Here is a 57,671-nt window from a genome sequence, read left to right as displayed (position 1 = left end):
ATTACTACCGCTCGGTTTTACTAAGCGCAGTCATTGCATTTATCCTTATCACTATCGTCCACCTGATAACTGTTAGACTCGATATCCATTATGACTGGAATGCGCATACAGTAAAGAGAATAGCGCTGCAATTCCTATTGGGCGTCATGCTGCCCGGCGTCGTTGCATTTGTGCTCGCGACAATCTACTTCCGGATTTATGACATCGATATTTTTGTGACCCGTTACCTGCAATATGATTTCCCTGTGATCCTGGGAATGATCCTTTTTTTTAACCTCTATTATCTGACTTTCTATTATTACCTGCAGATGCGTAAGGCGCAGGAATTGTCTGTTACAGAAAAATACCGCATTAATCAAATAACTGAATCAAAAAACACCGAAGTCATAGTTGCTTCCAGGGGAACAAAGAATATACCGATATCAGTATCCAATATCAGCTACATCTTCCATGAGGAGGATTATAATTTCATCCGGACATTTGAAAAAGAAGACTTTTTAATTTCTGCAAGTCTCGATGCCATACAGGAGCAATTATCACCTGGAAAATTTTTTCGCGCTAACCGCCAGATGTTGGTCAACATCGAGGCCTGCGAACACTTTGAAAATATCGAACATCAAAAAATACAGTTGCAATTGCGGCCTAAACACAATCAGCCGGTGATTATCAGCCAGAAACGTGCAAAAGAGTTCCGTGACTGGATTAAACGAAAATCAGTCTCGAATTAAGACATTTGTAAAATATAGTCTTTGATCTCGTTGGTGACTAAACTGCTGAAAATCTCCCGTCCATTTTCTGCCAGGACGGTGCAGGTGAGCCATTCCCTTCCCATTTCAATGATGATAAATTCCTGCTCCTCTACAATATCATCGCTATTTTCAAGAAAGCCGATCCTTTGTTTGTAAACGACCTGGTAGGCATTCAGCTTATCGGAGAACCTGAACTTACCGTGCGCATTATCGAGTGAGAATCGCTGCCATCGGCGCATTTTGTCTGCTCTTGAAAAGAAAGTAGCCTGTTGTACTATTACGTCCGTAATACTCTCGCTTATTATATCTTCCTCCGGAATAAAAACCTCATTTATGTAGCTGCCTGTTTGCCATTGCTTATCGCATTTTTTAATGAAGAACATGATTGGTGTTTCGTTGGCTGCTTCCCCATCAGTAAGATAGACATGGTACCTCACCGCGATCTCTTCCTTTTGGGGGTCAATCGTGTAAATGAAACTGATTTGCCTTTTAAGCAGGCTAATGGATTGTAAGCCCGAATCTGCTGTATCATTCATGAGATAAAATTACCGGGTTACCACAAACTTTGAGGAGGGTATTTTACACGCCTCGCTCAAATTAATACTCAGCCTCACTTATAGGAATATGATTGGGGCGATTACTGAACCAAATTCCGTATACGGATATACTCTGTTTTCCATCCATTTTTCAGTCAAATTATACAGCGCCCGTCTTCAAGAACCGCCAATTCAGGCTTAAAAAAAATATCACCGTATACGGTCAGCGGTGTGAAAACAGCTTTTCAAATGAGGGCACCTTTGCTATGTAAGAATTGGTGAAAACATTAAAGGAAAACTGACATGATAAGCAAAATTACCTGGAGTGAATATTGGATTGCCGTAGTGCTGTGCCTTATTGCATACTACTTAATTGTACTGCTTAAATACTACGGGCCACAAGTTAAGGAATTCATTTTTAAGCAGGCTAACAATGGAAGCTCTTCATCACTGTATGATGACAGCGAAGCCGACATCAATGAGCTGGAAGATGTGGTACGCGACCTGCGATATGCCATATTCGAACGTGCTGCTTTGCCCTTGGACAAAACAGTTATCCTAAAGCAGTTGAAACAACGATTATCCGGCTACCGGGGGCTTGGAAAGCCCGCATTCCGTGTCGCCTTGAACAATCAAATTATACTGCAAGCGAAAGAGGTTTGCGGGCTGAGCATTAGTGCCGCGGAATTGAATAGTACCTGGGACAGTGAAGAATATACCGGCAGGGACAGTGTGGGTGGATGAGTGAAAAGCCGGGTATTGCCCCCTTCCAACCTTGAGCGGTTGGCTGACAGATGAATGAAAGAAGGGAACGGAAGGCGGCAACTTTCAGCCTCCCTGCCAATGGCAGGGAGGGCCTGAAAGAAATTAAGGATCAAACAATATCGTGTCGTATGAAAAAGAAGAGAACAAATTGGAGCAACATGCCGGAAGGCAGAGAACTATTAACAGGAAAAGCAATGTTATTGACGTCTGTGCTGCTGTTTTATATCAGCATGCAGGCTGTTGCACAGGACGGAAGTGCCGGTATCAATGCGGCGACCACTCAGGTGAAAAGCTACTTCAGCGCAGGCACCAGCCTGATGTATGCCATCGGCGCTATTGTAGGACTAGTCGGGGCAGTGAAAGTATATAACAAATGGAACCATGGAGAGCCGGATACAGGTAAAGTCGCAGCGGCATGGTTTGGCAGTTGTGTATTCCTCGTGATCGTGGCCACAGTACTGAAAAGTTTCTTTGGGGTTTAACTAAAGAATGAAGGCATGAAAGGTGCGTACCTGATAATGGCGATGATCATAAGAACGGTCTTTGCATTATTGATCATCCTGGCGGCCATCCTGTCCGTCCTTATCAGCTATCTGATCGTCTTGCCCGTTTATCCATTCATAAAAACTAAACGAAAATGCTGGAACAAATAATTGCGGAAAGATTACGCAGCTATATCATTCAAAATAATCCGGACCTGCTGCTACGGCTGCAGGAACAATTTGGAATGACTAAATACATAGAAGATAAGCTCGCGGGCATATCGGGTCAATTGCAGGACTGGGTATCGGGCGGAAAGCCGCAATACATCATTGAAGAGCTTAGCCTGGAGCTGTTAACCGCTGATCTGCGTCCCTCCCGCTTCAACTATTTGAAGACACTGCTGGAAGAAGAATTTCCGGCAAGCTTCAGCCGGTTCGCGGAGATGGGCGTGCTGACCTATGAGCTTACGAACCTGGTAGCTCATTGCCAGCCCATTTTTGAGCAGTACAACTTCTCGGAAAGTAAGGAAGAGGACAGGCAAATGTACTACGCTATTACGGCAGAAGTTGATGAATACCTAAGAAGTGCATAATTAAAAATATTACTGAGCGGGGTGGAAACGGTGTGGTATGGCATACAATCAGTATCATAAATTAACGGCGAATATCGCTGCGGTCAGGGCCGCTCTTCGTTGGGAGGCCGGCGAAAAACTGTCTGCTGAAGACATCGAACAATTGCATCAATATTCCGGCTTCGGGGGCATTAAAGCAATTCTTTTCAACGGGAGCGATCGGGACTCCTGGCTTGCATCCGGTGCAACTGAAGCCGACTTAAGGCTGCTTCCTAAAATGGAAGAGCTCCACAATTTATTAAAAACCCATTTTGCGGCTACGGATTATGAAACGATCATCAGATCACTGAAGAACAGTGTGCTGACCGCGTTCTATACCCCGGCATTCCTTCCCGCCATCCTTTTTGAATCCCTGAAAGAACAAGGGATAACACCACAGGCCTTATATGAACCAAGCGCCGGGGCCGGTGTATTTATCCGCGCCGCAATTGAAGTCTTCCCATCACTGAAACAAATACAAGCGGTAGAAAAAGACACGCTCACAGGCAAGGTGCTATCGGCAATTGCCGCACATATCCCTGTTAAAACAACCGTAGCAATAAAAGGCTTTGAGGAGACTGGAGGAGAAGGGAGAGGGCAATATGACCTGGTGGTCAGCAATATACCTTTTGGCAATTTCCAGGTCTATGATCCCGACTTTCCGACGCGCCAGCTATCAGGCAAAATACATAACTATTTTTTTGCAAAGGGCCTCGACAAACTTACAGACAAGGGCTTATTGGCCTACATCACCACCGATGCCTTCCTGAACAATCCTTCCAATATGGAAGCCAGGAATTACCTCTTCGCCCAGGCAAATTTTGTCAGCCTGCTGGCCCTACCTGATAACCTCATGAAGGACACGGGCAATACCGAAGCGCCTAGTCATTTACTCATCGTACAGAAGGATGCTCAAAAAAACGGCCTGAGCGATGATGAACAGAAACTGATTGGGACTTTAACACTTTCAGGGCCTTTTGGCAGCTATAACTACAATAGCTACCTGGCAGAACATCCCGAACTGTTGCTAGGCAATGATATCAAGGACGGTAAAAACCAATATGGCATTGCAAGTAAAACGGTGTGGCAGCAGGGCAATTTGTCTGACATTTCCGGGCAATTATCTGCTAAGCTCCGGGCCGATTTCTGGGCAAGAATTAACAGTGATGGCTTTCAGACAATAAGCCTTAACAGCAGCGGCAAATTGCCCGGCAAACAAATGAGCTTATTGCCGATGCCGGAAATGCCACAGGTAAATACACAGACGCAGTTAGGCCTGTTTGATATGGGGAGCGGCAAAGCGGGTAACAAAGCGTATGCCTATTTGACGGACCAGGATAGATCGATAATTGCAAAAGACTCTGCTAATGTGCTGAGCACAATAACTGCGCAGCAACATCCGGGTCACGACCTCATCGTGCTGGTTGCGGCAAAAGCTTTACAACAAAACCGCTACCTGTACCGGCTATATTCAAATGTTGCTGAGATCAAACCAACCAGTAACTGGTTGAACGGTAGCCAGCTTTCCCCTTACCTGGACGATATAAGCAATACCCTGAAAGGATACGCGTATAATTATCGCTATGAAGGAGACAGCACACTTCAGACAGCTTTCAACCTCGTACCGGAGGACCCGGCAATTTTTACTGAGCTCGACCGCTTCACCCGTAATGGTATGCTCGTTGAGTGGAAGGATAAGATCGGTAAGATAAGTAACCTAAACACAGATGCAGGCCAGGCACAATTCCAGCCAATGGCCGTAACCCCGAGCCGTGCCGATTTCTACCGGCAGTACATTTCCCTGCGTGATGCCTACCTTTCATTCGATCAAAATAGCGGCAGCAGCGCCGAATTGGAGCAGCAGCGGGTTTTCCTGGCAGAACGCTATGATCGATTTACAGATCAGTTCGGCCTCCTGAACTTGGCGGCCAATAAAAGGCTGATTGAAGAAGATACGGCCTATGGCTTACTGATCCTGACATCCCTGGAGCGACGCAACGAAGAACGGTTCAGCAAAGCAGATATCCTGCAGGCAGCATTGGATAATCAGTCTGACCATTTCAGTACTGATGATCCTGTTGAGGCCTTAGCGAGGTGTCTGAATGACAAAGGCTGTGTTGCAATCAGTTTTATAGAAGCCGTCACCGGCCTGTCGGAAGCCGAAGTGATAAAAATTTTATCGCAACACATCCTGATCAACCCGGTGTCAGATAACTGGGAGACATGTGACCAATACCTTTCTGGTAATGTCGTGTATAAACTGGAGCAGGCCCAAAAACGTGTTAGTGATGACCCGGAAAACCCACATTACCGAGACAGTCTTGAAGCGCTGCAAAAGGTACAGCCGGAGGCCGTTCCCTTTGAATTGCTGGATTTCAACCTGGGTGAACGCTGGATACCCCTGGAATACTATAACCGGTTTGCTACTGACCTGTTTGAGATCAACACGAATGTTAGCTACCTGGCCAGCCTGGACACATTCAAAGTGGCTTGTGAAGGTGCAAACCCAAAAGTTTTACAGGAATATGCAGTAACACCTAAAAACGGTCGGACGAGTTATGGCTACACCCTGCTGGAACATGCCCTGGAAAATACGACCCCTTTTTTCACCTACGAAGTGCAGGTCGGCGAACGCAGTGTCCGCATACCTGACAATGACGCCATACAGCTTGCCCATGAAAAAATTGAAAGCATACGTTCACGCTTCATGGATTGGCTGCAGGAGCTGCCGGCAGAAGAAAAGCAGCGGATTGAAAAGCTGTATAATGACACCTTTAATTGCTATGTCCTGCGCGATTACGATGGCGGTCACCTGCATTTCCCGGGGCTGGACAAGGCAGCACTGAAGATCGAGGACCTGTACAGTTCTCAGAAAAATGCGGCTTGGCGCATAATGCAGAATCGTGGTGGCTTGATTGACCACGAGGTTGGACTTGGGAAGACACTGACCATGATCGTTGCTTCAAATGAAATGCGGCGATTGGGGATCGTGCATAAGCCGATGATCCTGGCATTAAAGGCGAACGTTGACCAGATACGAAACACCTACCGACTTGCCTATCCGAAAGCACGTATCCTCGCTCCCGGCGAAAATGATTTTACACCGGAGAAACGGCGGCGTATGTTCCATGAGATCAAGAACAATAATTGGGACTGCATCATCCTGACCCATGATCAGTTTGGAAAAATACCCCAGTCGCCGGAGATACAGAAAGCCATATTTGAAGCAGAGCTGGATAATATTGAAAGAGACCTGGATACCTTGCAACAGAGTGGTGCTGAAATATCTAAAAGTGTATTAAAGGGGCTGGAGATCAGGAAGACAAACCTTGCGGGCAAACTCAAAGAGGTGGCAGCGCAGATCGAAGGTAAAAAAGACACTGATATCGATTTCCAATCCCTGGGTATAGACCACTTATTCATCGATGAGTCCCATAAGTTTAAGAATCTTACGTTTACTACCCGTCATAACCGTGTAGCCGGGCTGGGCAATATGGAGGGCAGCCAGAAAGCACTCAACATGCTTTTCGCAGTAAGAACGCTGCAGCAAAAGTTTGACAGTGATCTATGTGTCACCTTTCTTTCGGGTACGCCTATTTCCAATTCCCTCACCGAGATGTACCTGATCTTCAAATACCTCCGGCCTAATGAAATGGAGCGGCAGTGTATTCAGAATTTCGACGGCTGGGCAGCGGTATTTGCCAAAAAGACCACCGATTTCGAATTCTCTGTCACCAACGAGATCATCGCTAAGGAACGCTTCCGGCACTTTATTAAAGTCCCCGAGCTCGCTTTGTTTTATAATGAGATCACCGATTATAAAACGGCGCAACATATCCAGTTGGATAAGCCTATTCTCAAAGAAGAGCTGGTCAATATTAAACCATCGACAGAGCAGCAGGAGTTCATCAAAAAACTGATGGAGTTTGCGCGGACCGGAGACGGTACCCTTATAGGCAGGGGCCGCCTGACACCTGAAGAGGACAAGGGAAGGATGCTCATCGCCACGAACTATGCCAAGAAGATGGCCACAGATATGCGGCTGATATCGGGGTATTACAGTGATCACCCGGAAAATAAAATAAATACCTGCGCCCGCAAGGTCGCGGCCGTCTATTGGGAGAGTGATCAGCATAAAGGTACCCAGATCGTCTTTTGTGACATTGGCACGCCGAAGACAGGCGAGTTCAACATGTACGATGCGCTTAAGGACAAGCTGGTATCAGATTTTGGACTTCCCGCCCATGAGATCACATTCATCCATGACTGGAGTGATAAAAAGCGTCCTGAGCTGTTCCGTAAAATGAACAAAGGACAGATCAGGATATTGATCGGCAGTACGGAGAAAGCCGGTACAGGGCTCAATGTACAGGAGCGGGTAATAGCAACGCACCACCTGGATATACCCTGGAAGCCATCTGAACTGGAACAACGAAACGGGCGTGGTGCCCGGCAGGGCAACTGGCTGGCAAAGGCCCATTACAATAACCAGGTCCTCAACTTCATCTATGCTACGGAGCAATCCCTGGATAATTACAAATTCAACCTGCTGAAAAACAAGCAGACCTTCATCAGCCAGATGAAGAACTGTGAGCTAAACATCCGGTCAATTGATGAAGGGGCAATAGATGAGAAGAGCGGCATGAACTTTTCCGAGTACATCGCTATACTGTCAGGGGATACCAGCCTGCTGGAAAAATCAAGGATAGAGAAAAAGATTGCAGTCGTTGAAAGCCTGAAAAAAGCTCATTTCAAAGAGCAGTCGAGGACACGGCAACACCTGGAAGCTGTAATCGCGGAGCGAGTTACCACCATTGATCTGTTACAGCGATTAAAAACTGACCAGCAAAGTTATAAAGACCAGCTTGGCTATGCTGCAGATGGCTCGAAGTTAAATCCGATCAGGCTGAAGGGATATGAAGGCGCAGAGGCAGAAGTTATCGGTAAGCAAATAATAACATTGTATCACAAGTGGCAACCGGGGACGGAGAGCCAGATTGGTTCGCTCTATGGCTTTGCATTGCATATCCGTCAACATACCGAAATGATCGAATCCGAGGGCAGGCTGGTTGCCCGCAATTATAACACCTTTTATGCCGAGCAACCTGAGACCGGAATAAAATACACTTACAACCAGGGACACCCTAACCTGGACAACCCGAAACTGGCCGCAAGGCATTTTCTGAATGCAATCGACAGGGTAGACAACCTGGTAGAAAAATATGAGCAAAAGGTGCAGGAACTGGAGCGCGAGATCCCGCTACTGGAGCAGATTGCGCAAAAACCATTTGAAAGAGAAAAAGAGCTTGCTGATATGAAGTTGCATTTGGCAAAACTGGAACGGGAAATTGCAATCAATATCCAGTCACGGCAGATGAAAGAAAACGGCCTGTTCAGCAGTGAGTCCTTGCAACAGGATGCCCCGGGCAAGCCCGACGGATGTGTCATCAGGATGACACCGCCAGACGAACAGCAGCTAAAAGGGAAATTATCAGTTGCATTAATTCCGCAGAGAACGAAGAGAAGATCGTTGGGCCTATAATGAATTATCATGGCAAACAGTGTATATCAAATCAACAGGGGAATCAATAAAAGCATTGAGTTCAGAGGGCTTAAAGCACAATACATCTGGTACCTGGGTGGTGGCCTGGTCGCATTGGTCATCGTTTTTGCGATCTGCTATATCATTGGAATTTATCCGCTGATCTGCGTCGCCATTGTAATGGGGGCCGGTACCTTATTGTTTGTCAAGGTTTATGCGATGAGCCGTAAATATGGGCAGTATGGAATGATGAAAGCCGCTGCCCGTCAGCAGGTACCCCGGTTTATCAAAGTGCGCAGCAGGAAAGTATTCTTATTAAACAAGAAAGAAAATGGAACAGGTAACAGGTAAAATGATTCCAAATATATTGATCGGTAACACGCCTTTTGTCTTAGACAGCGATGCAAGAACATTGCGGAAGTATGGAAGCGGGGAAGTGGTCATCTCATTTAATGATTTGAAAATTGAGAACGGCTTTTATAGTTGTCCATTCCACGAAACGCAAAATGCTAATGGTATCACGCCGCTAACTGACAACCAAGGCAAGCACGAAACATTTCAGTTGACGATTCCGCAGGCTATCCTGGAGTATAAAGAGATCAGCCCACAGGAACTATTGAATTATAATACAGCCTCCCTGGAGCATAATTGGGGTTACTACCTGGCCGATGAGTGTCTGGGGCGGAGGCTTGTGGGCGAACTCCCCCATATCAACATCGAAGGCAGCGATTTTACCATCGACTGGCGACTCAAAGAATTGCGTGAGACGGAAGCGCCGTTCAATTGCCTGCGCTTTAATAGCATGGAACTCTCTGAAAATGGTGAACGGTATTTATTCTTTTATCACCGGCAGGCCCATTGTTTATTCAGACCGGGTACTGATAGCGACAGGCTGCCCGATCACGTCATCCTGATTGCTATCCCCAATGAGCTGAAGCTAGACCCGGTCGGGGTGGCCAGGCAATACGGCATGAAAGACTTCGAACTGCTGCGCGAGTTTCCAATACAAAAAGAGCTCAGATCAGAAAGCATTCCTCTCGCCGGCCCCGGGAAATTAAAGAAGCAGTTGAGTGAAAAGAATGAGGACCGGAAGCAGCAAAAAAAGAAGAGAAACGGCAGGCATTTATAAGAACAGGCAGATCAATAAATGATTATGGAAAAGCGGATGGAGGATTTATTGCCATTGTTGGCTGTTGAACACAATTGTATCGTTTCCCGGCAGGGAGATATCACCGTTGCGTTTAAGGTTCAATTGCCTGAACTGTTTTCGCTTAGCAGCGAAGAGTATGAAACACTGCACCAGGCCTGGGTAAAAGCAATCCGGATATTGCCAAAGTTTACGGTTTTTCACAAGCAGGATTGGTTTCTGCAGTCCCGCTACCAGCCAGCGGCTATGGAGCACCGCGATTTTCTTCATAAGGCTGCTGATCAATATTTCTCGGGCCGCAACTATCTTAATCATAGCTGTTACGTGTACCTGACCAAGAAGCCGGATGGACGCAGGGTCAGCAGCTCATTATTCAGCAACCTGACTCGTCGCAACCTGGTGCCGGAGCAGACGATTAATCCTGCAATGCTACAGCAGTTCCTGAATGCCTGTAGTCAATTCAGGCATCTGTTAGCCGATTCAGGTTATATGAAGCTGGAACAATTAAGTAATCGAGCATTATCCAGCGACAAAGGAACAAAAGGTATTGTCGAACGATATTGCCAACTGTCCGAAAATCCTGATCAACCTATGATCAGCGATATCAAATTTGAACCGGAAATAGCGGTTGGAAATAAAAAGTGTCAACTATATACGCTCAGTGATGCAGATGACTTGCCTGCCTTATGCGGAAGCAGGATCAGTTATGAGAAATACAGTACCGATAAAACGAAGTTCAGCATTGGGTTTGCCAGCGCATTGGGACAACTGCTGCCCTGCGACCACCTGTACAATCAATACATTTTCATCGATGATGCACAGCAAACAATTAAACGGCTCGAACAAAAAAAGCTTCGGCTACAGTCCCTTGCGGCCTACAGCCGTGAAAATGCATTGTCGCGGGACGCGGTAAATGATTTTCTTAACGAGGCTATATCTGCACAGCGCTTACCGGTTAAAGCCCATTTCAATGTGTTGGCCTGGACAGAAGACAAAGAGCAAATTAAAGAAATAAGAAACCAGGTAGGAACTGCCTTCGCGCAGATGGATGCTATCGCTAAGGAAGAGACCGTTGGTGCTCCCCAGATATTTTGGGCGGGTATTCCCGGCAATAGTGCTGACTTCCCGATGAACGATTGCTTCGATACATTCCTTGAGCAAGCCACCTGCTTTATCGCGTCGGAAGGCTGTCCCGCAACGGCGTCGCAGGCAGAAGGTATCCGTTTTTGTGACCGCCTCTCATCGCGCCCCCTGTACATAGATCTTTATGACGGGCCCCGGAAAGCAGGCATTACCAGTAACATGGGTACCCTTGTTTGCGGTACATCGGGCGGCGGCAAGAGTATGACCGTTAACCACATACTGCATAGCCTGTACACCCAGGGCGCACATTGTGTTACCGTAGATATAGGTGGTAGTTACCTGGGACTCTGCGAATCATTGGGCGGATATTATTTCAGCTATTCGGAGGAAAGCCCGATAAAATTCAACCCTTTCTATTTAGCAGATGGAACCCAGCTTGATACCGAAAAGACAGAAAGTCTTAAATCATTATTGGTTGCCTTATGGAAACAGGAACATGATAGTTTTAACCGCAGTGAATATGTAGCGCTATCAAATGCCTTGTCCGGCTATTACAAACACCTCAATGACAATGCGGCCATATTTCCCTGTTTCAACAGTTTTTATGAATACCTGGAGACCGACTATGTTGAAGTGCTTAAAGGACATAAAGTAAAGGACAGGGATTTTGACGTAGATAATTTTCTTTACGTGTTGCGGCCATTTTATAAGGGCGGCGAGTTTGACTACCTGCTTAACGCGACGGAAAACCTCGACCTTTTACATCAGCCCTTCATTGTAATCGAACTCGACAATATTAAAGACCATCCCATACTGTTCCCGGTGGTTACGCTGGTGATCATGGAACTGTTTATTTCCAAAATGCGGAAATTGAAAGGCGTCCGCAAGGTACTCACAATAGATGAGGCATGGAAGGCAATAGCAAAGTCTGGCATGGCTGAGTTTTTAAAATATGCTTTTAAGACCATCCGCAAGTTCAACGGTATACCTATCGTGATCACACAGGAACTTGATGACCTGGTTAGCTCTCCCATCATTAAAGATGCCATTATAAATAATGCTGACATCAAGATACTGATGGACATGCGCAAGTTCATCAACAAGTTTGATAAGCTGCAGGACACCCTCGGTATGTCCGAAAAGGGAAAGACCATCCTTCTGTCTGTAAATAAAGACGAGCGGGAGATCTACATCGATATAGGCGGGCAGTTGCAGGCAGTTTACCGGAATGAGTTGTGCCCGGAAGAGTACTATGCATTTACCACCGAAGGAAAGGAACGGGTTAAGGTATTGGAATACGCACAAAAGTATGGCGGTATGGAAGCGGGGATTACCCAATTGATCAAAGACTTACAAACAAACAAATAAGGAGGGGAAGATGAAGTGGAAAAAGATAAGCATGCTGACTGCGATTTTGGTGATTAGTTGCTCCATGCAACTTAGCGCACAGATACCTATTGTAGGGCTGATCACAAGTGCGGTAAAAAAAGTGATCGTAGCCATAGATCTCAAAGTGCAGCAAATGCAAAACAAGACCATCGCCTTGCAGAATGCGGAAAAAGAGCTTGAGAACAAGATGGCCCTGGGCAACCTGAATGATATTTCTGGCTGGCTGGACAAGGAGAAAAAGCTGTATGCGGACTACTACCGGGAACTACATCAAGTGAAGTCTGTGATATCAACCTATGAGCTGGTGAAGGCAGTGGTTAAACAGCAGGAACAATTAGTCAATGAATATCACCAGGCCTTTGGCCTATTTCAGCGGGACCAGAATTTTTCGACAGACGATCTCAACAACATGCGCGGGGTCTACCGCGGCATCCTGGATGCAAGTGTACAGAACCTGAACGAAGTGCTGCTTGCTATAACGAACCTGTCAACGAGTATGAGCGATGCTGAGCGCCTGGCACTGATACACAAGGCGGCAACCGGTTTGCAACATAACATGGACGACCTGCGGCAATACAACTCAGGCAACATACAGCTCAGCCTGCGACGTGCAGAAGACCAGCAAAGCAGAGCAGCTATTAAAAAATTATATGGCCTTTAAGCATTTTGTATATGAGAAAGTACTTAAGCATCTTTTTAGTATTAGTGTCGGCCTGGGCCCACGGACAAGGTATCGGCAGTTTTTTCAGCCAACAATCGACGAAGAAAAAAGATATGGCTTTGCAGATCGCATTGATGGAAACTTACCTGTCCGGTCTGAAGCATGGTTACATGCAAACACAAGATGGCCTGGCAAACATCCATGACCTGAAAAGCGGCAGCTTCAGTTTGAATAATAATTATTTCCTTTCCTTGTCGCAAGTGAGCCCGGCAGTACGACAAAACCCTAAAGTAGCGGAGATACAATCCCTGGCAGCTGAGATAAAATCGAATTTCCGCCGGTTCATACAATGGCAGCACGGGCAGGACCTGGTGACTGCCGGAGATATTAGCTACCTGCAAAAAGTAGCAGATCATTTAATAGCTGAATGCGATAAAGAACTCGTCATGCTCGCTGATGTGATCAGCCCGGGCAAATTTCAGTTAGCTGATGTGGATAGGATCAAAGAAATCAACAGTATTGATGCGGATATGAAAGATAAGTATGCGTTCTGCCTGACATTCATAGACAGGACCCGCAATGTCACCCTAAGAAGGCAGGCGGAAGCAAGGCAACAAAAAATACTCAAACGATTATATAATCTTCAATAAAATGAAAAAGATATTTCTGACAGTAATAATCTCGATGGCCGGGGTGCTGGTTGCGCCCCAGCTAAAAGCGCAATCAATTGCTGACTTGATCGAGGAGCTCAGCCTGGACTATCAGAAGCTGGCTGGTATGAAAAGCATATTAAAGCAAATGGAGCAGGGCTACCAGATAGTAAGCACCGGTTACAGCAATGTGAAAGGCATTGCGCAGGGCAACTTCAATGTGCACCAGGTCTTTTTGGACGGCTTAATGTCCGTAAGCCCCACAGTGCGAAAGTACCCGAGGATAAAGGATATTATCAATGATCAGGCAGCATTGGTCAGCGCTTATCAATCTTCTTATCATGTCTTTAAAGCGGACAAAAACTTCAGCCCCCGGGAGCTGAGTTATATCAGTGATGTCTATAATAACCTGGTCGCCAACAGCCTTCAGAACCTGGACGAGCTGACGATGATCATTACCGACGATAAACTCCGAATGAACGATGCAGAGCGACTTACCGCAATTGACCGGCTATACGCGAGCGGGCATGAGGAGCTCAGCTTTATGCAACATTTCAACAGTAATACCGCCGACCTCGCCATCCGGCGGGCCACAGCGGCAAATGACCGGCAAACGCTTCAAAAGCTCTATGGAATAAAATAAGACATAACATATGAAAAGTATTCAGATTAAGGCTGTTCTGATAGCAGTCTCAGCCACGCTTTTGCCCGCGTTTTCCTTTGCACAGGGAGTAGGTTCTGATATCCACAGCCTGCAGGGCGTCCTCGATAATTTGTATAACCAGATGATACCCCTTTGTAGCCGTATGATCGATGTGGGCAGGGGTATTGCAGGCTTTGCTGCACTCTGGTTCATCGCAGCGAGGGTATGGCGACATATTGCTGCTGCCGAGGCCATCGATTTTTACCCATTACTGCGGCCATTTGCGATAGGCATATGTATCCTGTTATTTCCCGCAGTGCTTCAACTTTTGAATGGCGTACTGCAACCGACCGTTACTGCTACACAAGCTATGGTCGGAGATGCAAACAAGGCCATTTATAATATGCTGGACGCCGATATGCAAAAGAAGGCGGAACAGGCTGAACAGCCCGTAGACATGAACTCCGACCCGGCCAAATGGTACCAGTATACACACCCGGACAATCCAGCAGGTCCCGCTGCCTATACACCGAACCCCGTCGCTGAATCTTCCGGCTGGGGCTTTAAGGATATGGTCAAAAAATGGATGGCGGAGTTCCTTAATGTCTGCTTTGAAGCGGCAGCGCTGTGCATAGATACGATCCGGACATTCAAATTGATAGTGCTGGCTATCCTCGGCCCACTCTGTTTTGGGTTAAGTGTCTTTGACGGATTCCAGCATACATTGAAGCAATGGCTAGCTCGCTATGTCAATGTATTCATGTGGCTGCCCGTGGCCAATATTTTCGGGGCCATCATCAGCAAAATACAGGAGAATATGATCCAACTGGAACAGTCGGGTGGAGCCGCTGATCCCTTTTTCAAAAGTACCAATACCGCCTACCTGATCTTCATGCTGATCGGCATCGTGGGATACTTCACTGTCCCATCCATCGCCAATTATATTATCAATGTAGGAGGCCATGCATTGCTGAATAAAACCAGTACCCTGGCATCAAGTGCTATCGCATTCAGTACGGGCAGAGTTACCCAGGGGCTTTCCGATCTCCAGAGAATAGTTTCCAATAATAATGGTCAGAGCAATATCGGTGCTGCAAATAACACGGCGGGTTCAACTGCAGGTAACCAACATATGCAGGACAAGCTATCGGGGAAAAGCTGAGCTCACCAATGAATTAAAATCAATTAGAAATGTTCAAAAAACTAAATAACATCGACACTGCATTCCGGCAAATAAGGACCTTCTGTATCCTGTACACTATTGCGCTGACATTAATATGCTCATTCGTTACCTATAAGTGTTTCCGCGAGCTGGAGCAACATGAACAACGCCTGTACATACTGGCAAACGGTAAAGCCATCGAAGCTTTCGCTTCAGGACGGAAGGACAATATCGCCGTTGAGGCAAGGGATCATATTGCGACCTTTCATAGGCTGTTTTTCAGCCTCGACCCTGATGAGAAAACCATAAATGTCAACATTGGCAAAGCCCTCTACCTGGCTGATAACTCTGCCGAAAAAGTCTACGACAACTTAAAAGAGCAGGGTTACTATGCCAATATTATAGCGGGGAACATAAGCCAGGAAATCAGTATTGACAGTATCCATTTTGATCTCAGTCAGTACCCCTATCATTTTCGGTGCTATGCAAAAGAGAAGCTGATAAGGACTACTTCTATTGTGACCCGCAACCTGCTGACAGAAGGGTATATGCGCAATATTGAACGAAGCGATAACAATCCGCATGGCTTTCTGATCGAGCGTTGGGCTATTCTTGAAAACAATGATCTGAGCACTCAAAACCGTTCTTATGAAAGCAACTAAAGAAATCGACACGCGGCAGAATAGCGACAATGAGCTATCAAAGCTTCTCTGTGAAGGCGCACAAAAGTGTGCTGGCCACCTCAATAGATTTTTTGCTGATTGGAAAGCGGTGCGACTAAAAATCCTGCTGCTGAGTTTCTGCCTGTTTACAGGCTGCTATTGCCTGTTCCTGATCATCAATGGCCTGCTTCCTGCTAAAGGGCCACCTGGCCAACCAATCGTTCAGCACTTGAATGTGCCTGGTAAACAGTTTTCACATCCAAATAAAAAACAATAATCATGAAAGAAAAAACAATCGAACAAGCGCGAAGGCAAAGAAAATTTGCACTTGTATTGCCGCTATTAGTGGTGCCTTTCTGCAGCCTCTTTTTTTGGGCGCTTGGTGGCGGCGGCCAGGCACATGCGCAATCATCAACAACTCATGGAGGGCTCAACTTTCAGGTACCAAAGGCACAGTTTAAAAATGATAGTGCCGCCAATAAGTTAAGCTTTTATACTCAGGCGGAAAAAGACTCGCTGAAATTGAAGCAGGCCATCAGGGATGACCCCTACTATAAGGAAGCAGATGGAGCAACTGCCGCAGATACAGCGAATCATCTTAATGGAAGGATTTCCGGCGTAGGATTAAATATGCAGACCACTGCAGGAGGGGGGCTAGGTCATTAGAGGCAAATGAAGCTGCAATCAATGAAAGGCTTTCAGCCATAAGACAGCAGATCAATACAACGCCGGTAATAAGTTCCGTCCAGAATGAAGGCAACTCCTCTTTTGGAGCGCAGCACAAACTGGATATGCTTCAATCCCAAATTAGCAGGCAATCCGAATATGATCCTGAAATGAAACAGTTAAGCGGGATGCTCGACAAAGTACTTCAGTTGGAGCATCCGGAAATGGTAAAAGAGCAGCTCAGGGAAAAGTCGGAAAAATCACGCGGTACCGTGTTCCCAGTAGGTACCACGGAAATAGCGTCAGATAAAAGCTACATGCCGGCCAGTTCTGACGTGCAATCCTACGTTCTTTCCGGAGCCCTGAGTAACAATGGTTTTTTTGAAGCATCCGACACGGCAACTACTGCGCAGCAGAACGGGATCGCCGCTATCGTCCAGGGTGAACAAACACTTAGCTCGGGAGCAACAATTAAGCTTCGCTTGCTGCAGGACATTTTCATCAATGGCACACTTATTCCGAAAAACAATTTTGTTTACGGCAATTGCTCGCTCGATGGCGATAGGCTCGATGTCGATATAAAAACGGTGAGACTGGGTAATTCTGTCTTCTCTGTTGCCCTCAAGGCATTTGATATGGACGGGCTTGCGGGACTGCATGTACCGGGTGCCATTACAAGAGATGCAGCAAAGGATGGAGCAGACCAGGCCATACAAAACATGGATTTCTATTCTATGTCCCCTTCAATAGGTGCACAGGCCGCCAGTGCCGGTATGCAGGCAGCCAAGGGATTGTTCAGCAAAAAAGTAAGACTGGTGAAGGTAACGATAAAATCAGGCTATCGAATCCTGTTGGCCAACGCAAATCAACTCAATCAATAACATTAAACAGCAAACAATGAAAAATCTATCAGCAGCAATTTTATTACTGCTTGCCGCCTGGGCAGGCGTAGCAAATGCACAGCAGGTTAAGAACCTCGATGAGAGTGCGATAATTATTCCGTATCGCATAGAGATCAATAACCTGAAGACTACCGTCATACTTTTTCCTGCAACAATCAAAAGTGTCGACAGGGGGAGCCGGAACATTCTTGCGGAAAAAGTCGGTGACGCAGAAAATGCGCTTAAGATAAAAGCAGACCGGCTTGATCAGCCTGAAAGTAACCTGAGCGTCATTACCGCTGACGGGAAGCTTTACAGTTTTATCGTCGATTGTACGGAGCGGCCTGCATACCAGGCGGTCGATCTTCGCAAACAACAAAACCACGAACAGTCGGAGATAAACTTTACAAACCGACAATTAAACCTTCCTTTAATAAAGGCCAAGTGTGACGAGGTCCTTTCGAGAAAACATTTCATGAATGAAAAGGTGCGTGCTCAAAAAATGGAATTGAAGATTGAAGGCATCTACCTTGACCAAGGGAGCATGTATTTCGGCATGTCCGTCACTAATCATTCGCATATCGACTACCCAGTGGAATTCTGTAGTTTTTTTACCAGGGACAGGAAAAAGGTTAAACGGATGGCTTTGCAGGAGCAGGAAGAAAAACCATTGTACGCAAGCTGCGATTCCACGCGCATAATACCTGGCAAATCCACCCGTCATCTTGTTTTTGCATTCCCTCAGTTTACAATATCGGACAGTAAGCTGCTGGTCATCGACCTGTACGAAAAAAACGGCGACCGAAAGCTATCCCTGGCCATTGACGGAAAGCAGCTACTCAAGGCAAGGGCTCTTTAATACGAGATCGATACTAAATATTTAATCATTTAAAAACAATTTGTTATGAATCAGGAAAATTTCAATTACCTGAAAGACCAGGTAAAGTACACAGGCTTCGGTGAGGGACATGAAAATGAATTGAGGGACAAGATCCAAAGCGAGCAGCCAACATTTCAATTACTGCACGCCCGTGATTTCGGCAAAGACAATGTCGAGGCAATTTTGAACTTCAGGAAGTCAAACACGGACGAAAAATACTTTTTCAATAGCTACGAGATAAAAGTAAAGCCTGACAAGGCTGAAGAATCAGCTACTCAAACTTTCTATATAGGCAAGGCTAATAATTATACGCTTAAGGAAGCATATAACCTGATGTGCGGCCGGGCAGTATATAAGGAATTGGAGAAATTGGACAAAGTCGGTGAAGGCGAGCATGTGCGCTATGTGCCCAACGGCGAGAAGTATAACGCCTGGGTTCAACTTGATTTTAAGAATACAGACGAAAGCGGAAACTATAAGGTCAAGACCTTTCACGAAAATTATGGCTTCGATCTGCAGGAGGCTTTAACAAAACTTCCTATCAAGGAACTCAACAACGAACAGGATAAACAGGAACTGATGCGCTCACTTGAAAAGGGCAACAGGCAGTTTGTTACGTTCCTTCAGGACGGAAATGTTGAAAACCGTTATCTGCAGGCAAACCCGCAGTATAAAACAGTGACGGTTTTTGATGCCCAGCAAAAACGGCTTCGTATGGATCAAAAGGAATCCAACACGGATGATGGAAACAAAGTTTCTAATAAGAACGGCCAAAAGAGCCAGGCATCTGAAAAGGTTGACACTGAAAAAAAAAGTAAAAGAAGAAAACAAGGAATTTCTTAACCGCAATGAGGCAAGTAGGGCAACCTCCTTACCTCATTCTCAAAAGTAAAAAGACATGAAGCCATATTTTTTAATACTACCACTGTTCGCGTTCTTTTCTTATTCCTGTAAAAACGAAACTATGAGGCCGAACTCAATCAGTCTTAGCACAAAAAGCTTCTCTGAGATTTCTCTTTCCCCTGAGAACCCGGGCAACCCTTATGACACAATTGGTGAACGGCATAATTTGATCCTGGCAAAAGTCGTCCCCGAAATTTGTACATCTTGCAAACCGGATTTGGCAGCAACCGCTAAGGCGGTAACAGATGCAACGGCGCCGCTTCAGCTAAAGACGCCAGGCGATTCGTATTATGACACAGTTGCTGGTACAGTATCACTGAACACGGACCAACTTATCAGCCAGTTAGATTGCTCAATCCCCGCAAAAGAAATGCTAACGGAATTGTTCTCGATCTTAAGAAATAGTGTAAAAAATAGCTACGGATATTCGGATTTGAAGGGGCAAATAATTCAATTGGAAAATTCGGTAAATACTAATGGAGGCTTAAATGAAAGTGACAAGGCTGTAGTTCTTTCAGCTTGTTCAGTTGCTCGGTTTTCCTCGTTCTATTGGGGCTATTCCAATCCACCTGTTAAGTCCTATTCATTAAAAGGTATCACCAAGTGGGTCGCGGCAGCAACAAGTGACATCGCCGGCGCCATAGTTTACCGGAGCGCGGCTTATGCTGCAGATTGTAGCTCCTATGCCTATTGGCTGATTGTTTACAGTATGCCGGGATAGATTTATGGAGGGCCTGAGCTTACTATCGATATTTCTAAATGCGGTTCAATCTGATCCAAGGATTGGGTTGAACCATATTGGGTTATTCACTGTGCTGTTAGAATATGGGTATGAGCAAAATAAATATGATCCTGTATTAATCAAAGCCCAGGAAGTGATGGTACGAGCTAAGATCAGTGTAGCCACGTATCATAGGTCGATTCATGATTTAGATGATTTTGGATATATAAAATATGTCCCATCATTTAATCACCGGAAAAAAAGTAGGGTCTATCTGACTCATAATTGAATGCAGCATTTTACAAATTGAATTAATTCGCGTGTTATGGGAGTTGAAGTAGTAACGAAAGAAGATTTGCAAATATTTAGAATGCAATTGTTAGATGACCTAAAGAGACTATTGCCGGTAAGTCCACAGAAAAATGAACCACAGGAATGGTTAAAAAGCAGTGAGGCTAGAAAGATTTTAAAGGCGTCGCCTGGAACTATGCAAAATCTTCGGATAAGTGGCAAGTTAAATCCGGTTAAAATCAGTGGTTCCTGGAGATATAGTCTTGCTGAGATAAATGCTTTGTTTAAAAGTAGGAAATAGTGATGTGATGAATTTGAGTGTGTTTGAAAAGCCTCTAAAAATATTGGTGAAAGATGAACGAGTAAACGTCTGGCACCTGGCAATGATGTTTGGGATTATGCAGCTTGCATCTAACGACGACCTCAACAGCCCCATTTACATCTCCAGAAGAAAGGTAATGGAGTACTCCCATATCAATAATTTTATGACCTATCACAAGTGCCTAAAAGAATTGCAGGTATTTGGGCATATTACTTATTTTCCGTCGTATCATCCCGGTATCAGAAGCAAAATTTATATAAAGAATATATAAACAAAGAACCAGGGCTTTCCCGGGTTCTTTGTTTTAGAAAAATTGAAAATCAAGAAAGCCTCTTCCTGAGCAACGCCATATCCTCGCTGACTTTTAAATCTATGATTTTTGCATAATGTTGGGTCTGAGTAAGCCTTTTGTGTCCTAACATGCTCGAAACGGTTTCAATAGGTACCCCGTTGCATAATGTCACAGTTGTTGCAAAGGTGTGTCTCGCGATGTGAAAAGTTAATTTCTTTTCAATGCCACAAACATCTGCAATCTCTTTCAGATATGCGTTCATTTTTTGATTTGTCAAAATTGGCAGTGCATAACCTTTTTGCATGCACCGGGGATGATCCTTATATTTTTCTATTATTTCCAAAGCTGGGGCAAGTAAAGGTATTCTCTGAGGTGTATCTGTCTTTTGTCTTTTCGTTATTATCCACTTTTGGCCATCAATCCCATTGCGTATTTGACCTTGTTTTAAATTACCTGTGTCGATATAAGCTAACCCCGTATAACAGGAAAAAATAAAAATATCTTTTACTAGATTCAAACGTTCAAAGGAAAATTTTTTATTTTGAATAATAGATAATTCAACTGCATCGAGTGGTATAATCTCGACTTCTTTTTGAGCGGTACTGAATTCGCTAAAAGGATCTTCCCTTAACCACTTTTTCTTCATGCACTCAAGTATAACAGTCTTTAAAGTGCTGACATATTTCATTGCAGAATTATGATTACAACATTTTATCGTTTTTAGCCAAAACGAAAAATCCTTTGCAAACTCATAATTTAAATCCTTAAGGTCTATATCTTCTTTGCCGTATTTCCAGTTAATAAATGCCTTCGTATGGTCGAAGGTTGTACGATAGCGCTTGAAAGTCCTAGGTTGATAATCCTTTCCAATTAATTCTTCAATGTTTTGGTTATGCTTTTTGAAAATACAAAGAAGCATTCTTCTTTCTTCGCCATTGCCTGTAAGGTATTTCTTTATTATCTCAGCCGTGATTTCTTTATCAGCTAGCATCAATTGGCTTTTGATGCTATAAACATTTAGTTTTAGATTATCTAGGTATGCACACAATTTTGCTACCTCCTCAGTTTTACCTTTAGGTCGTCCGGTTCTTTGATCCCATCTTGATAAGGTCCACATTCTCTTAGTAGAAATTTCTTTTGAAATTCCATCCACGGTGATGCGTAAATAAATGTAACGTTCATCACCTTTCTGATTTTTAGGCTGCTTCAAAAAGAAGAACAGGCCAAAGCTTTTTTCAATCATAACCAACTTTTTTAAATTGTTTTTTAAAGTTGGAAATGCTAAATGCTTCAAACAAGATGTAAGCCTCAATTACATGTTGATAATCAATGTGTTAAATCGACTTGGTTGCGTCTTTTTTGAAAATTTTAAGACGCCACGAATGACGCAAGTTAACTTTGATTATTTTTGAAATCTTTGAATGTTGGACTAAACAAAAAAGCCCGCAAATCAACGATTTGCAGGCTTTTGAAAGCTTTAATAATGCTTTGTGTGCCCGGAACAGGAATCGAACTTAATTTGATTCCTCGCTCTCAGAGCGGTTTTTAGTTCTTTAGAGTGGGGGAACGCCACGAATGACGCGACCTTTCTCTTTTTTAATCTTAGTAGCCCGTAGGGGAATCGAACCCCTGTTTCAAGAATGAAAATCTTGCGTCCTAACCCCTAGACGAACGGGCCGAATCATATGGAGGCCGACAAGCAGCAACTCCCCTTTTCGGGACGGCAAAGATATAGCTTTATCGGAATTTTTAAAAACTTAATTCAAAAAAGTTCTTTCAAGCGTAAGGAAAGTGTGAGTACGGCGTCAAAAAAACAAACCCCGGGTTCATTTATTATAATACAAGTAGTTTAATTTTTACATTTATATCATACGGTGACCATCTATTCTATATACCTGACTATATGAAAACTTACGACGCTATTGTCATCGGCTCGGGCCAGGCCGGTGGCCCGCTTGCTAAGAAATTAGCCCTGGCTGGCAAAAAAACAGCGCTCATCGAAAAGCGATACATCGGTGGTACCTGCGTAAACGACGGCTGCACACCCACAAAAACCATGATCGGTTCGGCAAAAATGGCTTACCTGGCTTCCAAAAGCAGGGACCTGGGTGTCGACATCAAAGGTTACAAGGTGAATTTGCGGCGGATCAAAAAGCGTAAGGACGAAATTGTAATGCAGTTCCGCAGCGGGAGTCAGCATGGCCTGGAGCAAACCAGGGGGCTTGACCTGTTTTTCGGCGAAGCAACATTTACAGCAGAAAAGACTATTTCGGTAAAATTGAATAAGGGTAAAACAAGTCAATTAAAGGCCGACCTGATCTTCATGAACACAGGCTGCAAGCCCGTTATCCCGGAAATTGAAGGCATTCATGATATTGATTACCTGACTTCAACCTCAATACTGGAACTGGATAAAGTGCCGGATCATTTGCTGGTCATTGGCGGTAATTACATAGGGCTGGAGTTTGGCCAGATGTTCCGGCGCTTTGGCAGTAAGGTTACTGTAATCGAGAAGTCGGAAAGAATAGTGTCGCGCGAGGATGAGGATGTATCGGAAGAGCTTACCAAAATACTGGAAGCTGAAAAGATCAAAATACTTACCAATGCACAGACATTGAAATTCAGGAAAACAGGCAAAGGGAATATTTCGGCAACAATTTCCGTTAACGGAAAGGAGCAAAATATTAAATGTTCCCACGTACTGGTGGCGGTGGGTCGCGCCCCGCAAACAACGGCTTTAAACCTTGACAAAACCGGCGTTAAAACAGATGAGAGGGGCTTTATTAAAGTAGACGATAAACTGGAAACCAACATAAAGGGCATTTATGCTTTGGGCGATGTAAAGGGCGGGCCCGCATTTACACATGTATCTTATAACGATTACACCATTGTTTACCGCAATTTGATAGAGGGTACCAATTATACTATAAAGGATCGGCCGATACCTTACTGCATGTTTACGGACCCCCAGTTAGGCAGGATCGGGCTGGATGAAAGCGAGGCTCAGAAATTGGGCCTAAAAGTGAAAGTTGCTAAATTGCCGATGGCCTACGTAGCACGTGCGATTGAAACCGGCGATACACGCGGTTTTATGAAAGCGGTTGTCGATCCGAAAACCAAAAAGATATTAGGGGCCACGGTTTTGGGACCTGAAGGCGGCGAGATCATGACTGTACTGCAGATGGCGATGGAAGGTGGCATAACTTACGACCGTATCCGGTATTGTGTTTTTGCGCACCCTTTATATTCCGAATCGCTGAACAATCTTTTCATGTCCATCGTAGATTAAAATCGCCTATGATCAAAGTAGAGCGGCTAAGTAAGCACTTTAACGGCGTAAAAGCGGTTGACGACATTTCTTTCGAGGTAAAGGAGCATGAGAACCTCGTACTACTCGGCACCAGCGGCTGCGGAAAGACGACTACGCTGAAGATGCTAAACCGTCTTATTGAACCAACAAGCGGTAGTATCACCATTAATAATCAAAACATCCTCGACCAAAAACCGGAGGAACTTCGACGCGGAATAGGCTATGTGCTGCAAAACAATGGTTTATTCCCGCATTATACGGTTGCCGAGAATATCGCCATAGTACCGCAATTATTGAAGTGGGATAGCAAGCGAATCGAAATACGGATAGCCGAACTGATCGAAAAACTCCACCTGTCCAAAGACCAGCTAAAATTATATCCGAACGAACTGAGTGGCGGGCAGCAGCAACGGGTTGGCCTTGCACGCGCCCTGGTTGCCGATCCGCCGGTACTGCTGATGGACGAACCCTTTGGCGCGCTGGATAATATCACCCGCTCGAAAATCCAGATTGAATTCAAGGAACTGGACGAGTTGAAGCGAAAAACCATCATCATGGTGACGCACGACGTGCAGGAGGCCTTTGAATTGGGCGACCGCATTTGCCTGATGGATAAAGGGAAGATTGTGCAAATAGGTACACCGGCCGAATTGCTTTTTAACCCGGCGAATCAATTCGTTGCTGATTTTTTGAGGGACCAAAGATTACAGCTGGAATTTAAATCGGTCACAGTAAAGGATATTTGGGAATTGCTGCCTTCGGCAAAAAAAGAAGCTGCCGGTCAGGATTTGCCCATCGATTCAAATATTTGGGCAGCGCTCCAAAAGCTAAGTGCGGATAGGTCTTCAAATCTTTATATCACCTATCGGCACGAAACAAAGTCGATTGGCTTTGAGCAGCTAACAACAACCTTTTATAAATATCAAAGCAAACGCCCCCATGAATGAGCACCGGCAAACTTTATGGGAGTTTATGCACCAGCAAAGCGATAAACTGCTGATGCAAACCTTGCAGCATATCGGGCTCACATTTATTTCGCTCCTCATCGCCGTTATTATCGGCTTGCCCCTGGGCATCTGGATAACCCGGCAAAAACGCTTCTCTGGTATCGTATTAGGCATTGCAGGCATATTACAAACAATCCCCAGCATTGCTTTGCTCGGTTTCATGATACCTTTGCTTGGCATCGGTGCAAAACCGGCTATTGTTGCATTATTGCTTTATGCTTTGTTACCAATTATCAGAAACACCTTTACAGGAATTGAGGGTGTCGATCCATCAGTAAAAGAAGCCGCTGTAGCTATGGGCATGAGCAAATGGCAGGTGTTATCTAAAGTAGAACTACCCCTGGCCATGCCGGTAATTTTAGCCGGTATCCGCACCGCTACCGTCATCAATGTTGGCGTGGCTACCCTGGCATCTTACATTGCCGCCGGCGGTTTGGGCGAATTTATTTTTGGCGGGATATCGCTTAATAACACCAATATGATACTTGCAGGCGCTATCCCGGCCGCATTGCTCGCCATTATTTTTGATTTTTTACTATCGCGTTTGCAGCGTTTCAATTTTAAAAGAATAAAAACTGCCACTGCCTCGCTGCCAGTGCTACTCATAATAATGGCATCGTTTTATTTCATCCCATCCGCCTATGGCGGAAAGCTAACCGCTGGTTTTACACCTGAGTTTATGGGTCGGCAGGATGGCAACCTGGGTCTGCAAAGCAAGTATGGTTTGAAAGTAAATCCTATTGTCATCAGCGATGCAGTAATGTATAAAGCGGCTTACGAAAAGCAACTGGATATAATTAGCGGCTACTCCACTGATGGACGGTTGAAAGCTTACGATCTGGTGGTGCTGGATGATGACAAAAAGATATTCCCTCCTTATTATGCTGCGCCGATAGTACGTGACGACGCTTTAAAGCAATTTCCTGACCTTGAAAAGACATTAAACCTGTTGTCAGGCAAAATAAACGACGCTGTGATGACCGAATTAAATTACCGGACCGACTATCTTCACCAAAGTCCGGAGAGGGTTGCAGAAGACTTTTTACGGGCGCAATCATTATTGAAACCAGCCCGTAACGGCACAGACGGTACCGTACGTATCGGCTCAAAAATTTTTGGTGAACAATACATCCTGGCAAATATGTACAGTATGCTGATCAAAGGCTATACAGATCATGATGTGTCGACAAAAACAGGTTTGGGCGGCACTAAAATTTGTTTCGACGCCTTGAATAATAACCAGATAGATTTTTACCCGGAGTATACCGGAACAGGACTGTTGGCCATATTACAGCCGTCGGCAAAAACGGTTGATTCGCTAACGGTCGACAAGGATAAAACTTACAATTATGTTAAAAACGAGTTCGAAAAAAAATATAATATCAGTTGGCTCAGGCCTATTGGTTTTGACAATGCTTATGCGCTGATGATGCGACAGAAACAGGCCAAACAATTGCATATCAAAACAATTTCGGACCTAAAACGCTATTTAGAGAGCAAATAACCAATGAACCTGCCCGACTGTTATAAGGAAGTAAGAAAGCTAACGGAGCAAATCTGCGCTCCACTGCACACCGAGGATTATGTGGTGCAGCCCGTTGCGGATGTAAGTCCGCCTAAATGGCATTTGGGGCATACCTCGTGGTTCTTTGAAACATTCATTCTGAAGCCGTATTTTATGGGCTACCAGGAATTCGATCCGCAATATAATTTCGTTTTTAACAGCTATTATGAAACTGTGGGTACCCGTGTTATCCGAACGGACAGGGGTAACTTAAGTCGCCCTACTGTTGCCGACATTTATAAATACCGGGAATACGTGGACGAGGCAATGGACAAATTCCTTAGTTCGGAACCTGCTGCGGATATTAAGGAACTTCTTATCCTCGGCCTTAATCATGAACAGCAGCACCAGGAGCTTTTGTATACCGATATCAAGTTTATTTTAGGGCATAACCCCTTGTTCCCCACCTATTCAGAAGATTACAGGCCACCTGAAAATGAAAAAAATACTGGTAGCCCGTTCGTGAAGATGAATGAAGGAGTTTATGAGATCGGCTTTTCAGGCGAAGGCTTTTGTTTTGACAACGAGTTGGGAAGGCACAAGGTGTACCTGCAAAATTATGAGATCAGCCCTCTGTTGGTAACAAACGGGGAATACCTTGAATTTATCAACGCCGGGGGTTACCAGGATTTCCGCCATTGGCATGCCGAAGGCTGGGACTGGGTGAATAAAAACAACGTCATAGCGCCATTATACTGGCATAACATAAACGACACATGGTATAACTATACTTACACCGGCCTGGAATTGATTGATTGGGATGATACGCTTTGCCATGTAAGCTACTTTGAAGCATCGGCCTATGCGGCATGGAAGGGTATGCGCCTGCCGACCGAATTTGAGTGGGAGGCTGCTGCGGGGCAATTTAACTGGGGTACACGCTGGGAATGGACCGAAAGCGCCTATTTGCCTTACCCGGGCTTTGTGAAGGCGTCGGGGGCCATCGGCGAATACAATGGCAAGTTTATGGTGAACCAGCAGGTTTTAAGGGGCGCATCCGAGGTAACTTCGCCGGGTCATAGCCGGGTCACTTATCGAAATTTTTTTCAAACATATTTACAATGGCAATTTACTGGCATACGTCTTGCTAAGTAACTAATAACAGCTACATTATGGGATCACCAGCTATAGTTTTTGGAGCATACCACCTTAAAAAGGACAAAACAGACAACTTTTATAAGGATGTTATATCAGGTTTAAGGTCGACGCCGAAGCGCTTGAACTCAAAATATTTTTATGACGCCAAGGGTGACAAAATATTCCAGGAAATAATGAATTGCCAGGAATACTATCCCACCCGGTGCGAAATGGAGATATTCTCGGAAAAAACCGCTGAACTTGCTGAGGCGATCATCGCTGAAGGCGATGGATTCGACCTGATAGAACTTGGCGCGGGCGACGCTACAAAATCATTGTACCTGCTGGAATACCTTTTAAAGCAAAAGACTGATTTTACTTATCTCCCTATCGATATATCAGGTAATGTGATCAATTACCTAACCGATAATTTGCCCGTAACCCTACCCGGTTTGAAGATACAGGGGCTCAACGGCGAGTACTTTGAAATGCTGAAAGAGGCCGCTGCAATGTCCCAAAGGCGCAAAGTGGTGATGTTCCTGGGGTCGAACATCGGTAATATGACAGCTGGCGATGCCGCGGCGTTTTGTAAAACCTTGCGCGAACATCTTGCCGAAGGCGATATGGTACTAATGGGCTTTGATCTTAAGAAAAATCCTAAAACGGTTTTGGCCGCGTACAACGACTCGGAGGGGATCACCAAACGGTTCAACCTGAATTTGCTGGAAAGGATAAATCGCGAACTTCATGCTGATTTCCACCTTAGCAAATTCGATCATTACGCCACCTATGATCCCGAAACGGGTGCATGCAAAAGTTATCTCGTCAGCCTTGAAGACCAGGAAGTGACCATCGGTAAAGAACATATCCGTTTCCGGAAAGATGAATATATCTACATGGAAATATCACAGAAATTTACCGTTTTGCAAACCGAGCAGATTGCTGACAATGCAGGTTTTAAGGCCATCAATTGCTTTTTTGACAGCAAGAAATGGTTCCTGGATGCGATCTGGATGGCGAAATAATACAGGTAAAGACGCAAGACCACGCGTCTTTACAATACGTTAAAGTACTTTCGGGTTTAATTCAGAATCGATCAGTTCGCCAACGGGCTTATTCATCATCCATTTGGCCAGGTCATTTTTTTGCCACTCGTTTTTAGGTGGCGAAACCCGTGCGCCGTCGGCCAGGTAAATGATGGTCATTACCTCGCGCATTTTATTAGAATTATTTCCCGGCGCATTGTGTATCGTAAATCCACGGTGAAAGGTCGCATCACCGGCTTTCATGGTTGTCGCCCTGCTTATCGGGAACTTGTGCCCCCTTACATAATCGTCAAATGCACTTTCCGATTCGTCGGATATCTCATAATCAAATATCGATCCCTTATCATAGGAACCCGAAGCGAAAGTCAGCATACCCATATCCAAGTCAATATCAATTAGCGGCATCCACATAGTAATGGTATTGTTAGTGTCTATCGGCCAATAATACTGGTCCTGGTGCCACGGGGTTGGGCCACCGCCCGGCTCTTTAAAAAGGGCCTGGTCGTGGTAGATACGGACATTTTCAACGCCCATCAGGTCGGCAGCGATCTTTGCCAGGCGCTTTGCCAATACAAACTTTTTTACGCCTTCATCCACGCGCCAAAGGTTCATTATCTGCAAAAAAGCCTTGCCATAAGTATCACGGTCCTGCATTTTGCGTCTTTCGGTATTGTATCTTTCTGCTGCATCAACGATAACCGGGCGATAGGCGGCCATCTCATCCGCGGATAATATATCCCTTACCATGGTATGCCCTTTTTCGGCGAACTCATTTATATTTTCAGCGGGGGTGTCTTTAAGGTCATTTAACCCGGGCAGGCCCGAAATAGTCGTAGTCATGTCAAATTGGTTTATACTCAAAAATAGTTTAACCACACAACGAAAAAAAATGAAGAAAATGGTGTAATAATGGATTATTTTATCCGTACCTTGTCCTATGGGTTTGAATTTATTAAAATAAGCAAATGATAAAGGCATCCTACGAAATACTTCAACCGGCCAGCGGGCACTCCTTCCTTGCCCGCACGTTCGAAATATCGGCGTTCGATGCCCCATACCACTTTCACGAAGAATTTGAATTGACCTATATCATACGTGGCAAAGGTAAGCGCTATGTCGGCAGCCACATGGAGGATTTCGGCACCGGCGACCTGGTGTTTTTAGGCTCGAACCTGCCGCATTGCTGGAAACTTGCACCCGGCGAACCTGAGAACGAAGGAGCGAGCGCCATTGTGATACAGTTCGGTATTAACTTTATGGGCGAGGAGTTTTTCGGCAGACCCGAATTGCAGGTTATCAGAAAGATGTTCCAGAAAAGCGGCAGCGGTATTAGTTTTAAAGGCGCCACCCGCGATGTTGTGAACCAAAGCATGGCACTGCTTGCCGAAGAGAAGGGCAATTTTAAAATGCTGATCGGCCTGCTCGAAATATTACAGCGCCTGGCCGTATCGAACGAATACGCCCTGCTTGACCAGCAGCGGAGCATTGCCGAACAATCGCGTGCCGAGCAGGAGCGCATAAACCCGGTGTTTGCTTACCTGGTAGATAATTTCAGGAACCACGTATCGCTGGACGAGGCATCGGGCATAGCACACATGACGCCCAATGCTTTTTGTAAATATTTTAAAAAGATCACCCGCAAAACATTTATGGAAACCGTGATCGAATACCGGCTCAACTACGCCACCCAGCAATTGGTGCAAACGGATAAGCCCATATCCGATATTTCTTTTGAAAGCGGCTTCGGCGACGTATCCCATTTTTATAAAATGTTCAAAAACAAAATGCACCAGAGCCCGCTCAACTACCGGAAAAACTTTATGCACGAATTTGACGGCGCAGAGGTCAAAGCTTCAGCCTGAAAAATAGGGTGCCGAATTTAAGAATTGGTGGAATTCGAATAATTCGTTAGTTCCAAAAATTCAGGTTATGACGGTTCTTTAGTTTGCATAACAGCAAGCCAAACACTGCAAGCCAACATACTAAGCAACCCGTAGCTAAATCAATTAGGTTGATATGATATTTCTACTCCAACCCCCACACCTCAACCCCGTTAGGCGCCATGTTTAATTTGATGGTATTCGGATCGCCGGCTTTTGCTGCTGGTACTATTGTAGCCTTTACAATGCCGTGCAGCTGGTTAAGTTTGGTCTCTTTTCCACCAATTTGTATGGCTACATCCTGGTTCCTTTCCGACAGGTTTACCGCTACCACTATCCTTTTCCCGTTTTCCGTCCGCTGAAACGAGAACACCTGGTCGTTATTATTGGTCAATGTTTTATAGGCGCCACCTATCAGTACCGGGTTTGCCTTGCGCAGGGCCAGCATTTCGCGGTAAAAGTTCAATAACGAGTTGGGGTCCTCCGTTTGTTCTTCCAGCGATATGCCGTCGTTAGGTTTATCGGTTTCGAATTTCTCTTTCCACGGGCCCTTTTGCTTGTACCAATAGGCCATACCCTTGCCTTTGCCGCTTTTGTACCAGTCAAATGCCGACCGGTTGGGGATATCGTTCGCGTCGGTTGCGCCCAGGCTCGCATTGGTTCCCGACATACCGATCTCCTGCCCGTAGTAGATAGAAGGAATGCCGCCAAGCAGCAAATTAAGCGCGGCGCCAATCTTCAGCCTCGCAATATCGCCCTTTACGCCATAGCTAAACCTCGCCATGTCGTGGTTCTCGATAAATACTATCTGCTGCTTCCCGTTCTTAACCAGTTGGAACGTCGAATCGGCAGCCTTTGCCAGTTGCGATTTATCGAACGAGCGTATAGCCATGGCCAGCCGGAAGCCGAACACCCTGTCCACACCGCCCGCTGTAAGATAGTCCTTCCCAAAGGTGGCCCAATTGGCCTGTTCGGCCACAAAGCTTATTCTGGGGTTCACCTTCCGCAATTTGGCAAACAGTGGGTCCCAGAACGTGCTGAACAGGTGTGGCAGTGCCGGTTTGTTATCCAAATTATCCATCATGTGATCAAGCCGGAAACCGTCCACCCCATCCTCGAACCTGCCGTCGCCGTTGGGGTCCATCCAGAATTTGAACAGGTGATAATTATAATCCTGCACCTTCGGGCTGTTCAGGTTTACGGTGGTTATCTTTTTATAAACGCCGTCGTAGCCTTTCAAGCCTTTCAGGTCGAATATGATGGTGCTCGGCTGTGTATGTGCCGAATCATCGTATAAGATATAATCGCTGTATTTCGACTGCGGGTCGCCAACGCCGTCCACCCACCAGTCGTGCCCCTGCGTCACATATTGCGTTTCCATATCCATGTAAAACTTCATGCCGCGCTTATGCAGGTCCCTGATAAGGGCCAGGTAGTCCTGCATGGTGCCGTATTTGGGGTCAATCGCTTTAAAATCATCGGCAAAATAATTATGATAGAACGGCGAGTCGTACAGCGGTGTCAGTAGTATGGCTGTAACGCCCAGGTGTTGCAGGTAGTCAAGTTTTTCCCGTATACCGTTCAGGTCGCCGTGGTTATCACCATTGCTGTCATAAAAACTGCGCTGGAAAATATGATAGATCACTTCGTCCTTTACCATAACCTTCGGTACTATTTTCTTTTTCTGTGCCAAAACATTAATGCCTGAAATTAAGCACAATAACAATAGAAATTTACTTTTCATTTCAATGGTTTAAGAGCATACAAAGTAAGCTAAGCAACGTTTGGAAAAAATGAAGAAATTATTCTAAAAGTGTAAAAAATTATCTGAAAGTTGCATTTTTATTCCAACTCTCGTAAATATAAAAAACAGCGAATAATATACACCAATAATCGGCCAATATTGTTGTTTTTTTGCCGATATAATGGCCGTTACTTTGCAGCCTCTTTTGCGGTACCCCGGAGTATCGTTATTAGGTGAAAAAAGCCGATGGAAATTCAGTGCAAAGCCGCGATTACAAACGGGGCCGGACATTTTGAGATAGGCGATATAGTGGTGGGGGATCCGAAAGAAGATGAGGTGCTTGTCAAACTCAAAGCAGCAGGGCTATGCCATACGGACTACGATTCACTAAGCTGGGGCAAACAACTGATAATAGGACACGAAGGGGCAGGAATAGTTGTTAAAACAGGCAGGGATGTAAAAGGATTAGTGGCAGGCGATAACGTGATCCTGAACTGGGCCATGCACTGCGGGCGTTGTTTTCAATGCCTTGCAGGCAACCAGCATCTGTGCGAAGTGGCCTCGCCGGTAGCAGCAGGTGGTAACGGCTACACCTCCGGCCATGCCGATCCATCCGGTACCTTGTATAAGGGCGAACCTCTGCTTCGCTCGTTCAACATCGGCACGCTATCCGAATATACCCTGGTCAAACAATCAGCATTAGTAAAAAACCTTTCCAAAAAAATGAGCTTTCCTGCAGCAAGCATTATCAGCTGCGGGGTAATGACGGGTTATGGCTCGGTAGTTAATGCGGCCAAAGTAAAACCCGGTTCCTCGGTCGTAGTACTTGGGACAGGAGGCGTAGGTCTTAGTGTTATCCAGGGAGCCAAAGTAGCCGGGGCGGGTATGATAATCGCCATCGACATAAATCCCAATAAACTGACCATGGCCCGCGCATTTGGCGCCACTTATAGTTTACGCGCCGATAAAAATGACAAGGGTTTGCTGAAAGCAGCCGAACAGGTTAAAAAATTAACCGATGGCCGCGGCTCCGATTACGCCTTTGAATGTACCGCCATACCCGAGCTGGGGGCCGCCCCCCTGGCCATGGTGCGCAACGCGGGCATGGCCGTGCAGGTAAGCGGCATTGAACAGGAAATTACCATAGACATGAATTTGTTTGAATGGGATAAAACCTACATTAACCCTTTATACGGCCAATGCAGGCCACAAATCGACTTTCCAGAAATTATAGATCTATATGAGCGCGGTGAACTGTTGCTTGAGGAGATGATTACCCGTACTTATAAATTAGATGAACTTGATAAAGCCTTTGATGACTTACTTAATGGACGAAACGCCAAAGGGGTCATCGTATTTGAATGAACATAAAATGTCCCGGTTCAGAACAGTTGAAGTTTCGAATCCGCAGTTTGAGGCAGGCGGCCTGCGTTTTATAACGGTAAAGTCGCCCAACCTTAAGGGTCGCGGCGATATTTGCGTGTACGCACCCCCGGTTGCTGAAAAAACCGATGTTTTACCCATTGTGATACTATTGCATGGCGTGTATGGCAGTGCATGGAGCTGGGCGCTCAGCTCGGGTGTGCACCTGAAACTGGACGAACTGGTAAAAGCGGGCGAACTGCCGCCGATGATACTGGCCATGCCTTCGGACGGTTTATGGGGCGATGGATCGGCCTACCTGCCACACAACGGCCTGAACTTTGAAAAATGGATAGCCGAAGACGTGATAGATGCCGTTACAGGCGTTATCGACGGTGCGCATAAAAGCTCGCCGCTGTTTATATCGGGTCTTTCGATGGGAGGCTTCGGTGCGCTGCGCATCGGGGCCAAATATGGTTATAAATTCAAGGGCATGTCAGGCCTCTCGTCCATCACCAGTCTTCCGCAGGTGAGGCTTTTTGTCCAGGAAAGCCTCAAAAACTACATGCAGCAGGATATTGTGAACGAGGATTTGTTGGCTACCTTTAAACAATACCGCAACCAATTGCCGCCCATGCGTTTTGATTGTGGTAAGGATGATATGCTGATCAAATACAACCGCGACCTGCACCAGAAAATGGAAAAAGAAGGCATCCCGCATATTTACGACGAATACCCCGGCGGCCACGAATGGACCTACTGGGCCGAACATGTTATTACCTCGCTTAAGTTTTTCGCTGCGCAGTTGTAAACGCGGCCGGCAGTGTGTCGATAAATAACCTTTGCAGGATAACAATAAGTTTAGGCATTTGCTAAAACTATAGCCACTGACGCATGTTAACTTTATAATAGCCTTGTTGCAATTGGTTTTTTATTAAAAGATCAATGCCATGACACTACCATTTGCTTTTGTATTTATCGGCTTATTTATGCTTGGAGCCATTATTTTGATCATCAGGCAAGCCAAAGGGAAAAAAGAGGTTGACGACAGCGCAGCCAAACGAAAAGATTCGCCCCAGGGTCCCGTTGATACGTCGGCAGCAGAACGCCGCGCCAAAGCCCCTTTAAAAAACAGCTAACGCCCCTGTATCAAACCATTCTTTCGTGGCAAGGCGCGTCCTGGCTGAATGGTGCGCCCTTGGTAAAACCGGCTCAAATTGCTTACCTTTAGGCATGAGAAGACGTTTTTACTTTTTGCCCATCGGTATTGCCATTGGCGCCGGTATCGGCGTAGCTATGAAAAATGTAGCTATGGGCGTGGCTATCGGTGCAGCTTTAGGTATCGCCTTTTCTGTTATCCGGCGCGATTAGGCTTTGTATACTTCGGTACCTTCCAGCACAATATTATCCACGTTATCCACCACCTCGCGTATCTTTCCGTCAAGATTTTTTACTGCATTTTCAAGTAGTTCAAAATATTCCTTAGGTGCCTGGTAGTCTTCGGCTTTTATCAGGTCCATCATCCCGGTGATGGTGGTGAGCGGCGCCCTGAATTCGTGCGCCTGCATGTGCGCTATCTTGAGCAGAGACTGGTTTTGATCTATTATTTTATGTTCCCTTACCTTTCTGTCGGTAACGTCACGGATGATATAGGATATACCGATGATCTCATTATTCGGGTCGCGCGCGGTTTCAAAAGATGCCTCCCAATAAATAACGCCATGCGCCCCGTAATCGGTAGACCCCTCCTCAAAGGCATGGTCGCCAACTACGGCCATATTAAAGCCCCTGATAAACTTGTCCGCAAAATCCGGTGCTATATACCGCAGCATCATCACACCGCGGCGCAGCTCAACCCCGTGAACCTTGTGTATAAAGTTATAGGCTATCTTATTAAAATCTATCACTTCGCCGCGCTTACCTAAAAGTGCATGAAAGTTTGGTGCGCTTTCAAAAAATGAACGCTGCGTTATCTGAACCTCCCGAATTATTTTCTTTTGGCGCTCGAATTCGATCTTGTTCTTTTCCAACAATTCAGCACTTATGCGGTATTCCATTAGGTTAACGGCCTGTTTGGAAAGCATTTTGAGCAACAATTCCTGCTGGCGCGTCAGTTGATGCGGCTCCAGGTCTATCACGCACAAACTGCCTATCCTATGCCCGTCGTTGGTTATCAGCGACGCTCCGGCATAAAAACGGATATGGGGGTCGCTGGCAACAATAGGGTTATTGGTAAAACGCTCGTCAGCAGTCGCATCAGGAACGATCATCACAGAATCATCCCTTATCGTATGGTCACAAAACGAAATTTCCCTTGGCATGCTGGCAATGTCAGTGCCTTTGCGCACTTTAAGCCATTGGGTATCGTGGTCAAGCAGCGTAAGCAAAGCGATGGGCGTATCGCAAACGTCGGAAGCCATTTGTACCAATTCCCGGAACTCTGAATCATTCTCCAGGTCAAGGCTCTTGAACCGCTCCACAGCCAGCAGGCGGATATCTGTTTCGGTCATTACTTCCCTTACAATTTTGTTGTGATGTATAATTGTATTTGAAACACTTAGTACGGTATATACCCAAATAAGGTTCTAAAAGCATGGGAAAGCCCTTTTTAAGGAGAGTGGTTATTTATTCCTGCCAGGAATATTCGGTATAAATCGCTTGTTAATCAGCCTTTTAACGACGGTTGTTTTCGTATTAAAACGTCAATGGTCAGCCCTATCAGAATGCCGGCGGTGTACGATAGCAGATCGCCCCATAAAAAGGTCTCGCCTAAAACCATCCTGCCGAAAAAGGTGTGCCGCAGGTTGTCGATCCATTCCGCCTTATATAACTGGCTGAACTCTATAGTATAACTGATAACGATACTGATGATTGCTATCTTTTGTATTGACGCGCTAACATAAAAAAAGCGGAGCATGAAATAGATCATCGTAGCCCAAAGCACATCACCTACCCAAAGCGGCACAACGCTGTATTTTCGCGACAGCAGACCCAAAATAATGATGGCGGCAATGAGTATAAAATATATTGTGCGCAACCGGGCCATAGATCAGTTCTCGGGTTGCAGGTTTTTGAATTGCTCGGGACTCATCTTTTGATACCCCGCCGGGGTCGAAAATACGCCCGGCGGCACCGGTTCAAATTTAATCTCTTTTATTTTTGTAGTCACCGGTATGCCGTTTTGTTTGGTTGTAAAGGCCAGCGGTACCCCGTAAGTAGTGTCAAATACCATAGTCAAATAATTGGGCACAACTGATATTTCCTTAGTGAACCACGCTTCGGAAGTTACACCGGTTGCCTTATCGGTCAATTCATATTTTTTTATTTTATGGCGGGCCATGGTCATGGTATCCTTTGTTGCGGCATAAGCATAACCCGTGCTTGCCGGCAATAACTCAGCCTGGATGTTTTTGGGATAGTCCATCACATATTTTTTTGATGATGAGCTTAAAAGCACCCTTACAAGATCTGTAGGCCTATAGGTTATCACGGTTGTCGCTTCGGGGCCGGCCTGTTGTATGCTCACGGTCGAATCGCCTTTGAAATAAACGACGGCCGTTTTGGGAAGGTAAGCCTCGTAACTCCGAAGGCTGTCGGGCAACTGGTATTCGATAGTATAAGATATCATTCCCTGCTTTACCTCTTTTTGGGTGCATGAATTTAACAGGAACAAAATGGTGGTAAGTGATATGAGTGTGTTATACATAAACTGTTGGGTAAGACTGCAAATTTATCAAAATTTGGCACGGCGGACGACCCGCGCCTAACGTAACAAGCTTTGTTACAAAAAATATCGGCGGTCGCTCAACATTTTTAAAATCGCTTACGTACAACACATTTACAATTACAAGATACTGAACTGTATAAAACAGTTACTTAATATATAATCGGAGAGATAAGAGAGATGGATTTAAAAGCAATGACAAAAAAGTTTCGCGACCCTAACGCAATGACAAACATGAAAAAAACGGTATTGGCGCTCATCACCTGCGTGATAGCTATGTCTGTAACTATGAATGCACAGGCCCAGAACCAACACGTGCTTACCAAATTTGGTGACGATGTTGGTACCCTGGACGGTATTATCAAAGCTTATTATGATGTAGTAAGCGTAAAGAAAGGCGAAAAGGTGAATTTTGAGCGCGACAGTCTCCTGCATATTCCCGGCGTGCGCGTTGGTTCGGCAGGTATCGATGCCAAAGGTGCGCCGGTATTGCACTATACCTCGTTAAAACAATATCACCGTGAGTCGGATGCCTATATGGAGAAGAACGGTTTTTATGAGCACGAGACCTCGCGCCAGGTGCAGAACATACGAAATATTTACCACGTGTGGAGCGCGTATGAAGAGCGCTACACTCCCGACGGCAAAGTTATCGGGCAGGGTATCAATAGTATAGAATTATATTTTGATGGTAAAAGGTTCTGGATATTAGGATGGTATTACGATTAATTAATTATAGACGTAACCTTGACCGAAACCAGCCGTAAAAATACAACGTACTTGTTACCGAAACATTGATAAAATTAGCGAAAGTGAATACAAAAACTGAAAACATGCCGAAAAGCAAAGTGATAGAGAATGATCTTGAAGCATTTAAGAAAACCGATGAGAAGCCCGCATCGTCGCGTGCCGAATTGCTGGAAGAATTCGATATGCTGCTGGCTAACTCTCAGCTTGACAACAAAAAGACCCGCAGGTACCTGGGCCGTATCCGTTTGCCACGTCTTATCGGCGGTATAGGCGGGGCAGCCATGTGCGTACTTGCCGTGGTATTGGTATTGACGCCGCCGGCAACACACGATAACACTTTACGGTATGCCATTGCATCGGGTATGTTGATAGCAGGTGCTTACATCGCAGTCAGGTTCGCGCTATAATATCCGCACGAAAGGAATAATATGTCGAGCCCAAATGCAAAAAAGGTATTACTGGTTGATGACAATCCATTATTCCTAAAAATACTAACACACGCTTTCACAAAGGCAGGTTTTGAATGCGCGTCCTGCCCGTCGGCATGCGAGGCCATCGATTACCTGAACCTCAATATTCCCGACGCCATCCTTTCGGACTACGAAATGCCCGAAATGAACGGCATCGAGTTCAGGAAGGTGCTGATCAATCATTCCGATTTTAAGGATATCCCTTTCGTCTTCCTGAGTTACATCACCGACAAGGACCTGATGTCTGAGGGCCTCGACCTGCAGGCGGTGGATTACGTGGTGAAGGAAACGCCTGTAAACGTGATCGTGTCCAAGATCACCAACCTGATCGACACTGTACAGAAACAACGCGAGTTATCAGTTCTCGAAATAAAGAAGGCAGCACTGGCATTAAATATCCGCACCGTACCCAAAGTGGCGCCGGTCGTCCAGGGTTTCGATGTCGATTTCTGGCACCAGGCTTACCAGGATGTACCGGGCGGCGACTTTATCGATTTCATCGAGGTTGACGACCGCTACAGTTATATTGTGCTTGGCGATGTGATGGGCAAAAAATGGGTGGCCTGGTTCTTTACCTTCAGCTTCCTGAGTTATATACGCGCGGCTATCCGGTTTGGTATAATGAACCGTGACTTTTCGACCGCCGAAATATTGCAAAAAGTAAACAGCGTTATCTGTTATGACGATGCGCTGAAAGATATTTTGTCGACCATGTCGTTGGTCATGGTGGATAAACAGGAACAGGTAATTACCTACTCGGGCGCCGGCGACCTGCCTGCTTTGCTTTATAAAGCTGAAACCGGTGAGATAACCCAGGTTGACTCTGACGGCCTGTTGCTCGGCTTATTCCCCGACGGCGGTTACACCGAACGGCGTGTTCAGCTAAAACCTGGCGACCAATTCTTTATCTTTACGGATGGCCTGATAGATTATGAGGAGAACGGGGAGAAAAAAAGCGATTACAATTTATTTAAGGATAAATTGCTGAACATGATCGAAGACAAAATGACGTTCAAACAAATAAGGCAGCACTTGTTGCAAAATTTATCACCGGCCCTGGTTGATGATTGCAGTATAATTAATATCAATAAACAATAATACATTATGATCCAAGTAAGTAAAGAAGGCCCGAAATTCGTCATCGCTGATGTCACCATCACCGAGGCCAACCTGAGTAATTCCGACCAGTTTAAAGCAGAATTGGTGAGCCTGCTTGATCAGCACAAAAAAATAATCATCCTCGACCTGCAGGAACTGAAATATGTGGATAGCGCTTTTTTAGGTGCCCTGGTAAGCGCGCTTAAATACGCTATCAGCTTGAAACTGGATATTGTTTTGACCGGGCTGCGCAACGACATTCGCGACCTGATCAAGCTGATCCGCCTTGATAAGGTGTTCAAGATATACAACTATGCCGAAGAGGCGCAGTTTGCTGTAAACAAGTTCTGATGCAAACCAGCGCTGAAAGAATGGTATTCGATTTTGATAACAGCGTTGAAAAACTGGTCAGCTCGCTTGAATATATGCTCGGTTATATAACCAGCCGTATCCCTGCGCAGGTCGACCGGGAAGATATTTTATTCAGGAGCAAAGTGATCATCACCGAGCTCCTGACCAACGGCATCAAACATGCGGGCGAACACCATACCCGTTTTGATGTTGAGGCTGACAAGGGCGGGCTCGTTATTTCCAAAACCGACAACGGCGCGCCGCTTTACCTGGTTAACGCCCGGCAAACCACCGAGAACCGCAAACTCATCAGCGCCGATCCCTTAAACTCGCTGTATGCCGTTTGGGAAAGCGAAAACTATATCCGCTTTGCCAGCGAAGAAGGCTCGCTCGATGACTTCCTTTCCTTTGAACAGGTAATGGAACACTTTGGCATCCTCATCATTACCCGCTCGGCCGATGAATTTACCTACACCTGGGACAAGGATACTTCGTCCAATATTTTCAGGGTGCTTATCAGGTTTTAATAACCGCAACTTTCCGGGTACCACTCAGCGGTTATTTAACAAATAATTGTATTATCTTAACATCATCTCTTTTTTAGATAAATTAGCAGTAAATTGTGTCCGCTTTACACTATCCGGCAGAATAACATAACCAATTTATTCTAAACCATACCCATCATGAGAACCAGGATTTTAATCAGTTTAGTATTGATCACATTTTTATCGGCCCCAACTATCGTTTTGGCGCAAACCAAAGGAAAAAGTCAGCAAGCGCTGGACGCTAAAATAGATGCCATCGTCAAAAAGCTTACGCTCGAAGAAAAGATAGGCATGCTGCATGCCAACGGTATTTTCAGCACCACGGGTGTCGAACGTTTAGGCATAAGCGGGCTAATGACCGATGACGGTCCGCTTGGCGTTCGCGAAGACGTGAAGGAAGGCTGGGGCTCGGCCAATCTGACCACCGATTCGGCTACTTTTTTTCCAAACGGGTCCGCATTAGCCGCAACCTGGAACCCCGACCTGGCCTACCGCTTTGGCCATGACATGGGCGAGGAAGCAAGGGCGCGAAAAAAATACATCATGCTTGCCCCGGCATTCAATATTGCCCGCACACCTTTGTGCGGCCGCACCTACGAGTACTATTCCGAAGATCCTTTCCTTAACTCACGTTTAGCGGTACAGGCCGTAAAAGGCATACAAAGCCAGAACATAGCTGCATGCGTAAAACACTTCGTTGTGAACAACCAGGAAGTTGAGCGCGGCCGTGTGAACGTTAATGTGGACGAGCGCACTTTGCGGGAGATATACCTGCCGGCATTCAAAGCTTCTATTACGGAAGGCAATGCCTGGACCATCATGTCGGCTTACAACAAGTTACGCGGCGTTTACTGTTCAGAGAATGATTACCTGCTGAACAAAGTTTTAAAAGGCGAATGGAAATTTAAGGGCATTGTTATCAGCGACTGGGGCGGCACACACAGCACCGTTGCGGCAGCTAATAATGGCCTCGATTTGGAGATGGGTTCGGGCCCGAAGTATGACAAGTACTTTTTTGCCACCAAACTGCTCGATTCAGTTAAGGCAGGTAAAGTAAGCACGAAGGTGATAGACGAAAAGGTGCACCGTATTTTGTGGGTACTGTATCACACGGCCATGAGCGCTAACCCACCCGCTGGAAAAATGAACACTCCGGCCCACAGTAAAACTGTATATGACATAGCCGCCGAATCCATCGTGCTGCTTAAAAACGATAAGCATCTGCTCCCGCTGAATACATCGGGGATTAAAAGTATAGCGATAATAGGCGACAATGCCACGCATACCTTCCACCTTGGCGGTTTTGGGGCGGGTGTAAAGGCGAAGTACGAGGTAACCCCGCTGGCCGGTTTACAAAACAGGCTGGGCAAAACGGTGGATATCAAATTCGCGCAGGGATATTCAGGAGTTTACCGGCAGCATGGCGCCAGTGTGAATGCACCCACCAAACCTGCCGACTCAGCCATGGTTGCGGAAGCTGCCGACCTGGCAAAGAAAACGGATATGGCTATCCTGTTCATAGGCGGTAACCGCGATTATGAAAGCGAGGGTAGCGACCGCAAGGACCTCAGCCTCCCTTTCGGCGAACAAACACTGGTTGACGCAGTAACCGTAGCAAACCCGAATACCATTGTGGTGGTTATCGGTGGCGCGCCGTATGATATCGGCAAGATCAAGCAAAACAATCACACCATCGTATGGTCGTGGTACAACGGGTCGGAAAATGGCAACGCATTAGCCGACGTGTTGCTGGGCAAAATAAACCCTTCGGGCAGGCTGCCTTTCACTTTCCCTGCTGAACTGAAAGACTCGCCGGCTCATGCATTGGATGCCTATCCCGGCGAAAACCTGCAGGTGGATTACAAAGAAGGAATATTAGTAGGCTACCGTTGGTTCGACACTAAAAAGATAGAACCGCTTTACTGCTTTGGCTACGGCCTTTCTTACACCGATTATAAATATTCAGGCTTAAAAACAGCCAAAAAAACTTATAAAACCGGGGAAAATATCACCGCCACGGTTACCATAAAAAATACAGGAAAATATGCAGGTAAGGAAACCGTTCAATTGTATGTAAGCAAAGACGGTTCGGTAGTAGAACGTGCCGACAAAGAGTTGAAGGCCTTCAAAAAGGTATTGATCCCCGCCGGGCAAACTGCCAGCGTAACCGTAAGCATACCGGTTAAGGATCTGGCTTATTATGATGTTAATACCAGTAAATGGGTAGTAGAGCCGGGCAAATATAAACTACTCGCCGGGTCGTCATCGAGGGATATCAAAGAGACTGAAACGATTACTGTAGACTAACATCCGGATATGTTTGGCAAAGGCAATAAGACAGTAGGCTATTTTATCAACACAGGGATTATAGCCTGTATTTTGCTGCTGCCTTTACAACATGTGTTCGCCCAGGCGGAACTGATGCCTTACGGCAACCTAAGCGGTATTCGTATTAAGGGCCAGTTAATGGCGTTCGATACCCGTTTAGTCGTATCCGGCAATAACTGGAAGAAAGTTTACTTTACAGGCAAGGAGTTGCAGCAACCCCAATTTATTCGCAACGGCGACGAGCAGGTAGTTACCACCAAAATTGACAGTATTCATTTTACTGAGACGGTAAAGGATATAGGTAAAGGAAAAGCAAGAATAACTATCAAATGCTTTTCGGCGCAGGACACCACCCTCGACGGTGTTTATTTTAATGTGACCCTGCCGGTTGCTTACAACGACGGGGCAATAAAGTTAAGCAACCAGCCCGAACATCAATTCAGCCAGACTGGTTTGGGAGCGCCCGGCATGCATTTGCAGCACGACCTGGAGGAAGCAAGTTTTATGGCTGCATCGCAGGATATCCGGATACAACAGGATACGATATCGACCATAATTTTCCGAATTGACGAAAAGCAGAAAAATATCAGTTTATATTTTCCCATTTGTTCAGGTAAGATCGGCAAAGGCGTCGTTTTTCAAAGAACATACGAGATAAAGGTCTCCGGTTTGATAGACGATTCGCCTGCCGAAATGAAACTGGACGCATCGGCCCCGGGAAGGGTGTTCGATGGGCTGGGCGGAAATTTCCGCATCCAGAACCCTGCCCATGATCCAGAAGTGATCGATTATTGCCTCAAAAACCTGCGGGTAGCCTGGGGCAGGGTCGAAATGCCCTGGATAAGCTGGCAGCCCGATTCGACGGTCGATCCCACAAAAACCGATACGTCTAAACTCAACATCCGCGTAAAGCGGGCTATGGAAATGGCGCAAAGGCTTAGCCAAATGAATATCCCGGTAATCGTTACCGCGTGGTTCCCGCCCGCCTGGGCGGTTGAGGGTAAGCTAAACATGGGCCGTTCGCCCGAGGGCATCTGGGGTAATCCGTTGAAAAGATCAAGCATGACCAAAATATACCAGTCGATAACCGATTATATTCTTTACCTCAAAGCACATTACGGTGTTGATGTCGCCGATTTCTCTTTTAACGAATCGGACCTGGGTATTAACGTCCGCCAAACCGCAGAAGAACATGATGAACTGATCAAGGGCCTCGGCGCTTATTTTGCGTCGCATGGATTAACAACTAAGTTGCTGCTCGGCGATAATTCGGATGCCACAACCTACAGTTTCATCTACCCGGCCATGAACGATCCGCAGGCTAAACCCTACATAGGCATGGTCTCCTTCCATTCGTGGCGCGGTTGGGACACGCCAATCCTGCAAAAATGGGCCGATGCGGCCAAACAAACCAACCTGCCTTTGCTGGTAGGCGAAGGTAGTATCGATGCGGCGGCGTGGGGCTATCCGCAATATTTCCTGGAGCAGTCTTATGCCCTGGAAGAGGTCAACCTGTATACCCGGCTGCTCGCCATCTGTCAGCCCATATCTATTTTGCAATGGCAGCTAACGTCCGATTATTCGCCGCTGAAAGGTGGTGGCATTTTTGGCGATAACGGTCCGCTTGAGCCTACGCAACGCTTCTGGAATTTGAAACAACTGGCATCGACCCCTAAGGACCTAAGATTTATGCCTATCACCAGCGATGTCGCCGATATTTCCTGCGCGGCATTGGGCGATAATGCAAAACACGTCTATACCGTCCATATTGTCAACAACGGCACCACACGGAAAGTTCATTTGACAGGTCTGCCTGCGGGGGTAAATAAACTGAATCTATACGTCACCAACATTAAATCGGACATGAAGCAAAAAGGTTCAGTGAAGATAAGCAATGGCGAATGTGAGTTTAAGGCCGATCAGCGCTCGTTCATCACACTTACTACGCAATAGTTTTGCGGTGAAAACACCCTGCAGAACCCGTGTAAATACGCAGCCGATTCCGTAGTATCCCTGATGCCCGGCTTACCCGGCTTATATACTTTTGGGTATACCAAACACCTATTAGTATGAATAAGCTAACCTACATTGACGACTGCCAGCTCGACCACTTTATTTTAAGAAAGCTGCTCTCTCGTTTCGGTTCCCCGGTTGAGATAAGATGCACGGGGTCCGGTTCAAGGATAATGGACCAGCTATCCCAAAACTATTCGGACGAGCGGAGCCTGCCCGATATCATTTTGCTTGACATAGCTTACCAGCCCGGTTTTGATGCATGGGAATTCTTGGACCAGCTTAGGTCGCTTTACCCGCGGTTGGCCAAACCTATCGACGTGTATATCCTTTCAGCGACAAAATACCCTGCCGATTTGCAACACCTGGAGGAGTATGATTTCGTAAAGGCCTTTATCATGAAGCCGATCACGAAGGAAGCATTACAAAAAATTATCCGTTATAGGGAAATATCGATCGACCGTTTTGCTTTGATCGAATCGTACAACTAACGGCTATTGTTTTTTGCCGGTCAGGTTGATCAGCACTACGCTGGTGTGCGGTATGCCCAAAGTGCTTCCCGGCGTTACATTAACATACCGCGCAACATAACCACTAAGTAAAGCTTTAATGGCTTGAGTATTAGATTTTTCAAACTCAGGATAAGAAAAAATAGTCGATTTTCGGAAATGTATCACCCCCTGCGCGTCCACGAAGGCGGAGAAGGAATATGCAAAATCTTCATAAGCATGATGCACGGTAATATTATACTCGGGGTACAAATAATCCTCGGATGGGTCCATGTCGCTCAGCGGGTCGTCCGGTTTTACCAGCCGCTCGGCGGTTACATATGGACTGTTGCTCTTCAGCACCACTGGTTGCCGGGCCGAGAAAGCACTGTCCATAATCGTATTGGCAAGTTTTGACCGCTCGCTGATAAATGCTGTATCCTTACGCGTGGGTAAACCCATCTGTTTAATGGTTTGGGCCGATTTGGTTTTTAGGTATTTGTCGGAATAAAACGTCATATACACTTTCGACCCTTCGTCATCCAGTAATATCTCCCGCTTCTCGTTTACCCGTAACGACCTGAACACGATGCTGTCCGGCGTCATTTTCAGCAGCTGCAGCCACGAGTCGATCATGTTAAAGATCAGGTCGTGATCATAATATACGTGGAAGCCGTAGTACTTTTGTTTTTTTGGGCTGAATACCTGCACCGAATCATCCGAAATAAAATGGAACTTCCACACGGGCTCCAGCTGGTAACCCTGCTTGTCGAACACCTGCCCGTTGTCGAATATCCGGCGCACCTCGGTATACTCAATACCCTTTACGTCGGCAAACGGAAGGCCGTGGCGGGTATATCTTTTGCATGAAATATGGAGTACCAGGGTAAGGGCCAGCAGCAGGTAAGGCGTTCTTTTCATAAGACGGCTCAAAATAAATAAAAAAACGTTCATCTTTGAATAAATTGCCCCTCCAAAATCTAACCATGAAAAAAGTAATTAGTTCTGCACTAAGCCTGATTTTACTTGTGGCTTCTCTGTCCGGTTACGGCCAGGCGCGTGTGCTGCTCGATTCCTATTTTAACGATGAGCATATCAAAGATTCTTCGGGTAAATTGATCTCAACCCACTACAAATGGGAAGAAACAGACAATGGCGGTTTTTCCACTTTCGGCGATGCCTTTAAAAAAGCAGGCGCACAGTTAAATACTTTGTATGACGAGCCAACGGCCGAAAACTTGAAACAGGCGGACATTTATATCATAGTCGATCCCGACACCAAAAAGGAAAGCCCGAAACCCAAATACATAGATTCGAGGGATGTAAAAGTGATATCCGAATGGGTAAAGCAAGGCGGCGTATTGCTGATGATGGCAAACGACAGCGCTAATGTCGAACTGAAACATTTCAACACGCTGGCAGCAAAATTCGGAATTCATTTCAATGACGACCTGCTTAACCACGTGGTCGACGATAAACATTTCCTGAACGGCACCTTTCTTATTATCGATAACCCCATACTGAAAACTGCCAGGAAAATATATATGAAGGATATTTGTTCGCTCACGCTCACCAGGCCTGCGGAGACAATGCTTAAAGATGGCGACGCGGACATCATCGCGGTGGCTTATTACGGCAAAGGCGTGGTAATGGCAGTTGGCGACCCTTGGTTATACAATGAATATACCAACGGAAGGCTGCCCAAAGATTATGATAATGATAAAGCTGCGAGTGATGTGGCGCGGTGGCTTATTAAACAAATCCCGGTTCAAAAGTAGGCTTGCTTTTAGTTTGGCGGTCCGAATCCTGCCTATCAATAAAATCCGGTAATCGTGTTCACATCAGCAGCGTATCTACCCTATGCGCATGCACAATTTCGTCGCATGGCGACCAGGAGAAAATAGTGAAACGGCCATCCTGCGAGGCAACCAATGCAAAGGCATCCCTCTGATCGTAAACAAATTGGGCCGCAGCAAAATGCCGCGTACCGCCATCCTGCCCGGGTGCAATGATTTGCGCCTCGCTGTCGACGATGGGTTCGGTAACCATAATTTCTTTTACGGTTTCACTGCCGTATGGTCTTGTTATTTTGGCGCCGAACGCCAACAACTCGTTCCGGTCGTTGATGATGGTGGCCCCGTCGACAGCGGTTAGTCCTGCAACACAATCTATTTCGCGTGCAAGTTCGTCGAGCCACAAAGCGAGGCTTTTTTTATCAACATCTTGCTTCATCAGGTTTGCCAGCCCCATAAAGGATGGGCTGATTGCGTAAGATATCGGGTCGATAATGGATTCGCGCCATTTATCGCTATCGGAAGGTACGATGAGCAGTAAGCCCCCGTGCCCGTGCGCTCGCATCGAAACAGCCAATTGCACATGAATGTTCACCGGGTTGCTCCACGACGTTTGCGCACTAAAACCAAGCAGAGAACTTAGCAGGGCCGGGCAATCCGGGTAATTGATCGCACCTTCATCAATGATCTTTACCTCGTCGCCTTTCAGTACGGCCACGTTCACATATTTGCCAAAACCGTCGACACGGCGATGCTTGATGACAAGCAACCCCGGCTCAATCACTTCCAGCACAAAACAAAAACCTGGAATGGTATGCGTTGTTCCCCATATATAAAGGTCATCTTCTTCCTGCCAAACGCCCAAATGGATACCTGAACGCTCAACTGCCGGGGCAAGCTTTGTTAGTATTTCCGGCGTAAGCCGAAGGCGTTTTTCAAACACCAGCGGTTGCTCCGACTGTTCGGGTAACAGGAACGCCAGCGATATTTTTGGCGAACGGCCTTCTTCCTTCCGCAGGCTGGTCCAGAAAGCGGTATCAATAATTGCTGCTATAGAGCGGCTTTGCGGAGCAGGCGCCAGGTTGGTTTCGCCGCGCAACGCCGCGGCGCTCAATTGTTCTTCAAAATGCTTTTCAATAGCGCCGGAAACAGAGCGGGCTGCCTTATAAGCTGGTTCACTGATCATGACCCTGGTCACATTATTCATGCAACTAATTTACCCGAAAATATTGCTGAAAATACCTTGCTTCCAAAATATTGCTTTAAAATGCCAATAAGGTATTTATTTTACATATCGGCTACCCTTGTCAGTAGTTTCAACGCAGGTTCATCCAAAATGCGTATGCTTTTCCCCGAAACCTCAGCGATCTTTTCATCCACTAATTCGTTTATCACTTTAAACAGCGTTTCATACGACGCGCCTGCAAAAGAGGAAAGATCCTGGCGGGTTAATTCAATATTGATAGCGCCCTCATCATTTATACCAAACTGGGTTTTTAGGGCGATCAAAGATTGCGCTATCCTGCCTTTAACCGGCATATGAACCAGGTTGCGCATGCGTTTTTCCGAATCCTGCAATCCACCGGCAAAAAACCGCATCAGCCTGTAAGTAAGTTCGTTGTTTACCTTCAATGTCGATTCAAAGAAATCCATTTTGACATAACAAACAATGGTGGGTTCAAGCGCTGTTGTAGTAACCGGGTAAATAGCTTCGTCGCCTAAACCCATGTGTCCCAGTATATCTCCTTTTTTGGCAAAGCGGATGATAAGCTCTTTTTCCTTATCCCATTTTTTGTGGACCTTAACCGTGCCCGAATAAATGAAATACATGCCTTTCACAGGGTCCCCCTCGCGAAATATTTGCTGCCCTTTTTTGATATAGAAGTTTTGTTTATTAGCCTCAATCGCCGGTAGCCAGTCTTTCAGACAAAGCCGGCAGATCATACAACTGTTCAAATCGCACCCGTGTTGGTTATTTTTCATATTCAGTACAGATGCAATATTATGTTTTAACAGATGATAACTACGAAACTTCCTGAAATTAATTGCGGATCGTCTTAAAAAAATTTTCAAGGGATGCCTTCCCCGAGCCAATGATCATGAACACTATCAGCAGTGCCAGGCACACGATGGACGCCCACAATTCGGTGTTGACCGGCGACAGTAATAAATTCACGAAAAACACCGCACCAAAAACCACGGGCAATTGCAATACGCACGAGAGGCGGGTAAAAATACCCAAAGCGATCAATGTACCGCCTGCCATATGTATAAAAGCAGCATAATACACCACAGCGATCAATATTGCCGGCGGAAGGGATATATCCGCCTGGTTTTCCATAATGTATTGAAGATCGGAAATGTTTTGCATAAATGCGATGCCCTTCATCATCAGGAAAATGCCTAAAGCAATACGAACGGCGTCAAAAAACCTCGGGTGATGTCCGTCGCCCCAGGTTTCAATTCTATGTACTATATCCATGGCTTAAATTTTTAACCTTGTTAATACAACATAATAAATCAAATTTAATATGAAATTAAATATTTTTATGCCAAATAAGCAAGGTTTTTTGTAAAATTATTATTGTTTCCGAATTAATTGATGACTACCTTTGCAGCACATTTTATCAGTTGAATTTCTCCGTCAGTCGGGTCGGTAAGCCGGGCCGCAAACAAAACTATGAAGATAACCAATCATACTAAAGGCATACCTATCTCGCCTATTCTTAATGCATTGCCTGAAAGCAAGGAAGACCTGAAGAAAAGCTTCGTCCTTAAAAAACGCCTCATCAGCATATCGGCTTTATGTGTTGGTGTCGCAGTTGCCATCAGCCTCATCGCTAAATTTTTGGTTTCTCTTATCTATATGGTTACTAACATTGCCTTCTACGGAACCTTCTCCCTTAAATTTCATAGTCCGTCTGACAATCATATAGGGCTTTGGGTTATCCTTATCCCCGCTGCCGGTGGTATTGTTGTTGGGCTTATGGCCCTTTATGGTTCCAAGGCGATCCGTGGTCACGGCATACCCGAAGCAATGGAGCAGATACTGGTAAATCAAAGTAAAATAAAACCTGCCATCACTTTTTTGAAACCCATATCCTCGGCCATAGCCATTGGCACCGGGGGACCCTTTGGGGCGGAAGGGCCTATCATTGCCACGGGCGGCGCGCTGGGGTCAACATTGGGGCAACTATTTAAGATTACCTCTAACGAACGCAAGATCATCCTGGCGGCGGGGGCCACGGCTGGTATGGCCGCCATATTCGGTACGCCCATTGCTGCTGTTTTCCTGGCTATCGAGTTGTTATTGTTCGAATTTTCTCCCAGGGCCATTTTGCCTGTAGCTCTTGCCTGCATAACCGGGGCAGCAGGACATCATCTGTTGTTTGAATCGGGCCCGGTTTTCCCAATGCCCAATGTTGCTGCCCCTTCCAATACCGCCCTGGCCATTTACAGCGTGATGGGTGTTGTTGTTGGTTTCCTGGCCATGGGTCTTACCAAAACCGTTTACTGGATAGAGGATGTTTTCGAAAAATTACCCATCCATTGGATGTGGTGGCCAGCGCTGGGTGGTTTAGCTGTCGGAGTGGTGGGTTATTTTGCACCCCATACCTTAGGCGTTGGGTATGATAATATAACCTCGCTGCTTGCCGGTAAGGTACCTTTATACCTTGTGCTGAATTTGTGTTTTCTAAAATTTCTTTCCTGGGCCATTGCTTTAGGTAGCGGCACATCCGGAGGAACATTGGCCCCCCTGCTAACGATCGGCGGGGCAACCGGTGCCATTATGGGCATGGTGGTTAATGATCTGTTCCCAGGAGCAGGAGTTAGTATTCCAATGGCGGCGCTTATCGGCATGTCGTCTATGTTTGCCGGCGCTTCAAGAGCTTACCTAACCAGCATCACATTTGCGCTTGAGGCCACCATGCAGTCACGTGCTTTACTGCCGTTATTGGGCGCTTGCACAGCATCGTATCTCATCTCTTTTTTCATGATGGAAAATACCATTATGACGGAGAAGATCGCAAGGCGCGGCGTCTTCACCCCGGATTCGTACGAGCCGGACATTTTGAAAAAAATGACTGTAGCGCAAGTAATGACAGAAAACGATGTGATAATAAGTTCCGAAAACACAATAACCGAAGTGAAAGAGTGGCTTACAGAAAACAAGGAGCACGATGATCATTATATTACTGTCGGTAAAGACGGATCCTATGCAGGTATCCTCAAAACATCTGCGTTATACGTGCTTAATAACGAAGGAACCGATTTACTAAAATCGGCCATGATCGATGTTCGTGTATTTTTGAAAAACGATGATACTTTACGCATGGCTGTTGAAACAATGGCAAAACATGGCAGGGACGCTTTGCCTGTGATCTCAACAAATGGAAGCAAGGTCATCGGGATACTAACTTACCAGGGAATACTGACAGCTTATAAGAATCACATCGACGAAAATGAAACGCCCAACACACAAATCTCGCTCAAACGCGGCCGGATGAAATTGCTTATCAAGGGGCGCAAGCTGGTAAACATCGGCAATGTGCCGAAATGAAACCTGCATCAGCTCAACCGCTTCCAGGTAAGCGTGCGGGTAATAGGTTCACCGTCGGGCCTTGTAGTTTCCAATTGGATGACAAGCTTATCGCCTTCGGCACGCATATCACGCGAAACGGTCATGCCGATATTGGATGGCGTAATGGAGCCGATGAGCGTATGCGCTACTTTGCCGGTTTGTTCGTCTACTTCATAGGTTCCGAAATAGGCATCGTAGCCCCCAACCGCGCTGGTATTATTCTGGCCCGAATAAAATACTTGTTCACCGGCATCTTCCGTCCGGTCGCGCTTCATAAACTGCGCGGCAAAATGGGTACCTGAATAGGATAAAATGCCAAACGGCTCTGCGCCTAAAGTCGGGTCGATCCGTTTTTGGCCGTCTTTGGTCCAATCCTGACGGGTCAACAACCACCAAATACCACGAATGTCCGTGGTTAAACTGCCCGAAGGGGCAGCAACAACAGGAGAACTCATATCGTATTATTCGGCTGTGGTGGGGTCAATAACGGCCGTTACTTCGCTTACCGAATTAGCCGGGAAACCGCCCTGTTTGGCATGTTCGCGCACCATATCCTCATTTGGTGCAATGTAAACGCAATAGATTTTATCGCCTGTTACATAGCTTTGCACCCACTGTATCTGCGGGCCCATATTGCTCAATACACCGCACGAAGTTTGTGAAATACCTTTTAATTGTTCCGCAGTTAACTTACCTGCACCGGGAATTTCCCGTTCGATCACGTATTTAGGCATGGCTTTAAATTTTTGGTTCAAAATTTCAGCACCAAGTTAAAAACAATAAAATGCTTTTAAACAATGTCTTACCTACTATTTTTAGGATCGATTACTTGTTGCTCATTCATTTCAGTGATGTAGCTATTGTCAATTAAAAAATAGTTTATATTAGACATCCCTTCCTGTTGATAATATAAAAAAGATAATCTATAATTGTCAAACCAACATATATAAACCTAAAACAACAACATGCATACATTATCAAATGGCGACTGGACCGTATTCGTCATATACTTTATCATTGTGGCCTCATACGGCTACTGGGTATACAGGCGTAAACACAATTTAGATGTCAGTTCGCAGGGCTATTTTTTGGCCCAGGGTACCCTAACCTGGTGGGCCATTGGCGCATCGCTGATAGCGTCAAACATTTCTGCCGAGCAAATGGTAGGTATGAGCGGATCGGGTTTTTCGATGGGTCTGGCAATATCCTGTTATGAGTGGATGGCCGCGGCAACGCTCGTCATAGTGGCCGTGTTCTTTATCCCCGTTTATCTTAAAAATAAGATATTCACCATGCCGCAGTTCCTTAACCAGCGGTATAACGGTAATGTAGCTATGATAATGGCTATTTTCTGGCTCTTGCTGTACATTATCGTAAACCTTACCTCCATCCTGTACCTTGGCGCAATAGCTGTTCATGGTATTTCGGGTATCAGCATGACAACCTGCGTCATATTCCTGGCTGTTTTTGCGGTAATCATCACACTCGGGGGTATGAAAGTTATCGGCTATACCGACGTTATACAGGTATTTTTTCTGATACTCGGAGGCCTTGTAACTACCTATATCGCGGTTAACGAAGTGGCCAAACATTTTGGAAGCCCGGGCTTTCTGAATGGTTTGAGCCTTATGAAATCTCACGCAGAGGACCATTTTCAAATGATATTCCATAAAGACAACGAGCATTACTCCGACTTGCCGGGATTAAGTGTATTGATCGGCGGCTTATGGATAACCAATCTCAACTATTGGGGATGTAACCAATATATCACGCAGCGCGCACTAGGGGCCGATCTCAAAACAGCTCGTACCGGCATCTTATTTGCAGCTTTCTTAAAGTTGTTGATGCCTGTTATTGTGGTATTGCCTGGTATTGCTGCATTTATCTTATACAAGCAAAATGTGTTTCATTCTCAAATGATGGTAAATGGCGAGTTGAACCCGGATAATGCTTATCCTTCTTTGCTCAATCTTTTACCGCCTTGGTTCAAAGGCCTTTCTTTTGCAGCATTAACTGCTGCCGTGGTTGCGTCGCTTGCCGGAAAAGTAAATAGTATAGCCACCATTTTTACAATGGATATCTATAAAAAGGCAATTAAAAAGGACGCAACAGATAAACAAATGGTAACAATAGGCAAAATCGCGGTAGTGGTAGCAATGATACTTGGTTGTATAATTGCGCCATTTATGGGAATAGACAAGAAAGGGGGGTTCCAGTTTATACAGGAATACACTGGTTTTGTTTCGCCCGGGATATTTGCGATGTTCCTGCTTGGCTTTTTCTGGAAAAAGACCACTTCAAGCGCAGCCATGTTCGCTACCATTGGTGGTTTCATCATGTCGGTGATATTGAAAGTGCTTCCGAAATTCGTCAACCTGGCATTTCTGAAGGGCATTGGTTTCTCAACCCTCGTGTTGCAATCGGATGGGGCGACAAAATTATATGAAATACCGTTCCTCGACCGGATGGCCATCGTATTTGTTATTTGTATTATCGGCATGTATTTCATTTCGATCAAAGAGAATCCTAAAGGCGATAAAACACATGCATTGGAGGTTGATACAAGCATGTTCAAAGTATCAAATGGCTTTGCGGTTGGCGCATTGATCATCGGGGGTATTTTGACTGCCCTTTACACCATGTTTTGGTAAGCACTTTAATCGATCAGTTCTATATGCGGCGTCCCGGTTTTCCGGGGCGCTTTTATTATTAATGGTGGAACACAAGACATTTAATTGCCCTGCCTCTTGTCTCTTGGCGCTTGTCTCTCTATATTAGGCTTTTGAATTTATAAACCATCTATCTGCCCATGTTCAGTAACCTCGAACAAACTTTTCGCTGGTACGGACCGTCTGACCCGGTCACACTAAAAGCCATTACGCAAGCCGGCGCCACGGGGATTGTTACCGCGCTGCACCACATACCCAGCGGCGAAGTTTGGAGTACAGAGGAAATTGAAAAGAGGAAAAATGTCGTCCAGTCGGCGGGATTAAGATGGTCAGTAGTGGAGAGCGTGAACATTCACGAAAGCATCAAAACTGCCAGTCCCGACCGTGAAAAATACGCGGAGAATTATATTGCCACATTAAAAAATTTATCGAAGGCCGGCATCAATATCGTTTGTTATAATTTTATGCCGGTGCTCGACTGGACGCGAACGGATATTGATTTCCGTCTGCCTAACGGTGCATCGGCCCTGCGTTTTCATGCGCCTGCGCTGGCTGCTTTCGACCTGTATATTTTGGAACGCGAAGGCGCTTACCGCGAGTTTGACCGTCAGCAACAGGCCAATGCCAAAGAATACCTTGATAGCCTGGGAGCAGAGCAAAAACAACGGCTCGTCAATAATATCATGGCTGGTTTGCCTGGTACTAAAGATGTACTGACGATAGATCAGTTTAAGGGTCACCTAGGAAAATATAAAGGCATTGATGCGGATCAGCTCAAGCAAAATTTGGCTTGGTTCCTGGAAGCCATCATCCCCGAAGCCGAAAAACTGGGTGTGAAAATGTGTATTCACCCTGATGATCCGCCATTCCCTATCATGGGCTTACCAAGGGTGGTTTCGAAAGAGGAGGATCTGCTGGATGTGATCAATGCCTGCCCGTCACCGTCCAACGGACTAACGTTTTGCACAGGTTCGCTGGGTGCACGCGGAGACAATGAATTGCCGGGTATGATAGACAGATTAGGCGAACATATTCACTTTTTACATCTGCGGAATGTGAAACGGGAACCCGATGGCAGCTTTTACGAGGACAACCATTTAGAAGGCAGTTCGGATATGTATGCTATTATGAAAAGTGTTTTGAAAGAACAAAAGCGCAGGGAAGAAAACGGAAGAACAGACATAGCCATTCCGATGCGGCCTGATCATGGTCATAAATTGCTGGATGACTTCAGTTACGACACGTTCCCGGGCTATTCGGCAATAGGTCGTCTGAAGGGCCTCGCCGAGTTGCGGGGTTTGGAAATGGGCATCAAAAACACCTTATACCAATAGCATGAAGGCTTTTTTGGATGATGATTTTTTATTGAACGGCAAAACGGCACAGCGCCTGTACCACGACTATGCCGCCAATATGCCCATCATCGATTATCATTGCCACTTGCCACCTGATGACATAGCTGCCGACATAAATTTCAATAACCTCACCCATGCCTGGCTTTACGGTGATCATTACAAATGGCGTGCTATGCGCGCCAATGGAGTTAACGAACGCTATATAACCGGCAAGGCGAGCGATGAAGAAAAGTTTTTGAAATGGGCCGAAACCGTACCATACACTTTGAGAAACCCGTTGTACCATTGGACACACCTCGAACTTCGCCGGTATTTTGGAGTGGATAAATTGCTGTCGCCGGATACTGCCAAACAAGTGTATGATGAATGCTCATCAAAACTACGATCGCCTGATTATTCTATAAAGAACCTGCTCACTAAAATGAAAGTGGAGGTTGTTTGCACAACAGACGATCCGCTGGATGACCTGGTACATCACCAACGGATCAAACAGGATAACTACGCGGTAAAAGTGTTGCCGGCCTACCGTCCGGATAAGGCGATGAATTTGGACGATACTTTTACATTAAATGGCTATATAGACAGGCTGGAGGCCATTTCGGGCGTAGTGATCCAGGATTTTGATACTTACATGGATGCTTTGAAAGTCCGGCACGACCACTTTGCAGCTAACGGTTGCAAGCTGTCCGACCACGGGCTTGAGCAGATATATGCCGAAGATTATACCGACGCTGAGATCAAAGCTATCTTCAAAAAAATCAGGCACAATTACACGCTGATGCCGCTGGAAATATTAAAATTCAAGTCGGCCATGCTGTATAATTTTGCTCTGTGGGATCACGAAAAAGGCTGGGTGCAGCAATTCCATCTTGGGGCCCTGCGAAACAACAATACGCGGGCATTAAGTAATCTTGGTCCCGATACCGGCTGGGATTCTATAGGCGATTTCAGCCAGGCGCGCGCGCTGTCCAAATTCCTGAATAAACTGGACACGACTGACCAATTGGCGAAGACGATCATCTATAACCTGAACCCGGCCGACAACGAAGTAATAGCAGCCATGATCGGCAACTTTAACGATGGGTCGGTGGCAGGAAAAATACAGTTTGGATCGGCCTGGTGGTTTTTGGATCAGAAGGATGGAATGACCAAACAGCTGAATGCGCTATCAAACATGGGCCTGCTAAGCCGCATGGTGGGTATGCTGACGGATTCCCGCAGCTTCCTGTCGTTCCCGCGGCACGAGTATTTCAGGCGGCTGCTTTGTAACCTGTTCGGGGAAGATATAGACAATGGCGAACTACCCAACGACTTAGCCTGGACAGGTAAGATCATACTGGATATTTGCTACCATAACGCTAAAAACTATTTTGATTTTTAAATGATGAACGATCCTTTAAAAATGAATTCCAAGGGAAAGGTACTCACCTTTGGCGAATTACTTTTACGCATCTCGCCTGATGAAGAGGGCCAGTGG

The 57,671-nt window shown here is 45.8% G+C and carries 59 protein-coding genes and 1 tRNA gene (2 of these 60 only partly in view); 46 read left to right on the top strand and 14 right to left on the bottom strand.

The features are described 5' to 3' along the window. A protein-coding gene (locus FRZ54_RS04775; RefSeq protein WP_147030502.1) for a LytR/AlgR family response regulator transcription factor crosses the window boundary here: on the top strand, positions 1-728 show its 3' portion. Its footprint begins 121 nt before the window's first position; 728 of the gene's 849 nt are visible here — the last part of the coding sequence; the start codon falls outside the window, past its left edge; it ends in the stop codon at positions 726-728. Here FRZ54_RS04775 and FRZ54_RS04770 read toward each other — a convergent pair. Continuing rightward, positions 725-1,285: a hypothetical protein gene (locus tag FRZ54_RS04770; RefSeq protein ID WP_147030501.1), complete on the bottom strand. Its 561-nt coding sequence runs from the start codon at positions 1,283-1,285 to the stop codon at positions 725-727. The genes FRZ54_RS04775 and FRZ54_RS04770 overlap by 4 nt on opposite strands. Before the next feature lie 303 nt (positions 1,286-1,588). Between FRZ54_RS04770 and FRZ54_RS04765 the strand changes: the two genes are divergently transcribed. The 21 genes from FRZ54_RS04765 (at position 1,589) to FRZ54_RS04670 (ending at position 21,017) form a co-directional block, all read left to right on the top strand. Continuing rightward, positions 1,589-2,029, top strand: a complete 441-nt coding sequence (locus FRZ54_RS04765) for a hypothetical protein (RefSeq protein WP_147030500.1) — start codon at positions 1,589-1,591, stop codon at positions 2,027-2,029. 215 nt (positions 2,030-2,244) lie between these two features. Next, positions 2,245-2,532 carry a DUF4134 domain-containing protein gene (locus FRZ54_RS04760; RefSeq protein ID WP_228462716.1) on the top strand — a complete coding sequence of 96 codons (288 nt, stop codon included), beginning with the start codon at positions 2,245-2,247 and terminating at the stop codon, positions 2,530-2,532. A 15-nt stretch (positions 2,533-2,547) separates the two neighbouring features. Then, positions 2,548-2,703 carry a hypothetical protein gene (locus FRZ54_RS24340; protein ID WP_187359744.1) on the top strand — a complete coding sequence of 52 codons (156 nt, stop codon included), beginning with the start codon at positions 2,548-2,550 and terminating at the stop codon, positions 2,701-2,703. Further along, on the top strand, positions 2,688-3,125 hold the full coding sequence (locus FRZ54_RS04755; protein ID WP_147030499.1) for a DUF1896 family protein: 438 nt from the start codon (positions 2,688-2,690) through the stop codon (positions 3,123-3,125). Before FRZ54_RS24340 ends, FRZ54_RS04755 begins: the two co-directional genes overlap by 16 nt. Positions 3,126-3,162: 37 nt before the next feature. After that, entirely contained in the window at positions 3,163-8,685 is a 5,523-nt protein-coding gene (locus tag FRZ54_RS04750; protein WP_147030498.1) for a helicase-related protein, read from the top strand. A 9-nt stretch (positions 8,686-8,694) separates the two neighbouring features. Next, the gene (locus FRZ54_RS04745) at positions 8,695-9,036 is read left to right on the top strand and encodes a DUF4133 domain-containing protein (protein ID WP_147030497.1); all 342 of its coding nucleotides are present in this window, start codon (positions 8,695-8,697) and stop codon (positions 9,034-9,036) included. A gap of 1 nt (position 9,037) precedes the next feature. Then, positions 9,038-9,814 (top strand): hypothetical protein, encoded by a 777-nt coding sequence (locus FRZ54_RS04740; RefSeq protein WP_147030496.1) that lies wholly within the window; start codon positions 9,038-9,040, stop codon positions 9,812-9,814. Between the two features lie 24 nt (positions 9,815-9,838). After that, on the top strand, positions 9,839-12,283 hold the full coding sequence (locus FRZ54_RS04735; protein ID WP_147030495.1) for a TraG family conjugative transposon ATPase: 2,445 nt from the start codon (positions 9,839-9,841) through the stop codon (positions 12,281-12,283). Positions 12,284-12,293: 10 nt separating this feature from the next. Beyond that, positions 12,294-12,965, top strand: coding sequence for a conjugal transfer protein TraI (locus FRZ54_RS04730; protein WP_147030494.1), 672 nt, complete (start codon positions 12,294-12,296; stop codon positions 12,963-12,965). Positions 12,966-12,976: 11 nt separating this feature from the next. Next, the gene (locus FRZ54_RS04725) at positions 12,977-13,615 is read left to right on the top strand and encodes a hypothetical protein (RefSeq protein ID WP_147030493.1); all 639 of its coding nucleotides are present in this window, start codon (positions 12,977-12,979) and stop codon (positions 13,613-13,615) included. A gap of 1 nt (position 13,616) precedes the next feature. Beyond that, complete coding sequence (locus FRZ54_RS04720; RefSeq protein ID WP_147030492.1) at positions 13,617-14,258, top strand: TerB family tellurite resistance protein; 642 nt, start codon at positions 13,617-13,619, stop codon at positions 14,256-14,258. 10 nt (positions 14,259-14,268) lie between these two features. Beyond that, positions 14,269-15,420, top strand: a complete 1,152-nt coding sequence (gene traJ / locus FRZ54_RS04715; protein WP_147030491.1) for a conjugative transposon protein TraJ — start codon at positions 14,269-14,271, stop codon at positions 15,418-15,420. A gap of 29 nt (positions 15,421-15,449) precedes the next feature. Then, positions 15,450-16,082, top strand: a complete 633-nt coding sequence (gene traK, locus FRZ54_RS04710; protein ID WP_147030490.1) for a conjugative transposon protein TraK — start codon at positions 15,450-15,452, stop codon at positions 16,080-16,082. After that, the gene (locus FRZ54_RS04705) at positions 16,069-16,359 is read left to right on the top strand and encodes a hypothetical protein (RefSeq protein ID WP_147030489.1); all 291 of its coding nucleotides are present in this window, start codon (positions 16,069-16,071) and stop codon (positions 16,357-16,359) included. Before traK ends, FRZ54_RS04705 begins: the two co-directional genes overlap by 14 nt. Before the next feature lie 2 nt (positions 16,360-16,361). Then, entirely contained in the window at positions 16,362-16,748 is a 387-nt protein-coding gene (locus tag FRZ54_RS04700) for a hypothetical protein (protein WP_147030488.1), read from the top strand. Next, a complete protein-coding gene (gene traM, locus FRZ54_RS04695) occupies positions 16,706-17,629 on the top strand; it encodes a conjugative transposon protein TraM (protein ID WP_317131610.1) in 924 nt (307 codons plus the stop codon). The genes FRZ54_RS04700 and traM overlap by 43 nt, the downstream gene beginning before the upstream one ends. A 16-nt stretch (positions 17,630-17,645) precedes the next feature. Beyond that, positions 17,646-18,488, top strand: a complete 843-nt coding sequence (gene traN, locus FRZ54_RS04690; RefSeq protein ID WP_147030486.1) for a conjugative transposon protein TraN — start codon at positions 17,646-17,648, stop codon at positions 18,486-18,488. A 45-nt stretch (positions 18,489-18,533) separates the two neighbouring features. Continuing rightward, positions 18,534-19,352 carry a hypothetical protein gene (locus FRZ54_RS04685; RefSeq protein ID WP_147030485.1) on the top strand — a complete coding sequence of 273 codons (819 nt, stop codon included), beginning with the start codon at positions 18,534-18,536 and terminating at the stop codon, positions 19,350-19,352. 121 nt (positions 19,353-19,473) lie between these two features. Beyond that, positions 19,474-20,133, top strand: coding sequence for a hypothetical protein (locus tag FRZ54_RS04680; protein ID WP_187359743.1), 660 nt, complete (start codon positions 19,474-19,476; stop codon positions 20,131-20,133). A 325-nt stretch (positions 20,134-20,458) separates the two neighbouring features. Beyond that, positions 20,459-20,725 carry a helix-turn-helix domain-containing protein gene (locus tag FRZ54_RS04675; protein ID WP_147030483.1) on the top strand — a complete coding sequence of 89 codons (267 nt, stop codon included), beginning with the start codon at positions 20,459-20,461 and terminating at the stop codon, positions 20,723-20,725. A gap of 7 nt (positions 20,726-20,732) precedes the next feature. Then, the gene (locus tag FRZ54_RS04670; RefSeq protein ID WP_147030482.1) at positions 20,733-21,017 is read left to right on the top strand and encodes a hypothetical protein; all 285 of its coding nucleotides are present in this window, start codon (positions 20,733-20,735) and stop codon (positions 21,015-21,017) included. Positions 21,018-21,066: 49 nt separating this feature from the next. Here the strand turns inward: FRZ54_RS04670 and FRZ54_RS04665 are convergent, their stop codons facing one another. Together FRZ54_RS04665 and FRZ54_RS04660 are read right to left on the bottom strand one after the other, a co-directional pair. Continuing rightward, positions 21,067-22,281 carry a site-specific integrase gene (locus FRZ54_RS04665; RefSeq protein ID WP_147030481.1) on the bottom strand — a complete coding sequence of 405 codons (1,215 nt, stop codon included), beginning with the start codon at positions 22,279-22,281 and terminating at the stop codon, positions 21,067-21,069. Positions 22,282-22,644: 363 nt separating this feature from the next. Further along, positions 22,645-22,716 (bottom strand) — tRNA-Glu (locus FRZ54_RS04660). Positions 22,717-22,941: 225 nt separating this feature from the next. On the opposite strand from FRZ54_RS04660, the gene FRZ54_RS04655 reads away from it, so the two are divergent. From FRZ54_RS04655 to egtD, 5 genes are read left to right on the top strand one after another with little or no spacing between them, the layout of a single operon-like run. Continuing rightward, entirely contained in the window at positions 22,942-24,327 is a 1,386-nt protein-coding gene (locus FRZ54_RS04655; RefSeq protein ID WP_147030480.1) for a mercuric reductase, read from the top strand. A gap of 8 nt (positions 24,328-24,335) precedes the next feature. Further along, a complete protein-coding gene (locus tag FRZ54_RS04650) occupies positions 24,336-25,295 on the top strand; it encodes an ABC transporter ATP-binding protein (RefSeq protein WP_147030479.1) in 960 nt (319 codons plus the stop codon). Then, on the top strand, positions 25,288-26,859 hold the full coding sequence (locus FRZ54_RS04645; protein WP_147030478.1) for an ABC transporter permease/substrate-binding protein: 1,572 nt from the start codon (positions 25,288-25,290) through the stop codon (positions 26,857-26,859). The genes FRZ54_RS04650 and FRZ54_RS04645 overlap by 8 nt, the downstream gene beginning before the upstream one ends. Positions 26,860-26,862: 3 nt before the next feature. Next, a complete protein-coding gene (gene egtB, locus FRZ54_RS04640; RefSeq protein WP_147030477.1) occupies positions 26,863-28,014 on the top strand; it encodes an ergothioneine biosynthesis protein EgtB in 1,152 nt (383 codons plus the stop codon). Between the two features lie 17 nt (positions 28,015-28,031). Beyond that, a complete protein-coding gene (gene egtD, locus FRZ54_RS04635; protein ID WP_147030476.1) occupies positions 28,032-29,021 on the top strand; it encodes an L-histidine N(alpha)-methyltransferase in 990 nt (329 codons plus the stop codon). Positions 29,022-29,060: 39 nt separating this feature from the next. On the opposite strand, the gene FRZ54_RS04630 is transcribed toward egtD, so the two are convergent. Then, a complete protein-coding gene (locus tag FRZ54_RS04630) occupies positions 29,061-29,882 on the bottom strand; it encodes a phytanoyl-CoA dioxygenase family protein (RefSeq protein ID WP_147030475.1) in 822 nt (273 codons plus the stop codon). A gap of 125 nt (positions 29,883-30,007) precedes the next feature. On the opposite strand from FRZ54_RS04630, the gene FRZ54_RS04625 reads away from it, so the two are divergent. After that, the gene (locus tag FRZ54_RS04625) at positions 30,008-30,904 is read left to right on the top strand and encodes an AraC family transcriptional regulator (protein ID WP_147030474.1); all 897 of its coding nucleotides are present in this window, start codon (positions 30,008-30,010) and stop codon (positions 30,902-30,904) included. Between the two features lie 163 nt (positions 30,905-31,067). Here FRZ54_RS04625 and FRZ54_RS04620 read toward each other — a convergent pair whose 3' ends face one another. Then, on the bottom strand, positions 31,068-32,666 hold the full coding sequence (locus FRZ54_RS04620; protein ID WP_147030473.1) for an alpha-amylase family glycosyl hydrolase: 1,599 nt from the start codon (positions 32,664-32,666) through the stop codon (positions 31,068-31,070). Between the two features lie 246 nt (positions 32,667-32,912). On the opposite strand from FRZ54_RS04620, the gene FRZ54_RS04615 reads away from it, so the two are divergent. The 4 genes from FRZ54_RS04615 to FRZ54_RS24335 all read left to right on the top strand — a co-directional run bounded on the left by FRZ54_RS04615 (position 32,913) and on the right by FRZ54_RS24335 (position 35,399). Continuing rightward, positions 32,913-34,031, top strand: coding sequence for an alcohol dehydrogenase catalytic domain-containing protein (locus FRZ54_RS04615; protein ID WP_147030472.1), 1,119 nt, complete (start codon positions 32,913-32,915; stop codon positions 34,029-34,031). Between the two features lie 7 nt (positions 34,032-34,038). Further along, a complete protein-coding gene (locus FRZ54_RS04610) occupies positions 34,039-34,839 on the top strand; it encodes an alpha/beta hydrolase (RefSeq protein ID WP_147030471.1) in 801 nt (266 codons plus the stop codon). Positions 34,840-34,978: 139 nt separating this feature from the next. After that, positions 34,979-35,167: a hypothetical protein gene (locus FRZ54_RS04605; RefSeq protein ID WP_147030470.1), complete on the top strand. Its 189-nt coding sequence runs from the start codon at positions 34,979-34,981 to the stop codon at positions 35,165-35,167. 94 nt (positions 35,168-35,261) lie between these two features. Continuing rightward, positions 35,262-35,399, top strand: a complete 138-nt coding sequence (locus FRZ54_RS24335) for a hypothetical protein (protein WP_187359742.1) — start codon at positions 35,262-35,264, stop codon at positions 35,397-35,399. Here FRZ54_RS24335 and FRZ54_RS04600 read toward each other — a convergent pair. The 3 genes from FRZ54_RS04600 to FRZ54_RS04590 form a co-directional block, all read right to left on the bottom strand. Further along, positions 35,396-36,538 (bottom strand): GAF domain-containing protein, encoded by a 1,143-nt coding sequence (locus tag FRZ54_RS04600; protein ID WP_147030469.1) that lies wholly within the window; start codon positions 36,536-36,538, stop codon positions 35,396-35,398. The genes FRZ54_RS24335 and FRZ54_RS04600 overlap by 4 nt on opposite strands. Before the next feature lie 155 nt (positions 36,539-36,693). After that, positions 36,694-37,074 carry a ribosomal maturation YjgA family protein gene (locus FRZ54_RS04595; RefSeq protein ID WP_228462623.1) on the bottom strand — a complete coding sequence of 127 codons (381 nt, stop codon included), beginning with the start codon at positions 37,072-37,074 and terminating at the stop codon, positions 36,694-36,696. A 3-nt stretch (positions 37,075-37,077) separates the two neighbouring features. Beyond that, the gene (locus tag FRZ54_RS04590; protein WP_147030468.1) at positions 37,078-37,734 is read right to left on the bottom strand and encodes a hypothetical protein; all 657 of its coding nucleotides are present in this window, start codon (positions 37,732-37,734) and stop codon (positions 37,078-37,080) included. Positions 37,735-37,977: 243 nt separating this feature from the next. On the opposite strand from FRZ54_RS04590, the gene FRZ54_RS04585 reads away from it, so the two are divergent. The 8 genes from FRZ54_RS04585 (at position 37,978) to FRZ54_RS04550 (ending at position 45,798) form a co-directional block, all read left to right on the top strand. Further along, on the top strand, positions 37,978-38,481 hold the full coding sequence (locus FRZ54_RS04585; protein WP_228462622.1) for a hypothetical protein: 504 nt from the start codon (positions 37,978-37,980) through the stop codon (positions 38,479-38,481). Positions 38,482-38,585: 104 nt separating this feature from the next. Then, on the top strand, positions 38,586-38,909 hold the full coding sequence (locus tag FRZ54_RS04580) for a hypothetical protein (RefSeq protein ID WP_147030466.1): 324 nt from the start codon (positions 38,586-38,588) through the stop codon (positions 38,907-38,909). Between the two features lie 21 nt (positions 38,910-38,930). After that, positions 38,931-40,070 carry a fused response regulator/phosphatase gene (locus FRZ54_RS04575; protein WP_147030465.1) on the top strand — a complete coding sequence of 380 codons (1,140 nt, stop codon included), beginning with the start codon at positions 38,931-38,933 and terminating at the stop codon, positions 40,068-40,070. 6 nt (positions 40,071-40,076) lie between these two features. Beyond that, complete coding sequence (locus FRZ54_RS04570) at positions 40,077-40,421, top strand: STAS domain-containing protein (protein ID WP_147030464.1); 345 nt, start codon at positions 40,077-40,079, stop codon at positions 40,419-40,421. Then, a complete protein-coding gene (locus tag FRZ54_RS04565) occupies positions 40,421-40,948 on the top strand; it encodes a hypothetical protein (protein ID WP_147030463.1) in 528 nt (175 codons plus the stop codon). The genes FRZ54_RS04570 and FRZ54_RS04565 overlap by 1 nt, the downstream gene beginning before the upstream one ends. A 156-nt stretch (positions 40,949-41,104) precedes the next feature. Further along, on the top strand, positions 41,105-43,273 hold the full coding sequence (locus tag FRZ54_RS04560; protein WP_147030462.1) for a glycoside hydrolase family 3 C-terminal domain-containing protein: 2,169 nt from the start codon (positions 41,105-41,107) through the stop codon (positions 43,271-43,273). A 9-nt stretch (positions 43,274-43,282) separates the two neighbouring features. Next, a complete protein-coding gene (locus FRZ54_RS04555) occupies positions 43,283-45,247 on the top strand; it encodes a glycoside hydrolase (protein ID WP_147030461.1) in 1,965 nt (654 codons plus the stop codon). 116 nt (positions 45,248-45,363) lie between these two features. Beyond that, on the top strand, positions 45,364-45,798 hold the full coding sequence (locus FRZ54_RS04550) for a response regulator (protein ID WP_147030460.1): 435 nt from the start codon (positions 45,364-45,366) through the stop codon (positions 45,796-45,798). A gap of 3 nt (positions 45,799-45,801) precedes the next feature. Here the strand turns inward: FRZ54_RS04550 and FRZ54_RS04545 are convergent, their stop codons facing one another. Next, a complete protein-coding gene (locus FRZ54_RS04545) occupies positions 45,802-46,716 on the bottom strand; it encodes a hypothetical protein (RefSeq protein ID WP_147030459.1) in 915 nt (304 codons plus the stop codon). Positions 46,717-46,781: 65 nt separating this feature from the next. Between FRZ54_RS04545 and FRZ54_RS04540 the strand changes: the two genes are divergently transcribed. After that, positions 46,782-47,573 (top strand): DUF4350 domain-containing protein, encoded by a 792-nt coding sequence (locus tag FRZ54_RS04540; RefSeq protein WP_228462621.1) that lies wholly within the window; start codon positions 46,782-46,784, stop codon positions 47,571-47,573. A gap of 58 nt (positions 47,574-47,631) precedes the next feature. Here FRZ54_RS04540 and FRZ54_RS04535 read toward each other — a convergent pair whose 3' ends face one another. From FRZ54_RS04535 to FRZ54_RS04525, 3 genes are all read right to left on the bottom strand, one after another. After that, the gene (locus FRZ54_RS04535; RefSeq protein ID WP_147030458.1) at positions 47,632-48,774 is read right to left on the bottom strand and encodes a putative sensor domain DACNV-containing protein; all 1,143 of its coding nucleotides are present in this window, start codon (positions 48,772-48,774) and stop codon (positions 47,632-47,634) included. Between the two features lie 101 nt (positions 48,775-48,875). After that, positions 48,876-49,571, bottom strand: a complete 696-nt coding sequence (locus FRZ54_RS04530) for a Crp/Fnr family transcriptional regulator (RefSeq protein ID WP_147030457.1) — start codon at positions 49,569-49,571, stop codon at positions 48,876-48,878. Between the two features lie 58 nt (positions 49,572-49,629). Further along, the gene (locus tag FRZ54_RS04525) at positions 49,630-50,070 is read right to left on the bottom strand and encodes a DoxX family protein (RefSeq protein ID WP_147030456.1); all 441 of its coding nucleotides are present in this window, start codon (positions 50,068-50,070) and stop codon (positions 49,630-49,632) included. Positions 50,071-50,268: 198 nt separating this feature from the next. Between FRZ54_RS04525 and FRZ54_RS04520 the strand changes: the two genes are divergently transcribed. After that, positions 50,269-52,149, top strand: coding sequence for a chloride channel protein (locus FRZ54_RS04520; protein WP_147030455.1), 1,881 nt, complete (start codon positions 50,269-50,271; stop codon positions 52,147-52,149). Between the two features lie 8 nt (positions 52,150-52,157). Here FRZ54_RS04520 and FRZ54_RS04515 read toward each other — a convergent pair whose 3' ends face one another. Continuing rightward, the gene (locus FRZ54_RS04515; RefSeq protein WP_147030454.1) at positions 52,158-52,625 is read right to left on the bottom strand and encodes a lipocalin-like domain-containing protein; all 468 of its coding nucleotides are present in this window, start codon (positions 52,623-52,625) and stop codon (positions 52,158-52,160) included. A 6-nt stretch (positions 52,626-52,631) separates the two neighbouring features. After that, positions 52,632-52,904: a DUF4242 domain-containing protein gene (locus FRZ54_RS04510; protein WP_147030453.1), complete on the bottom strand. Its 273-nt coding sequence runs from the start codon at positions 52,902-52,904 to the stop codon at positions 52,632-52,634. A gap of 231 nt (positions 52,905-53,135) precedes the next feature. On the opposite strand from FRZ54_RS04510, the gene FRZ54_RS04505 reads away from it, so the two are divergent. The 4 genes from FRZ54_RS04505 to FRZ54_RS04490 form a co-directional block, all read left to right on the top strand. After that, on the top strand, positions 53,136-54,821 hold the full coding sequence (locus tag FRZ54_RS04505; RefSeq protein WP_147030452.1) for a sodium/sugar symporter: 1,686 nt from the start codon (positions 53,136-53,138) through the stop codon (positions 54,819-54,821). 158 nt (positions 54,822-54,979) lie between these two features. Continuing rightward, positions 54,980-56,173 carry a mannonate dehydratase gene (gene uxuA, locus FRZ54_RS04500; protein WP_147030451.1) on the top strand — a complete coding sequence of 398 codons (1,194 nt, stop codon included), beginning with the start codon at positions 54,980-54,982 and terminating at the stop codon, positions 56,171-56,173. A 1-nt stretch (position 56,174) separates the two neighbouring features. Continuing rightward, positions 56,175-57,575, top strand: a complete 1,401-nt coding sequence (gene uxaC / locus FRZ54_RS04495) for a glucuronate isomerase (protein ID WP_147030450.1) — start codon at positions 56,175-56,177, stop codon at positions 57,573-57,575. Continuing rightward, positions 57,576-57,671, top strand: the 5' end (the start) of a protein-coding gene (locus FRZ54_RS04490; protein WP_147030449.1) for a sugar kinase. The gene runs 942 nt beyond the window's last position; the window shows 96 of its 1,038 coding nt (coding positions 1-96); it begins with the start codon at positions 57,576-57,578; the stop codon falls past the right edge of the window.

It is taken from the genome of Mucilaginibacter ginsenosidivorans, from assembly GCF_007971025.1.
Lineage (GTDB): Bacteria > Bacteroidota > Bacteroidia > Sphingobacteriales > Sphingobacteriaceae > Mucilaginibacter > Mucilaginibacter ginsenosidivorans.
Note: the sequence above shows the minus strand (reverse complement) of the source record. Positions and strands in the feature narration are given on the sequence as shown.

Bases quoted from the DNA above. Each gene is read 5' to 3' on its own strand.
- FRZ54_RS04665 (WP_147030481.1), bottom strand. From the start codon at position 22,281: ATGATTGAAAAAAGCTTTGGCCTGTTCTTCTTTTTGAAGCAGCCTAAA.
- FRZ54_RS04645 (WP_147030478.1), top strand. From the start codon at position 25,288: ATGAATGAGCACCGGCAAACTTTATGGGAGTTTATGCACCAGCAAAGC.
- FRZ54_RS04575 (WP_147030465.1), top strand. From the start codon at position 38,931: ATGTCGAGCCCAAATGCAAAAAAGGTATTACTGGTTGATGACAATCCA.
- FRZ54_RS04580 (WP_147030466.1), top strand. From the start codon at position 38,586: ATGCCGAAAAGCAAAGTGATAGAGAATGATCTTGAAGCATTTAAGAAA.
- traJ (WP_147030491.1), top strand. From the start codon at position 14,269: ATGAAAAGTATTCAGATTAAGGCTGTTCTGATAGCAGTCTCAGCCACG.
- FRZ54_RS04650 (WP_147030479.1), top strand. From the start codon at position 24,336: ATGATCAAAGTAGAGCGGCTAAGTAAGCACTTTAACGGCGTAAAAGCG.
- FRZ54_RS04675 (WP_147030483.1), top strand. From the start codon at position 20,459: ATGGGAGTTGAAGTAGTAACGAAAGAAGATTTGCAAATATTTAGAATG.
- FRZ54_RS24340 (WP_187359744.1), top strand. From the start codon at position 2,548: ATGAAAGGTGCGTACCTGATAATGGCGATGATCATAAGAACGGTCTTT.
- FRZ54_RS04565 (WP_147030463.1), top strand. From the start codon at position 40,421: ATGCAAACCAGCGCTGAAAGAATGGTATTCGATTTTGATAACAGCGTT.
- FRZ54_RS04590 (WP_147030468.1), bottom strand. From the start codon at position 37,734: ATGTATAACACACTCATATCACTTACCACCATTTTGTTCCTGTTAAAT.
- FRZ54_RS04585 (WP_228462622.1), top strand. From the start codon at position 37,978: ATGACAAACATGAAAAAAACGGTATTGGCGCTCATCACCTGCGTGATA.
- FRZ54_RS04705 (WP_147030489.1), top strand. From the start codon at position 16,069: ATGAAAGCAACTAAAGAAATCGACACGCGGCAGAATAGCGACAATGAG.
- FRZ54_RS24335 (WP_187359742.1), top strand. From the start codon at position 35,262: ATGAGAAGACGTTTTTACTTTTTGCCCATCGGTATTGCCATTGGCGCC.
- FRZ54_RS04615 (WP_147030472.1), top strand. From the start codon at position 32,913: ATGGAAATTCAGTGCAAAGCCGCGATTACAAACGGGGCCGGACATTTT.
- FRZ54_RS04595 (WP_228462623.1), bottom strand. From the start codon at position 37,074: ATGGCCCGGTTGCGCACAATATATTTTATACTCATTGCCGCCATCATT.
- FRZ54_RS04740 (WP_147030496.1), top strand. From the start codon at position 9,038: ATGATTCCAAATATATTGATCGGTAACACGCCTTTTGTCTTAGACAGC.
- FRZ54_RS04530 (WP_147030457.1), bottom strand. From the start codon at position 49,571: ATGAAAAATAACCAACACGGGTGCGATTTGAACAGTTGTATGATCTGC.
- FRZ54_RS04680 (WP_187359743.1), top strand. From the start codon at position 19,474: ATGAGGCCGAACTCAATCAGTCTTAGCACAAAAAGCTTCTCTGAGATT.
- FRZ54_RS04655 (WP_147030480.1), top strand. From the start codon at position 22,942: ATGAAAACTTACGACGCTATTGTCATCGGCTCGGGCCAGGCCGGTGGC.
- FRZ54_RS04540 (WP_228462621.1), top strand. From the start codon at position 46,782: ATGAAAAAAGTAATTAGTTCTGCACTAAGCCTGATTTTACTTGTGGCT.
- FRZ54_RS04685 (WP_147030485.1), top strand. From the start codon at position 18,534: ATGAATCAGGAAAATTTCAATTACCTGAAAGACCAGGTAAAGTACACA.
- FRZ54_RS04630 (WP_147030475.1), bottom strand. From the start codon at position 29,882: ATGACTACGACTATTTCGGGCCTGCCCGGGTTAAATGACCTTAAAGAC.
- FRZ54_RS04560 (WP_147030462.1), top strand. From the start codon at position 41,105: ATGAGAACCAGGATTTTAATCAGTTTAGTATTGATCACATTTTTATCG.
- FRZ54_RS04765 (WP_147030500.1), top strand. From the start codon at position 1,589: ATGATAAGCAAAATTACCTGGAGTGAATATTGGATTGCCGTAGTGCTG.
- FRZ54_RS04745 (WP_147030497.1), top strand. From the start codon at position 8,695: ATGGCAAACAGTGTATATCAAATCAACAGGGGAATCAATAAAAGCATT.
- traN (WP_147030486.1), top strand. From the start codon at position 17,646: ATGAAAAATCTATCAGCAGCAATTTTATTACTGCTTGCCGCCTGGGCA.
- FRZ54_RS04515 (WP_147030454.1), bottom strand. From the start codon at position 52,625: ATGAGTTCTCCTGTTGTTGCTGCCCCTTCGGGCAGTTTAACCACGGAC.
- FRZ54_RS04750 (WP_147030498.1), top strand. From the start codon at position 3,163: ATGGCATACAATCAGTATCATAAATTAACGGCGAATATCGCTGCGGTC.
- uxaC (WP_147030450.1), top strand. From the start codon at position 56,175: ATGAAGGCTTTTTTGGATGATGATTTTTTATTGAACGGCAAAACGGCA.
- egtB (WP_147030477.1), top strand. From the start codon at position 26,863: ATGAACCTGCCCGACTGTTATAAGGAAGTAAGAAAGCTAACGGAGCAA.
- FRZ54_RS04520 (WP_147030455.1), top strand. From the start codon at position 50,269: ATGAAGATAACCAATCATACTAAAGGCATACCTATCTCGCCTATTCTT.
- FRZ54_RS04755 (WP_147030499.1), top strand. From the start codon at position 2,688: ATGCTGGAACAAATAATTGCGGAAAGATTACGCAGCTATATCATTCAA.
- FRZ54_RS04525 (WP_147030456.1), bottom strand. From the start codon at position 50,070: ATGGATATAGTACATAGAATTGAAACCTGGGGCGACGGACATCACCCG.
- FRZ54_RS04725 (WP_147030493.1), top strand. From the start codon at position 12,977: ATGAGAAAGTACTTAAGCATCTTTTTAGTATTAGTGTCGGCCTGGGCC.
- FRZ54_RS04570 (WP_147030464.1), top strand. From the start codon at position 40,077: ATGATCCAAGTAAGTAAAGAAGGCCCGAAATTCGTCATCGCTGATGTC.
- FRZ54_RS04605 (WP_147030470.1), top strand. From the start codon at position 34,979: ATGACACTACCATTTGCTTTTGTATTTATCGGCTTATTTATGCTTGGA.
- FRZ54_RS04730 (WP_147030494.1), top strand. From the start codon at position 12,294: ATGAAGTGGAAAAAGATAAGCATGCTGACTGCGATTTTGGTGATTAGT.
- FRZ54_RS04600 (WP_147030469.1), bottom strand. From the start codon at position 36,538: ATGACCGAAACAGATATCCGCCTGCTGGCTGTGGAGCGGTTCAAGAGC.
- FRZ54_RS04610 (WP_147030471.1), top strand. From the start codon at position 34,039: ATGTCCCGGTTCAGAACAGTTGAAGTTTCGAATCCGCAGTTTGAGGCA.
- FRZ54_RS04620 (WP_147030473.1), bottom strand. From the start codon at position 32,666: ATGAAAAGTAAATTTCTATTGTTATTGTGCTTAATTTCAGGCATTAAT.
- FRZ54_RS04770 (WP_147030501.1), bottom strand. From the start codon at position 1,285: ATGAATGATACAGCAGATTCGGGCTTACAATCCATTAGCCTGCTTAAA.
- egtD (WP_147030476.1), top strand. From the start codon at position 28,032: ATGGGATCACCAGCTATAGTTTTTGGAGCATACCACCTTAAAAAGGAC.
- FRZ54_RS04545 (WP_147030459.1), bottom strand. From the start codon at position 46,716: ATGAAAAGAACGCCTTACCTGCTGCTGGCCCTTACCCTGGTACTCCAT.
- FRZ54_RS04735 (WP_147030495.1), top strand. From the start codon at position 9,839: ATGGAAAAGCGGATGGAGGATTTATTGCCATTGTTGGCTGTTGAACAC.
- traK (WP_147030490.1), top strand. From the start codon at position 15,450: ATGTTCAAAAAACTAAATAACATCGACACTGCATTCCGGCAAATAAGG.
- FRZ54_RS04720 (WP_147030492.1), top strand. From the start codon at position 13,617: ATGAAAAAGATATTTCTGACAGTAATAATCTCGATGGCCGGGGTGCTG.
- FRZ54_RS04550 (WP_147030460.1), top strand. From the start codon at position 45,364: ATGAATAAGCTAACCTACATTGACGACTGCCAGCTCGACCACTTTATT.
- FRZ54_RS04555 (WP_147030461.1), top strand. From the start codon at position 43,283: ATGTTTGGCAAAGGCAATAAGACAGTAGGCTATTTTATCAACACAGGG.
- FRZ54_RS04510 (WP_147030453.1), bottom strand. From the start codon at position 52,904: ATGCCTAAATACGTGATCGAACGGGAAATTCCCGGTGCAGGTAAGTTA.
- FRZ54_RS04625 (WP_147030474.1), top strand. From the start codon at position 30,008: ATGATAAAGGCATCCTACGAAATACTTCAACCGGCCAGCGGGCACTCC.
- FRZ54_RS04760 (WP_228462716.1), top strand. From the start codon at position 2,245: ATGTTATTGACGTCTGTGCTGCTGTTTTATATCAGCATGCAGGCTGTT.
- uxuA (WP_147030451.1), top strand. From the start codon at position 54,980: ATGTTCAGTAACCTCGAACAAACTTTTCGCTGGTACGGACCGTCTGAC.
- FRZ54_RS04535 (WP_147030458.1), bottom strand. From the start codon at position 48,774: ATGATCAGTGAACCAGCTTATAAGGCAGCCCGCTCTGTTTCCGGCGCT.
- FRZ54_RS04505 (WP_147030452.1), top strand. From the start codon at position 53,136: ATGCATACATTATCAAATGGCGACTGGACCGTATTCGTCATATACTTT.
- FRZ54_RS04670 (WP_147030482.1), top strand. From the start codon at position 20,733: ATGAATTTGAGTGTGTTTGAAAAGCCTCTAAAAATATTGGTGAAAGAT.
- FRZ54_RS04700 (WP_147030488.1), top strand. From the start codon at position 16,362: ATGAAAGAAAAAACAATCGAACAAGCGCGAAGGCAAAGAAAATTTGCA.